Consider the following 56,922-nt stretch of genomic DNA (forward strand, 5'->3'; position numbering starts at 1 on the left):
GCCTCGGAGAGACCGCCCCACGCTCCAGGAATCCGGCTACGGCCGGACTACATCACCGCATCTCCTTGCGGAACGCCTCGGCCGCCCGCAGGAAGAGATCGTTGGCCTCGTTCTCGCCGACCGTGACCCGTACGCCCTCGCCCGCGAACGGCCGTACGACCACGCCGGCCGCCTCACAGGCCGCGGCGAAGTCCATCGTGCGCGCGCCCAGCCGCAGCCATACGAAATTGGCCTGCGTCTCGGGCACGGTCCAGCCCTGCCCGACCAGCCCCCGGTGGACCCGCTCCCGCTCGGCGACCAGCGAGCCGACCCGCCCCAGCAGCTCGTCCTCGGCGCGCAGTGAGGCCACCGCCGCCTCCTGTGCGATCTGGCTCACACCGAACGGGACCGCGGTCTTCCGCAGCGCGGCGGCGACCGGCTCATGGGCGACCGCGAAGCCGACCCGCAGGCCGGCCAGCCCGTACGCCTTGGAGAAGGTACGCAGCACGGCCACATTCGGCCGGTCCCGGTAGATGTCGATCCCGTCCGGAACCCCACCGCCCTCCCCCTCGGCGGCCCGGATGAACTCGCGGTACGCCTCGTCGAGGACCACCAGCACATCACCGGGCACCCGGTCCAGGAACCGTTCCAGCTCGGCCCTGCGCACCACCGTGCCGGTCGGATTGTTCGGGTTGCAGACGAAAATCAGCCGCGTCCTGTCGGTGATCGCCCCGGCCATCGCATCCAGGTCGTGCACCTCGCCCGCGGTCAGCGGCACCTTGACCGAGGTGGCGCCCGAGATCTGCGTGATGATCGGGTACGCCTCGAAGGAGCGCCAGGCGTAGATGACCTCGTCACCGGCGCCCGCGGTGGCCTGAAGCAGCTGCTGGGCGACGCCCACGGAACCGGTGCCGGTGGCCAGATGCGAGACGGGCACCCCGAAACGGTCGGCCAGTTCGTTCATCAGGCCGGTGCACGCCATGTCCGGGTAGCGGTTGAAGACACCCGCGGCCGAGATCGCCTGCTCCATGACCCCGGGCAGCGGCGGATAAGGGTTCTCGTTGGAGGACAGCTTGTACGCGACGGGTCCGCCGGCCGCGGCCGGCTTGCCCGGCTTGTACGTGGGGATGCCGTCCAGCTCGGCACGCAGCTTGGGGCTCGTCTCGCTCACCGCAGGTCCTCCTCGGCCGTCACGGGTCCTTACATCTTCAATACTGCTCACCTTATGAGGATTCGTGGCCCCTGCGAATGGCGGGCACCGTGAAAGCCCGCAGGAGTGGGGCGCACTCGCCTTCCCGCCGCGCGCCGGTGGCCCGCGCCGTGGCGCGCATCCCCCGTAGAGGTGAGTTGAGACCTCTTCGAAACATGGACCCTTCGACAGGTCCATGCCGCTCCCTGCATGGCAGACCAATGCAAAATCCACCAAACCCCTTGGTTTCCAGGCTCGTTGGTTACGATTGATCATGCAGAAACGTGCCTGCTGCCGGGTGCATATGCGACCGGCCCCACCGCCCCTCAGCGCCCTACTATCGGCTCGCCATGACAGCAGCAGGGAAACACCAGGTGAGCCGGACGGACACAACCCGCCGGGGAAGCCGGCAAAGTCGGGCGGGCATCCGGGACGTAGCCGCCGCAGCCGGTGTCTCCATCACGACTGTCTCGGACGCGCTCAACGGCAAGGGACGGTTACCCGACGCCACCCGACGCCATGTCCGAGAAGTCGCAGAGCGCCTCGGCTACCGGCCTTCCGCCGCGGCCCGAACCCTCCGTACCGGCAAGTCAGGACTCATCGGCCTGACCGTGACCACATACGGGGATGAACCTTTCACCTTCACCGAGTTCGCCTACTTCGCCGAGATGGCCAGGGCCGCGACCTCCGCCGCGCTCGCCCGCGGCTACGCCCTCGTCATCCTCCCCGCCACCTCCCGCCATGACGTCTGGTCGAACGTCGCCCTCGACGGCACCGTCGTCATCGACCCCTCCGACCACGATCCGGTCGTCACCGAACTCGTCCGCCAGGGCCTTCCCGTCGTCTCCGACGGCCGGCCCGCGGGCACCCTCCCCGTCACCGCGTGGGTCGACAACGACCACGAGGCGGCCGTCCTCGAACTGCTGGACCATCTCGCGGCGGCCGGGGCACGCAGGATCGGCCTGCTCACCGGCACCACCACGGACACCTACACCCGGCTCTCCACCACCGCGTATCTGCACTGGTGCGAGCGCGTCGGCCAGGACCCGGTCTACGAGTCCTATCCCGCCCACGACCCGTGCGCCGGGGCCGTCGCCGCCGACCGGCTGCTCGCCCGCCCCGACCGCCCCGACGCCGTCTACGGGCTCTTCGACCCCAACGGCACCGACCTGCTCGCCGCCGCCCGGCGGTACGGGCTGCGCGTCCCCGAGGATCTGCTGCTGGTCTGCTGCAGCGAGTCCACGGTGTACGCCGCCACCGAACCGCCCATCACCACGCTCTCCCTCAAACCACGCCGTATCGGCACCGCCGTCATCCAGCTGCTCATCGACGCCATCGAGGGAATCGACACCGGCCGGCCGGTCGAGCAGGTAATACCGACCGAACTGATCATCCGGACCTCCTCCCAACGGCGGCCGCCGCGCACCACGGTGAGCGCGCCCCGGTCGCCCGCGGGCGACTGACCGAAGGCCGAGGCGATGGACGGTACGGTCCCCGGGCCGGTGGAGCGGTCCCGGAGACCAGCCGGGCGGCCCGGCGAGCCGCCGTACGGTCCCGACGACTCGCCGAACGGCCCCGGGAACCCGCCGGACAGCGCCGGAGACTCGCCGCCCAAGAGGCCGGAAGAAGGTTCAGACCTTCTCGCATTTCGGGCGATCGGCGTGAAAACAGCCGTGGAACCCGAGGTCCCGCCGAATTCTCCCCCCTGGTGCGTCACAGAGCGGGAGCGGCGTTCCTATGATGGGCGCACGACACCACGGACCTCGTCCTACCTGCGATGGGCTCACCCCCATCCAGTCCGGCGGGCCCGAGAGGTGTACGGCGGTGCGACGGTGGTGGAGGGGTCGATGACACAGGGGGCCGGCGAGGGACCCGTGGTGCGGACGGCGACGTTGCGCGACTTCCGCGTACCGCCGTACGCGCAGGTTCCCGTGCAGTCCGGAGAGCCCGGACCGTCAGGCCCTCCGGCCGACGGACCGTCAGGGCATCCCGGCAACGCGTTCCCGGCCGACGAACCGCCCGAGGGCTACACCCCCACCGAGCGCGACCTCCCGGTGATCAACCGGGGGGACACCGTCCAGGTTCGGGTCGACCCCGTGGAGGCGTCCGCGCCCGACGGCCGCGGCCCGCTCTACGTCGTCGGCGATGTCCACGGCTATTTCGACGAACTCTTCGCCGCGCTGGCCGCGCAGGACCTCATCGACGCCGACGGCCACTGGGCGGCAGGCAACGCCCGGCTCTGGTTCCTCGGCGACTTCACCGACCGCGGTCCCGACGGCATCGGTGTCATCGATCTCGTCATGCGGCTCTCCGCCGAGGCGGCGGCGGCCGGCGGCTACTGCAAGGCCCTGATGGGCAATCACGAACTGCTGCTCATCGGCGCCAAGCGATTCGGCGACACGCCCGTCAACTCAGGTGCGGGCACCGCCACTTTCCAGGCCGCCTGGCTGCTCAACGGCGGCCAGCGGACCGATATGGAGCGTCTCCAGGACGTCCATCTGCAGTGGATGTCCCGGCTCGACGCGGTCGTCGAGGAGGACGAGCATCTGCTGATGCACTCCGACACGACGGCCTATCTGGACTACGGCTCCACCATCGACGACGTGAACGACGCCGTCCATCAGATCCTCACCCGCAATGACGCCGACGAATGCTGGGATCTGTTCCGCAAACTCACCAAACGCTTCGCGTTCCGTGATGACGGCGGGCCGGAGGCCGTACGCGAACTGCTCTCCCAGTACGGCGGACAGCGTGTCGTCCACGGACACAGCCCCATTCCCTATCTGCTCGGCGAAGTCGGTACAGAAGACGCTTCGGACGACGAAGGCGACAAGGGCCCGGTAGTGGAAGGGCCGCACGTATATGCCGATGGACTTGCCATCGCCATGGACGGCGGCGTCACGATGGCGGGAAAGCTGCTGGTCGTCCAGCTTCCGCTGGATAACTGAATCGATGTGTGACAGGTGATTTCCCGAAACCCCCTGTCACGCCCCGCCACAACAGCTCTACCATCGCCTTATCCGTAGCAGGCTCTCCTCCGTTTCCGCCAACTGCCCGTCCCACACGGGCGAACCGGCCCTACGGAGCATCGGGGGATGCACATGAACAGCGCTCCACATCTGCTGGGCGAGGATCGCGCGGATTTCGAGCGGATCCTCGACGAGGCACTGCGCCAGGCACACGACGACGCGGAACTCTCCGCGGCCGGACAGCGGCTCAACAGCGAGCAGTTGCGCACGATGGCCCTGAGCGCCACGGCGCTGATCACCACGTCCGCCGCCGCCGAATACGAGCGCTTCGCGAAGATCCGCGAGGAATTCCGCTCACCGGCGCCCTCCTCCTCGTCGGTCCATGACACCGCCTCGCCCCCGTCGGGGAGCGAGGCGGCGGACACCGGAGCGGGGCTCGCGGCCGTCATCGCCGTACTGGCCCCTGTCCTCGGCGGCACCGCGGCGGTGATCTTCCTGCTCGTCGGCTATCTCCTCAAAGCGCTCAGCCCGCCGCCCGCCTTCGCCCGCAGCCTGGTCGCGGTCGGCTGGTTCTTCACCGCCGTCACCGTCGTCGGCATCGTGGTCGCCGCGATAGGTCTGCTCGTCACGGCGCTGCGCAACACCGCGACCCAGCTTCCCGCCCGGGAACCGTGGAACGGCGAACTGCCCGACGAGGTGGCCCGCGCACGGGATGCCTGGCGCCAGGCCCTGCTGGAGCGCGGCATCCTGCCCTTCCTGCGGGCCGCACTGGCCGACCCGAGCGCCGGGACCCCGGCCGCCCCGCCCGCACCGCGCCCGGCGCAGCCGGCGACGCACCTGCCCAAGATCGGCTACAGCCGCCCCGACTTCTCCAGCCCGGACGAGGGCTCGACCGCCGGCCAGCGCCCGACGTTCAGCAGCCCGGACTTCTCCAGCCCCGACTTCGGCGGGCCGGAACACCGGCCGGAGTAGCCCCCGGCCGGTGCGCGGTTCCGCGCGGAAGCGCCCCGGCGACGGGCGCCCCGGCGAAAGCCTCCCGCTCAGTCCGCGAACGGCAGATACACGCGATTGCCCGCCGCGGCGAACTCCCTGGACTTCTCCGCCATGCCCGCCTCGATCTCGGCGGACTCCATCCCGGCCGACTCCATCTCGCCGCCGTGCCTGCGCCTGATGTCCTGCGAGATCTTCATCGAGCAGAATTTGGGGCCGCACATCGAGCAGAAATGCGCCGTCTTCGCCGGTTCGGCCGGCAGGGTCTCGTCATGGAACTCCCGGGCCGTGTCCGGGTCGAGGGCCAGATTGAACTGGTCCTCCCACCGGAACTCGAACCGGGCATCGGACAGCGCGTCGTCCCACTCCTGCGCCCCCGGATGCCCCTTGGCGAGATCCGCCGCATGGGCCGCGATCTTGTATGTGATGACACCGGTCTTCACATCATCGCGATCGGGCAGACCGAGGTGCTCCTTGGGCGTGACGTAGCAGAGCATCGCCGTGCCCCACCACGCGATCATCGCCGCGCCGATACCGGAGGTGATGTGGTCGTACGCCGGGGCCACATCGGTCGTGAGCGGGCCGAGCGTGTAGAACGGCGCCTCCTCGCAGATCTCCTGCTGGAGGTCGACGTTCTCCTTGATCTTGTGCATCGGGACATGTCCCGGGCCTTCGATCATCGTCTGTACGCCGAGCCGCTTCGCGGTCGAGTTGAGCTCGCCCAGCGTGCGCAACTCGGCGAACTGCGCCTCGTCGTTGGCGTCCGCGATGGAACCGGGCCGCAGACCGTCGCCCAGGGAGTACGTCACGTCGTAGGCCGCGAGAATCTCGCACAGCTCCTCGAAGTTCTCGTACAGGAACGACTCCTTGTGGTGCGCGAGACACCAGGCGGCCATGATCGAGCCGCCGCGCGAGACGATGCCCGTCTTACGGCGGGCCGTCAGCGGCACATACCGCAGCAGCACTCCGGCGTGCACCGTCATGTAGTCGACGCCCTGCTCGGCCTGCTCGATGACCGTGTCCTTGTAGATGTCCCAGGTCAGCTCCTCGGCCTTGCCGTCCACCTTTTCGAGCGCCTGGTACAGCGGGACGGTGCCGATGGGGACGGGGGAGTTGCGCAGCACCCACTCGCGGGTGGTGTGGATATTGCGGCCCGTGGAGAGGTCCATGACCGTGTCCGCGCCCCAGCGGGTCGCCCAGGTCATCTTCTCCACCTCCTCCTCGATGGAGGAAGTGACGGCGGAATTGCCGATATTGGCGTTGACCTTCACCAGGAACCGCTTGCCGATGATCATCGGCTCGATCTCCGGATGATTGACATTGGCCGGCAGTACGGCCCGCCCGGCGGCGATCTCCTCGCGGACGACCTCCGGGGGCACGTTCTCGCGGATCGCGACGTACTCCATCTCCGGGGTGATGTCACCGCGACGGGCATATGTGAGCTGGGTCACCGGCTGCCCGTTCCGGCTCCGCCGTGGCTGGCGCGGCCGGCCGGGGAAGACCGCGTCGAGTCCCCGCAGATCGGTCGATCCGCCGCGGAGCAGCCCCCCGCGCGGTGAGGTGTGCTTGAGCCCGTCGTCCTCGGGACGGACCGGCCGTCCCGCGTATTCCGCGGTGTCACCGCGACCGATGATCCAGTTCTCGCGCAGCGGTGCGAGACCACGGCGTACGTCGGTTTCGACGCCGGGATCCGTGTACGGGCCCGATGTGTCGTACAGCGTCACGTCCTTGCCGTTGGTGAGATGCACCTGGCGGACCGGCACCCGGAGGTCCGGGCGCGAACCCTGGACATATCCCTTGTGCCAGCCGATGGACGTTCCGGCCTCGCCCGGATTCCCCGAGTCGGAGGCAGACGGATGTGCGTCCTGAACGGTCATGAGACCTACTCCCTACGCCGGCATTACCCGGTAACAGGTTCAGCGGTCGGCGCAGCGAAAGTGTCCGGGGGAATGCCCCCGGGACCACACGGTCAGCGCCCTCTCAGCCCGGTGCTCCGAGCTCCCGCGTGTGCAAAGGTTGCCTCCACGCTAGCGTCATATCCGGCGTGCTGAACAGAGGGCCCCTTCCTTCTTGCGATGATCGGTCGGTGACACCTCCCCAGCAGACTCATGAAGCGCACGGCCACTCGCACAGCCACGGGCCGGCCGCTCCGGTCTCTCAGCACCTCCGCAAGGTCATCGCGGCGGTCCTGATTCCGTTCGCGGCCGCCGTGGCCGTCGGCCTCGCCGTGCTCTGGCCGGGCGGCGCCCCGGCCCACGAGCGCACCGGTGTGGGCTTCGACCGGCAGACGGAACAGGGCCAGGTCGTACGGATCGAGCGGGTCGACTGCAAGGACGTCAACGCTTCCCAGCTCCCGTCGACCGGCGACACCACGCAGCCCCAGGGGCGCGAGGCGCAGCAGGCGGAGACCGGGGAGTGCAAGAAGGCCACGGTCGAGGTCACCACCGGCAAGGAGAAGGGCCGCACCTTCGTCGAGGTCGTCCAGCCGGACGCGCCGCGGCAGTTTCACGTGAAACAGGGTGTCGTGGTGGCATACGCACCCGATGCGCCCCGGGATCTCCAGTACTCCGTGACGGACGTGGACCGTAAGTTGCCGCTGACGCTGCTGGCCGGGATCTTCGCGCTCGTGGTGGTCGTGGTGGGGCGGATGCGCGGTGTCATGGCGCTGGTCGCGCTCATCGCCTCGTTCGCCGTGCTGACGCTCTTCATCCTCCCCGCGATTCTGCAGGGCTCGAACCCGCTGATCGTGGCGGTCGTCGGAGCCAGCGCGATCATGCTGATCGCCCTCTACCTGTGCCACGGTCTGACGGCGCGTACCTCGGTCGCCGTCCTGGGCACGCTGATCTCGCTGCTGCTGATCGGACTGCTGGGGTCGGTCTTCATCGGGTGGGCGAGTCTGAGCGGCAACACCGACGACAACACCGGGCTGATCCACGGTCTGTATCCCGAGATCGATATGAGCGGTCTGCTGCTGGCGGGCGTGATCATCGGTTCACTCGGCGTGCTGGACGATGTGACGGTGACCCAGACCTCGGCGGTCTGGGAGCTGCGTCAGGCGGATCCGACGATGGGGCCTCGTGCCCTCTACCGGGCGGCGATCCGGATCGGCCGGGACCATATCGCCTCGGTGGTCAACACGCTCGTTCTCGCCTACGCGGGCGCCGCGCTGCCGCTTCTGCTGCTCTTCTCGATCGCGCAGTCGAGCATGGGAACGGTCGCGAACAGCGAGCTGGTGGCGGAGGAGATCGTCCGGACCCTGGTGGGCTCGATCGGTCTGGTCGCGTCCGTGCCGGTCACCACGGCGCTGGCGGCGCTGGTGGTCTCCGCCGACCGGCAGGCCCCGGAGACGCCCGCCGCGGCACCGTACCCGGCGCCCACAGGACCGGGCCCCGGCCAGGGTTCGGCGCCTGGACGGGATCCAGTGCCTGGACCGGACTCCGCGCCGGCCCTCTCCGTGCCCGTACAGAACGCGCTGGGCCGCAAGCTCGGCGGCAGGGGACGCCGGCGCAAGAGGTGACCGCGCGGGGCGGGTGGCCGGTCAGCCGGCGTTCTCCTCGGCGAGGATGCGGCCGAGCGCCTCTTCCAGATTGCCCTCGAAGTCACTGAGCGTGCGCTCCTGGCCGAGCGGAACCAACCGGTCCGTACGGTCGAGGAAGGCCACGAGCGGCGCCGCGCTGACCCGGAAGAGCGCGTGGTCGTCACCGACCTGGAGCCGCATATGGACGTCGGAGAGCTCTTCCGGTGTGGTCGGCGCGATATGCACATCGCCGTCCCCGCTGGGCGTGTTGATTCCGTCGAGCAGCAGCTCGCGGCCGAAAGTCCAGGTCACGGGGGCATCGCCGGGCAGATGGAAGGTCATCCGCACGGCATAGGGATCCCTCACCTCGTAGTGGAGTTCCACCGGGATTCGGAACGAGAGCTCCTCGGAGACGAGGAAGCTCATCAGGACCTCGGCCTGGACCGACTCGCGCATCGTGTACTCCGGAGTAGATGAAGCAGTGGCTGGGAATGATCCCGTGGACCCTCTTGACGCAATCGTCCTGTAAGCGCTAGCAGATCACAAGGAGTAATTTTTCAGATACTGATAGAGACGGCGAGAGCGCTCGCCAGCGATTCGATCCCTCTGTGTAATCGTTCGATCGCTGGAAGCAGTCGGTCCTGTTGATGGAGTGGTACGGAAATGGCCACGGCGCCCGCGGTGGTTCCGGCCTCGATCGGTACGGCCGCGCAGACGGTGCCGAGCCGGTATTCCTGTCGCTCCACCACCGGCTCGGCCGGTCCCAGTGAGCCGAGGCGCTCCAGCAGCGTCCGGCGGTCCGGTACGGAGTAGGGCGTGAGCGGGCGGACGGGATAGCGGTCGAGATGATCGTGACGGGATTCCTCGTCGAGCCGGCTGAGCAGACACTGCCCGAGCGCGTGCGCGTGCCCCGTCTCACGGATGTCCGCCCCATGGGCGACCGCCGGGGCCGCGGGGCTGTCCGCCACGGAGACGAGATCGATCTCACCGTCGTCGTAGACCGCGAAGTACACCGGGACGCCGGTCGCGCCGTGCCACCGGCCGAGCGATTCGGTGATCTTGCTGCGACGATTCTGCGAGCCGTTGCCGTGTGCCAGCCGCTGTACGGCGTCGCCGAGTACGAAGACGCCCTTCTCGCGGCGGAGATAGCCCTCGTGCGCCAGCGTGCGCAGCAGATGGTAGGCGGTGGGAAGCGGGAGCCCGGCCTCGCGTGCGAGCTGCTTCGCGGGAGCCCCGTCCGGATGGGAGCCCGCCGACTCCAGCAGTCGCAGCGCTCGCTGTACCGAACCGATCAGGGTTGGGGCCGCGGTACGTGTAGCTGTGGCCAAAGGTCACCCCCAGGCGTGCTGACGGGCCGGAGCCCGCCCGCGGGGGCCGCCCCCGCGCGCCCGCCGCACCCCTGAGGGGAACCGAGGGACCGAAGGAACCTTGAGGCGGACCCGAGGAACCTTGAGGCCCCGCCCGGAAAAGTCGCACAAACCAATGGTCGGAGCGATCTTGGATGGTGATTTCCCAGGGCGCGGCAGTGGTTTGCCACTCTAAGGGCAGCCCGGGGCGAGGGATGGTTTCCCCTTCACCTTTCCCTCGCGCGGGCTAACGGCCGTTCGAGCCGCACCCGCTCGCGGGCCCCCTACCAGTCACCGCGTGACGAGGAGGAAGACATGAACTTCCGTACGACATAAACCAGTCCACCGACCAGAGCCACCAGGATCAGCACCTTGAAGAGCAGGCCGACCACGATCGAGATGACCGTCGTGATCAGTCCGCCGAACACGACGAGCACGATCACGGGAACCGCGATCCACTTCACCCACCAGGGCAGTCCTGTGAGAACGTCCCGAACCGCCATCGTCCTTACCTCGCTTCGCCGAGAGCCCGTGTATCCATCGTGCTCCTTCGATGCTAGATGCGGGAGAACGCTCACGGGGGCCCCACGGCCCCCGATCTCCCCTGATCCGACCCTGAGGCGGACCTGAGGGTCGGGAGGCGGACAGGGGCGGAGGGGCAGAGCCCCGGGGGGCACGGTCAGGGACAGACAGGAACGGACAGGGACGGAGGGGCGGAGGTCAGCCCTCGGGCGGGGAGAACACGACCATCACCCGCAGATCCTCACTGATGTGATGGAACTTGTGCGCGGTTCCGGCCGGTACGTACACCACACTTCCCCGGCTGACCTGCGTGGTCTCCATCCCGACGGTGAGCGAGGCGCGGCCGCTCACGACGAAGTACACCTCGTCCTGCCGGTGCGGCTGCTGCGGGTCGCTCGCTCCGGCGTCCAGCGCGTACAGGCCCACAGACATGTTGCGTTCCCGCACAAACTGCAGATACGCCCCGTCGTTGGCGGCACGTTCCGCCTCCAGCTCATCCAGTCGGAATGCCTTCATGCCACGATCAGACACATGAAGAATTTCCTAGTCAAGACGATCGCCAACGCGGGCGCCCTGGCAGTCGCGATCTGGCTCATCCAGAACATCACCCTGACCGGCGAGAGCACCGGCAAGAAGGTCCTGACGCTGGTGCTCGTCGCACTGCTCTTCGGCCTGGTCAACTTCATAGTCAAGCCGGTGGTGCAGCTGCTGACACTGCCGCTGTTCATCCTGACACTCGGGCTGATCACGCTGGTGATCAACGCCCTGATGCTGCTGCTGACCTCGTGGTTCGCGGACAAGCTCGACCTGAGCTTCCATGTCGAGGGCTTCTGGACGGCCGTGCTCGGCGGGCTGGTCATCTCGATCGTGTCGTGGGCGCTGAACGTCGTGCTCCCCGACGGCAAGGACTGAGCGGCCCCATGACCTCTCCGTATCGCGTCTGCTTCGTCTGCACGGGCAATATCTGCCGCTCGCCCATAGCCGAGTCCGTCTTCCGCGCACGGCTGACGGAAGCCGGTCTCGACACCCTGGTCGAGGTGGACAGCGCGGGCACCGACGGCTGGCACGAAGGCGACGGCGCCGACCCGCGCGCCGTCGCCGTACTCGACGCGCACGGCTACGGCAGCGAGCACACCGCGCGGCGGTTCGACGCCTCGTGGTTCCCGCGGCTCGACCTGGTGATCGCACTGGACGAAGGGCATCTGCGCGAGCTGCGGCACCTCGCTCCGACGCCCGGGGACGCGGCGAAGGTGCACCTGCTGCGCTCCTACGACCTCTCCCGCGGACTCTCCCCCGACGTCGCGGGCGAACCGTCCGGCGGTCTCGGCGTGCCCGATCCGTACTACGGCGGGAGCGCCGCCTTCGAGGAGTGCCTGGAGATGGTGGAGGCGGCGAGCGAAGGTCTGCTCGCCACCGTACGGAACACGATCGAGAAGGCCGCATGAGCGAGCGAGGAGACGGCATGAGCATCGGGGACGGCACCCGAGCGGTACGGGCCGGGCTGCCCGACCCTGTGAAGTACGAACCGACCCTGCCGGGACCGGTCTTCGCCGCCCACTACCACCTGCCGGGCGAGCCGACAGGACCGTACACCTACGGCCGGGACGAGAACCCGACCTGGACCCATCTGGAACGCGCCATCAGCGAGCTGGAGGCACCGGGGGAGCCGGCCGAGACCGTCGTCTTCGCCTCCGGGATGGCCGCGATCTCGGCGGTGGCCTTCTCCCAGCTGCGGGCCGGGGACGCGATGGTCCTGCCGGAGGACGGCTACCAGGCCCTGCCGCTGCTGCGGGAACGCCTGGAGGCGTACGGAGTGACGGTACGGACCGCGCCGACCGCTGCGGATGCCCAGCTGCGCGTCCTGGAGGGGGCGCGGCTGCTCTGGATCGAGACACCGTCCAACCCCGGCCTGGACGTCTGCGACATCCGGCGGCTGGTGACGGAAGCACACGCCGCGGGCGCGCTGGTCGCCGTCGACAACACCCTCGCCACGCCGCTCGGCCAGCGGCCGCTGGAACTGGGCGCGGACTTCTCGGTGGCCAGTGACACCAAGGGCATGACCGGCCACGGCGACATCCTGCTCGGCCATGTCACCAGCGCCAATCCGGAGCTGGCGGCGGGCGTACGGCGCTGGCGCAAGGTCGTCGGGGCGATTCCCGGGCCGATGGAGGCCTGGCTCGCGCACCGCTCACTGGCCACGCTCCAGCTGCGCGTCGACCGGCAGTGCGCCGGCGCGCTGATGCTGGCGCGGGCGCTGGGGACACGCGCCGACATCGGCGGGTTGCGCTACCCGGGCCTGCCCGGCGACCCCTCGTACCGCATCGCCTCCCAGCAGATGCGGCGCTTCGGCTCCGTGGTCTCGTTCGTGCTCCCCGACCGGGAGTGGGCCGAGCGCTTCCTGGACGGACTGCGGCTGGTCGACGACGCGACGAGCTTCGGCGGCGTACGGTCCACGGCGGAACGGCGCGGACGGTGGGGCGGCGACGCCGTACCGGAGGGCTTCATCCGCTTCTCCGTCGGGGCCGAGGATCCCGAAGACCTGGTCGCGGACGTCCTGCGGGCCCTGGACGAGGCGGCTCCCTGAGCGCAGGCACATCACGCCGCTCCGCCATCACTCCGGATCCTCCGGGGCGTCCAGGTCTTCCGGGGCGTCCAGGTCCTCCTGATCCTCCGGGCGGACGGTCCGAGCCTCCCCCCTCATGGCTCGGACCGTCCCAGGTTCCACGCGCGGAGAACCATTTGCCCAAGGCTAGTTGACTCTGCGTCAGTGTCCAATCACAGTAGCGACAGCGACCTATCGACTTATTTATAGTTGACTGTCCGGAGTTGCCGCGGGGGCCGAGGCTCAAGACGGGAGAGCGGGAACATGGACCTGGCCCTGCTGCGCACCTTCGTCACCGTGCACCGAGCAGGCTCCTTCACCCGCGCCGCGGCGCTGCTCGGCCTCTCCCAGCCCGCGGTGACCGGCCAGATCAGAACCCTGGAACGACAGCTCGGCCGGCCGCTCTTCCTGCGCCAGGCCCGCGGCGTGACCCCCACCACCATCGGCGACGAACTCGCCCAGCGGGCCGCACCCCATCTCGACGCGCTCGTCGAGATCGCCGAGACCGGACTCGACGAGGAATCCGGCATCAGGACACTCCACCTGGCCGGACCGCCGGAGTTCACCTCCCTGCGCGCCCTGCCCGCCCTCACCCCCCTCACCACCCAGGGCCTCGCCCTGCGCACCTCCTTCTTCGGCAGCCCCGAGGAGACCCTGGAGGGCCTGGCCGCCGGCCACCACGATCTGGCCATCAGCACAACCCGGCCACGCGGCGGACTGCTCACCTCGACTCCGCTCTGCGACGAGGAACACGTACTGATCGCCGCACCCCGCTGGGCCGCCCGGCTGGGCCATGACGTGCTGCGCGAGGGGCAGGTGGTGCTGGAGCAGCTGCCGGTGGTGGAGGTGCACGAGTCCCTGCCGCTCGTCTCCCGCTACTGGGCGACCGTCTTCGAATCCCGGCCGGCCGCCGCGGGAACCGTCATCGCCCCCGACCTGCGAGCCGTCCTCGAATGCACGGCCGCGGGCGCCGGACTGGCCGTACTACCCCGCTACCTCTGCGAAGGAGCGCTGAAGCGCGGAGAAGTGGTCGCGCTGCTCGACCCGCCCGTACCCCCGCTGCGCACCTACTTCCTGGTCGTACGCACCGGCACGCTCACCCTGCCCCCGGTCGCGCGGGCGCACGAATGGCTGCTGCGCGCCGCGGAGGAGTGGTGAGGGAAGAACCGGCGGGAGTTTCAGAAGGGGAATCCCGGGCGAACCTCTTCCCATGACCGAAAGGCCCGTGGTCAAGCGCACCGCACGCGCCATCCTGCTCGACGGCGACGACCTGATCCTGATCAAACGCACCAAGCCGGGAGTCGATCCCTACTGGCTCACCCCGGGCGGCGGGGTGGAGCCGACGGACACCACCGTCGTCGACGCACTCCACCGCGAAGTCCACGAAGAGCTCGGCGCCAAGATCATGGATGTGGTGCCCTGCTTCGTCGACACCGTGGAACATATCGCCGGCGGCGGCGTGACCGGCGTCAAAGTCCAGCACTTCTTCGTCTGCCGACTGGCGTCGATGGACCCCTCACTGCGACACGGCCCCGAGATCGAGGAGCCCTGCGGGGAGTACGAGATCGTCCGAGTGCCCTTCAGCCGCGTCGGAATCGCCGCCGTCCATCTCGTACCACTGTCACTACGGCACTACCTGGACGGCAATATCGAGGGCGTACGCGCGATGCACGCACCCGACCTGGGCTGAGACCACCGGCCCCACCGCGCCGGTTCCGGGACCCAGGTCCTGTCCGGCCGATCTTCGTGGGCCGGACAGGACCTAGCCGATCGCCCCCACCAGCTCTTCGAGGGAGTCGTGGCGGATCCGCTCCGAAGGGATCCCGGCCCCCATGAGCGCGTCGAGACTGCTGCGGATCATCCCGGGCGGCCCCGACAGAAACGCGTCGTACTCGTGCCAGGGACCGTACTCGCGCACCGCCTCCGGAATCCGCCCCGTAAGCCCCTGGCTGGGCCCCTCGGCGACCACCGGACGCACCGACAGCCACGGATGCGCGCTCTGGAGCCGCAGCATCGTCTCGATGTCGTACAGATCCTCGTCATGGCGCGCGCCGTAGAAGACCTGTACGGGGCGCCGGTGCCCGTGCTCGGCGACATCCTCGACGAGCGCCTTGATCGGCGCTATGCCCGTGCCGCCGCCCAGACAGAGCAGACCGTTGTCCGTGCTGTGGTCGACCGTCATCGAACCGGCGGGCGGGCCGAGACGCAGCACATCGCCGGGACGGGCGTGATGGACCAGCGCGTTGGAGACCCAGCCCGCCGGAACCGCCTTGACATGGAAGGACAGCAGACCGTCGGGACGGGGCGCCGAGGCGAACGAGTAGTGCCGCCAGACCCGCGGCCACCACGGCGTCTCCAGGCTGGTGTACTGCCCCGCCACAAACGGATACGGCTGATCGGGACGGACCGTGACGACGGCGATGTCGGACGTGCGCAGATCGTGCGAGACCACCTCGGCCTGCCACCAGGCCGGAGCGTGCAGCTCGTTCTCCGCCGCCGCGTCGATCATGATCTGCGAGATCGTGGTGTACGTCCTGACCCAGGCGCCCTCGGTCTCGTCGTCCCAACTCGACGAGGCGTAACGGGACAGCGCGCCCAGAAGCGCCTCACCGACGGCGGGGTAGTGCGTGGCCTGCGTGCCGTACTTGCGGTGCCCCCGGCCCAGCTGCCGGAGATAACCCGTCAGGACGGCCGGGGAATCCATGTGCTCGGCGGCGGTCAGCAGCGCCTTGAGGAGCCGGTCACGCTGGGCGTCCATGGCGACGGGAAACAGGCCGCGCAGATCCGGGTGACGGACGAAGAGCAGCGAATAGAAGTACGAGGTGACCTGGTCGGAGACCGGAGCGATCTCGGCCAGCGTACGGCGGACCAGGATCGCGTCCGGCGAAGCGTTCGGATCGTCCGCGAGAGCGGAGAGGCCGGCGGAAGCGGACGGCTCGGCAGGGGCCAGGGCGGACGATTGCGGCGCCGGTGCCTCGGGAGGCAGCGCGGCCGATACCGGTGCCGCCGGCTTCGCCGCTCCTGGCGCCGTTCCGGAGACCGGCTCACCGCCGCTGCCGGCCGGCGCGGCGGGATCCGTAGCGGGGCCTGTGGCGGCTGCGACGGTGGCCGCGGCGGAGTCTGCGGCAGCGTCCGTTGCGGGCCCCTCGTGGACCGGCGGATGAGGGGCAGGGCCGTCTCCGCCGCGCACTCCCTTGCCGCGCGGCCGGAATGCCTCGGGGACGTCATCCACCGGCCCCGGCTGCCGCCGGGCCGCCATATCCGTCCGCGCCTCATGCCCTGCTCCGCCGTCGCGCGAGGGCGGAGCGGAACGGGCCGCCCCGGAGCCCACCGGGCGTATGGAGGCAAGTGAGCGACTCGGGACGGGTATTCGCTCCCCGTCCGCCGCCTCCTCCGCGCCGCCCGCGGTCCCGGAGTCCGGCCGGCCCTCGGCCTTCGGCGCTCTGCGGGGCGCGAACCAACCGCCTCCTCCGCCGTCTCCGGAAGTGCCGTTGTCGGCCGACGTGGTGGTCGGAGCGTCCATGGTGTGCCTCGCCTCGAACATCTTTCGGTCGGTCCGCGCACTTCCGCTGGCCCGGAAATACGCTAGCAATTCCCCGCTCTGACTAGGACTGTTGAGACCTCACGTTAACCCCCTCCGAAGCCCCAATCCGGGCACAAGGTGAAGGAGTGCGACATTGCCCACACTGCCCGTACACGCAGCATGACGGGTCGGCTCACCACAGGGGACAAAGAGCGCGAAGTCCGGGCATCCACACCGGATTTACCGTTAGGCTCCATCGCTCCTGTGCTCATTCGCCGGATTCCGGCCGCGATTCCCGCGGCACCTCCGGGTCAGAGTATTACTGCCGACGCCGTACCGGTTCACTGGAGGCGCACCAGTTCATAGGCCTCACGCAGATCGCCCCCCGCGTACGTGTGGGTAGCAAGCCCCGACAGATGGTGATCCGCATTCACCGCCACCGCCCGGGGCACCGCCGCGAAGATCTCCGCGTCCGACATCGAATCACCGTAGGCAACGCAGTCGTCCAGGCTCACCCCGAACTCTGCACACAGCTGGTTCGCGATCTTCACCTTGGCAGCCGGGTTCAAAATGCCCGCCCGGTCGACCGGCTCGGTGAAAGGCAGCACCGGCCAGCGAGAACCATGAGCGGCATGCGCACCCCACTCCAGCAGCCTTCCGACAAAGAAGTCGGGCGACAAGGAGATAACAGCGCAGTAATCCCCCCGCTTCCGGATATCCGCCCAGACCTCACGGATACCCAGCAGCCAGGGCGCACCCTCGAAAGCCGCCGCCACCTGCACCATGGTGAGTTCGGCCCACAGCTCCCGGGCCCGCACCGCGAACTCGTCCGGCGCCAGCCCGAGAGACAGGAACTCACGCTCCAGCTCCGCGATTTCGGCGCCCAGCCCCAGCTGCCGGGAAATCTCCACAGCCGCCGCCGAACCACGGATCAGCGTTCCATCGAGATCGAAGAGATGAAGTCTGCGCACGCTCGCCATGTACGCCGAGGTTAGTACGCGCGGTTACTCCCACGGGCAGACGCCCCACACCCCGCCGCCAGGCACCGTGTTTCACGTGAAACAACTCAAGCGGCCCGCGCGCCGGACCCTCCTCGTCACCCATGTCGCCACCTCCGTGAGCTGGCTGGGCCTCACCCTCGGGCTCCTCACCCTCGGCGTCACCGCCTTCCTCACCAACGACGCCACCACCACACAGGCCGCCTACCGCGCCATGAAGATCCTCGCCGACTGGCTGATCATCCCCATCGCCCTGCTCGCCCTCATCAGCGGAGTGCTGCTCTCACTCGGAACCCCCTGGGGCCTGGCCCGGCACCGCTGGGTATGGATCAAGTTCTGGCTCACCCTGATCACCCTCGCGGCAACCGTCTTCGCCCTGCGACCGACCATCAACGACGCCGCAGCCACCGGACTCCCCGACAACAGCCTCGTCGCCGCGCCCACCGTCGCAAGCTGCGCTTATCTCTTCATGACAGCGATCTCCGTACTCAAACCCTGGGGACTCACCCGACGCGGCCGGCGCCTGCGGCACACAGCCACATCCCGTCGGAACACTTCTCGTAAAACGGTGGACGAACGATCACCGGCTCCGACAGCCTGACCCTTATGCCGACACCGCTCTCCGCACAGCCGATCCGCCGTCTGACCTTGAGCGACCTCAAGTCCTGCGCAGATCTCGCCGAGGACCGCAGCTGGGCACGCGAGGAGCACAAATGGGGCCTGCTGCTCACGGCGAGCACCGCCTACGGCATCGACGACCCTGTAGACAAAGGGCTGGCCGCCGTATGCGTCGTCACCTCGTGCGGCCCCACGGACCGCCCCGAACTCGCCGCCATCGGCATGCTGCTCGTCGCCGGACGGCACAGCCGCCAGGGGCTCGGGCGACGGCTCATGAACCACGCACTGCACGAGACCGGGAACACCCCTCTCACCCTCTACGCCACGCCGTTCGGACGCCCGCTCTACGAAAAGCTCGGCTTCACCGACATCGGCGAAGCCGAGACGCTCCTCGGACACCTCCGGTCACCGGAACACCCACCGCGGATCACCACCCGGCCCGCGGCCGCCGGCGACCTGCCGGCCCTCGTACGCCTGGACACCGAAGTCCTCGGAGCAGACCGCACCCATCTCATCGCGCGGCTTCCCGCCTTCGCCGACCGGCTCAGAGTCGCGGAGGAAGGCTCCACCCTCATCGGATACGCGGCGGCCTGGCCCACACCGGCCGCCGATGTCATCGGCCCGCTGATCGCCCGGGACACAGAGACAGCGAAAGCGCTGATCTCCGCCCTGGCCACAGGCGCGGACCGCCCCGTACGCACCGTCATCGACCTGCGCCACGAAGAACTGCAGAACTGGCTCAAAGACCACGGCCTGAAATCGGTCACCCTCACCACACTCATGGCATACGGCGACCGGGACCTGCCCGGCGACCGGTCCCGGCGGTTCGCACCACTGAGCATGGCGACCGGCTGAGCCTCCCCGTCCGGCCCCGCTGTCACCCTCCGGCGTACTCTGCGGATCATGAGCGATCTGACCATACGGCCCGCCACGCACGACGACATCCCCGCCATCGTGGCGATGCTCGCGGACGACCCCCTGGGCGCCCAGCGCGAGTCCCCCGACGACCTCACCCCGTACACCGAAGCCTACGAACGACTCGCCCGCGACCCGAACCAGCACGTCGTGGTCGCCGAACGCGACGGCCGGGTCATCGGCACACTCCAGCTCACGATCATCCCCGGACTCTCCCGGCGCGGCGCCACCCGCTCCATCATCGAAGCCGTACGCGTCCACGCCGACGAGCGCGGCAGCGGACTCGGCACCCGCTTCATCGAATGGGCGGTCGACGAATCCCGCCGCCAGGGCTGCCAACTGGTCCAGCTGACCTCCGACGCCAGCCGCACCGACGCCCACCGCTTCTACGAGCGACTCGGCTTCACCGCCTCACATGTCGGTTTCAAGATGAGTATCTGAAAACCGCACCCTTATCCGTTTTGGCTCGTTGCCTCCGGCAAGGGGGCCGGACGTGCGTCCGGATCCCGTCCCCCAACTCGAACTGGCCCCACCCGGCCCGGGAGGCGACGGACCACATGCTCAACGAGATAGCTCTGACCGAGTCCAGAGCACTGCGCGCGAGCGTCGCGGAACGCGACGACGTCCTCGACAAGGTCAAACAACTGGCCCTGTCACCGGACGGCCTCCACGCCACCACAAAGGACGTCGCCGCCTACTTCGAAGTCGGCGAAACCGTCATCTGGGCCGTGATCCACGATCACCGGGCCGAACTCACATCCAACGGATACCGCGTCCTCGAAGGCGAGCAACTGACTTGCTTCAAGCAAGTCTGTGGCATCTCGTCCCGCAGCCGCTCCATCGGAGTCTTCTCCCGGCGGGCCGTTCTGAACACCGCCATGCTGCTCCGCGACAGCATCGTCGCACGTCAGGTGCGCACCTACCTGCTCAACGCCGAAGCGAAGCAGCACGCCGCCCCTGTGGATAACCTTTTCCACAGGGTTGCCGAGTGGGTCGACGAGCGCATCACCGAGGGCGTCGCCCGGCACATGGCCACCCGCACCGACACGGACACGGCACGCGCGGATATGACACGCATCGCCGAAGAAGCGGTCCGTACCGCGATCGACCGGACCATCGTCCCGGTTCTCAATATCGCGGTCCGCAACGACGGCGAGCAGCGCGCCCGCATCGATGCGCTCGATGACGAAGTGACCCGCCTCAAGCGCATCCTGCGTGAACGTGAGGCGGCCGGCTCCATGAACGCGCTCGACGCCATGAACCCGCATCAGTTCGAGCAGCACATCGCGTGGCTCTGCCGACGGGACGGCTGCGACCAGGTCACGGTCACCGGCGGACATGGCGACACCGGCGCGGACATCCTGGCCTACGCCCCTGACGGACGCCGCCTGGTCGTCCAGTGCAAGGCACGCACCCCCGCCGCGACCATCACCAGCGGTGACGTACAGCAGTTCATCGGGATGGCCAAACTCGACTACAAGGCCGACATCGCGCTGCTCGTCGCCACCTGCCCCTTCACCCGCGACGCCCTCCTGCTCGCCGCGCGGCACGATATGACGGCGGTCCACCGCGGCCTGCTGGAGGCGTGGAACAACGGGGCAAAGCTCCGCGTGCTCCAGGGGTAGTCCGCATGCGCGTGCAGGCCCGAAGCCGCAATCCACGCTTGCGGCTTCGGAGCCGCGCACGCGCGCGCACGCGCTACCGCCAGCAGGCCGGTGTGACCGGTTTCACGTGAAACATCACCGTCGCTCTACTCCCTCATTTCCCCGAGGCCGCGCCAGCCCTTCGCGTCCACACCCCCGGGGACCGCGTCATCCGGCCCGTACGGTTCACGCGTAAAGACGAACGATCCGAGGTCGAGATGGCTCACCGAGCCGTCAGGGCGACGCACCACCCGCAGGGTCTCCCCCGCGTAGTAGCCATCGAGCCCTCTCCAGTCGCCACCCGGCTGCACCACGAAGCGGGAACCACGTCCGCCGCCTCGCAGCGGGTTCAGTTCCAGGCCCCGGTCCGAGGACCACTTCAGCCCGCAGGGATGCGTACCCCAGTACCACGGCCCGGTGAGCTCCAGCAGTTCCCGGTCGGCCTCGGGCAGCGGACGCCACGGTTCGGGGATCCGCGGCTCCGCGTCCGCCACAATGCCGATGAGATCAGCGGCGATCGCCCCGACATACGGCCCCGAGGTGGCATTGGCCAGCACCACCGCGGCCACATCGTCCTCCACACTGACCCACAGGCCGGCGACAAAGCCGGGCAGCGAACCCGTATGGCCCACCAGCGTCCGGTCCCCCCGCCGGACAAGCTGCGTCCCGAGCCCGTATCCGCCGTTCCACTCCCCGGCCTCCGGCGGCACGGCCGGCGTCCGCAGCTCCCGCACAGACTCCGCGCTCAAGACCTTCTCGTCCCCCTCCGCGAGGAAGACCGCGAAGCGGCAGAGATCGGCGGCCGTCGACCAGAGCTGTCCGGCGGGGGCCATCAGCCCCAGGTCCTCCGCCGGCTCGGGCAGCATCACATCGGCCCAGGGATGCACAGCCCAGCCGCCCGCGTGCGGAGCCACCGGCCGCGCGGACGTACGGTCCATGGACAACGGCTCAAGAACCTCACGCCGCAGCACCTCCTCCCAGGACGCCCCACGCACCGCCTCCACCAGCGAACCGAGCAGCGTGAACCCCGGATTCGAGTAGTGGTGACGCCGCCCCGCAGGGTGCAGCACGGGCCGCTCACCGAGGACATCCGCGAGCTCCGGTCGCAGCGAACCCGGAGTCCGCTCCCACCAAGGCGCCGGAGTCTCCGCGCTCAAACCCGCGCTATGACCGAGAAGCTGAGCGACCGTGACCTCGCCGACCCCGCTGCCCGGAAGATGCTTTTCCAGCGGGTCATTCAGATCAAGCAGCCCCTCATCACGCAGCCGCAGCACCAGCACGGCGGTGAACGTCTTGGTGATCGACCCGATGCGGTACTGCGTATCCGCGTCCGGAGCATGCCCCTCCACACAACTACGCGCTCCCGCCCACACCATCCGCCCCTCCCGCGCCACGGCGCCGACCAGTGACGGAGCACGTCCCTCGGCCTGAGCTCGGGCAATGCGATGCAACAGGGCGCGCCGCGTACTGGGCAGCAACTCTTCAGGAGATGAGGTCATGCTCCACATCTACCGGCGACAAGCCGCCCGGTCGACTTCATTTCGCACCACAGCGTCACCCTGGACAGAAACGGCCGGAATGATCAGAGTGACCGCATGACATCCCTGGTACGCCACATCACCATCGACTGCGCGGACACCTACGCCCTGGGCAGCTTCTGGGCCAAGGTCCTCGGCGCCTCCCTGGCGGACGACGACAAGCCCGGCGACCCGGAAGCACTGCTCGCGTCGGAGGGCGCCACGCTGCTGTTCATCCAGGTGCCCGAGACCAAGACCACCAAGAACAGAGTCCATCTGGATCTCCAGCCCCAGGAGCGCACCCGCGACGAAGAAGTGGACCGCCTTCTCGCCCTCGGCGCCACCCTCGTGGGCGACCACCGACGCCCCGACGGCGCCGGCTGGGTCACCCTCGCCGACCCGGAAGGCAACGAATTCTGTGTGGAACGCAGCGCCGCCGAACGAACATCCTGAGCCAACCACCCTGACCAACCACGACGTTGAGGAGAACTGTGCGCTACCGCGAGCTGGGACGCAGTGGACTGTCGGTGTCCGAGATCGGCTACGGCGCCTGGGGCATCGGCGAGTCCGGCTGGGTGGGCGCCACGGAGGACGAGTCCCTACGCGCACTGCACCGCGCCATCGACCGGGGCGTGAACTTCATCGACACCGCCCGCGGCTACGGCGAGAGCGAGCGGATCGTCGGCCAGGTGATCCGTGAGCGGGCCGGTGACCAGGTGTACGTGGCGACCAAGGTGCCCCCGAAGAACCGCATCTGGCCCGCCCCCGACGGGCTGGACCCCGCGGAGACCTTTCCCGGCGCGCATATCCGCGACAGCCTGGAGACCAGCCTGCGCGTCAGCGGCCTGGACCACTTCGACGTGCTCCAGTTCCACGTCTGGAGCGACGAATGGGTCGGCCGCGGCGACTGGCTGGAGACCATCGCCGAACTGAAGCAGCAAGGGAAGATCCGCCTCTTCGGCGTATCCATCAACGACCACCAGCCCGACAACGCCCTCGCCCTCGTCCGCAGCGGCGTAGTGGACACCGTGCAGGTCATCTACAACATCTTCGACCAGGCCCCCGCCGACACCCTGCTCCCCGCCTGCCAGGAACACGGAGTCGGTGTGATCGTCCGGGTGGCCCTCGACGAAGGGGGCCTGACGGGGCGCGTCACGGCCGGAACCACCTTCCCCGACGGCGACTTCCGCAGCCGCTACTTCCGCGACGACCGCCCCGCCCAGGTCGAGCAGCACGTCAACGCGATCACCACCGAGCTGGGCATCGCCCCCGACCAGATCGCGGAAACCGCACTGCGGTACGTACTCAGCGCACCCGCCGTCTCCACCGTCATCCCCGGCATGCGCACCGTACGCAACGTGGAGCGCAACACCGCCGTGAGCGACGGACACCTGCTGACCGACGACCGGCTCACCCTGCTCGCCAAGCACCGCTGGCAGCGCAACTTCTACGCCTGACCCGCAACCGATCCGGCCCCGATCGTTCGATCGGGGCCGGCCCAGCAGCGCCGACGGCCGCGCTGCGGGTCAGGTCTGGGCCATGTCCACGAAGCGTGAGTAGTGGCCCTGGAACGCCACCGTGATCGTCGCCGTCGGACCATTACGGTGCTTGGCCACGATGAGGTCGGCCTCACCCGCGCGCGGCGACTCCTTCTCGTACGCGTCCTCGCGGTGCAGCAGGATCACCATGTCCGCGTCCTGCTCGATCGAACCCGACTCACGCAGGTCGGAGACCATCGGCTTCTTGTCCGTACGCTGCTCCGGACCACGGTTCAGCTGCGACAGCGCGATAACCGGCAGCTCCAGCTCCTTGGCCAGCAGCTTCAGGTTTCGCGACATGTCCGAGACCTCCTGCTGACGGCTCTCGGCGCGCTTCGAACCCCCCGACTGCATCAGCTGCAGATAGTCGATGATCACCAGCTTCAGCTCATTGCGCTGCTTCAGCCGCCGGCACTTCGCCCGGATCTCCATCATCGAGAGATTCGGCGAGTCATCGATATAGAGCGGAGCCTGCGAGACATCCGGCATACGACGGGCCAGCCGGGTCCAGTCCTCGTCCGTCATCGTGCCCGATCGCATATGGTGCAGCGCCACCCGCGCCTCCGCCGACAGCAGACGCATCGCGATCTCATTGCGCCCCATTTCGAGCGAGAAGATCACACTCGGCAGATTGTTCTTGATCGACGCGGCCCGCGCGAAGTCCAGAGCGAGCGTCGACTTACCCATGGCGGGACGAGCCGCGATGACGATCATCTGGCCCGGGTGCAACCCGTTCGTGAGAGAGTCGAAATCCGTGAAGCCCGTCGGCACACCGGTCATCTCACCGCTGCGCGAACCGATCGCCTCGATCTCGTCGAGCGCGCCCTCCATGATGTCCCCGAGCGGCAGATAGTCCTCACTGGTCCGCTGCTCGGTGACGGCGTAGATCTCGGCCTGGGCGGAGTTGACGATCTCGTCCACATCGCCGTCGGCCGCGTATCCCATCTGCGTGATCTTCGTGCCGGCCTCGACAAGCCGCCGCAGCACCGCCCGCTCATGGACGATCTCCGCGTAGTACGAGGCATTGGCCGCCGTGGGCACCGACTGGACCAGCGTGTGCAGATACGACGGCCCGCCGACACGGGTGATCTCACCCCGCTTGGTCAGCTCGGCCGCGACCGTGATCGGGTCGGCCGGCTCCCCCTTCGCATAGAGGTCGAGGATCGCCTGGAAGACCGTCTCATGCGCGGGGCGGTAGAAATCGTGCCCCTTGATGATCTCCACCACGTCGGCGATGGCGTCCTTCGACAGCAACATGCCGCCGAGAACCGACTGCTCGGCATCGAGATCCTGCGGCGGCACCCGCTCGAACCCGGGAGACCCTCCGTCCCAGGCGCCGCTGTCCTGGCCGCGCTCATGCTGCTCCTCGCGGCCCCGGCCCTCGCCACGGCGCTGCCGGGAGACAGGCAGACGGTCACTGGGACCGGCGTCGGTCCAAGGGTCGTCCAATGGCTCGGGAATGCTCACCGGCCACCTCCTCACGTCCGCTCAGCGGACCTCGCCGTGCCACTCTTTCTACGGCACGACACTGACAAAACGAGAGGCCTGTCTCCGGTTCCGGCGCGTCGGACGCCGGTCCACGGTAGGCCCGCGGGCACCGTCAGCCAATCTGGTTATCCACAGGCCATGTGGACGACCGATCAGATGCTGTGGAGAACCTTGGCGAACCTGTGCACGGACCGGGGGACAGCACTGTGGACAAACTCATAACACCCCCGCCACACCCTTCCTGAGCTGGGCTTTTTCCGTCCACTGGCTGTGGGGGAGAAAAACTTTCCCGACTGGACCAAGATCACAACAAACGGCACACAGCCGATCCCTCACCGAGCGGATCAGTAAGGACTACATGCGCATTGCGTCACTTACCTGTGGAAGATTAGATTGAGCGCATGACAAAGGCTCCCGCGATATCCAGGACCGGTGCCCGACGGCACGATCGCGAGATCATCGCCCTCGCCGTTCCCGCCTTCGGCGCCCTCGTCGCCGAGCCGCTCTTCGTGATGGTGGACAGCGCGATCGTCGGCCATCTCGGCACCCCGCAACTCGCCGGTCTGGCGATCGCGGCGGCCCTGCTGACGACCGCGGTGAGCATCTTCGTCTTTCTCGCCTACGCCACCACGGCGGCCGTGGCCCGGCGCGTGGGCGCGGGCGATCTCCAGGCCGCCATCCGTCAGGGCATGGACGGCATCTGGCTCGCGCTTCTGCTCGGCGCGGTGGTGATCGCCGTCACGCTGCCCGCCGCGCCGTGGCTTGTCGGTCTGTTCGGGGCTTCGGACACCGCCGCCCCGTACGCGGTCACCTATCTGCGGATCTCCAGCTTCGGTATCCCCGCCATGCTGGTGGTGCTGGCCGCCACGGGTGTGCTGCGCGGGCTCCAGGACACCCGGACGCCGCTGTATGTCGCCATCGGCGGGTTCGGTGCCAACGCGGTGCTCAATGTCGTGCTCGTCTACGGGGCCGGTCTGGGGATCGCCGGCTCCGCCTGGGGGACGGTGCTGGCTCAGTGCGCCATGGCGGCCGTCTATCTGGTGGTGGTGGTCCGGGGGGCGCGTCGGCATGGTGCGTCGCTGCGTCCCGACGCGGCGGGGATACGGGCGAGTGCCCAGGCCGGGGTGCCGTTGTTGGTTCGTACGCTGTCGCTGCGCGCGGTTCTGTTGATCGCGACGGCGGTCGCCGCCCGCCTGGGAGACGCGGATGTCGCGGCCCATCAGATCATTCTGTCGTTGTGGAGTCTGATGGCTTTCGCGCTCGATGCGATCGCCATCGCGGGGCAGGCGATCATCGGCCGCTATCTGGGGGCGGGTGACACTCGGGGCGCCCGGGAGGCCTGTCGGCGCATGGTGCAGTGGGGGGTCGCGGTGGGTGTGGTGCTCGGCGTTCTGATCGTGGCGGCGCGTCCGCTGTTCATTCCGCTGTTCACCGGTGATCAGGTGGTGCGGGACACGCTGCTGCCGGCTCTGTTGGTGGTGGCCGTTACGCAGCCGATCTCGGGGATCGTCTTCGTGCTGGACGGTGTGCTGATGGGTGCCGGGGACGGCCCGTATCTGGCGGGAGCGATGCTGGTGACGCTGGCGGTCTTTGCCCCGGTCGCTCTGCTGGTGCCTGCCTGGGGCGGTGGTCTGACGGCTCTGTGGTGGACGATGGGGCTGATGATGGGCGTCCGTTTGCTGACGCTCTGGTTGCGTACCCGGTCGGGTCGCTGGCTGGTCACGGGCGCCACCCGCTGATGGAAGAGCACATGCCATGTTTCACGTGAAACGGGAAACATGGCACTGTTCCAGGCGTTCTCAGGAACGGCGAGAGGGCCGCATCCCTTCGGGGGTGCGGCCCTCTCCCTGTACTGCTGAGCGCTGTTGCTCAGGCGGCGATGACCTCGACGCCGAGCTTCGCGGCGACCTCGGGGTGCAGCCGGACGGACACCTGGTGCGAGCCCAGGGTCTTGATCGGCGAACCGAGCTCGATGCGGCGCTTGTCGACCTCCGGGCCACCGGCGGACTTGATCGCCGAGGCGAGGTCGGCCGGGGTGACGGAGCCGAAGAGGCGGCCGGCGTCGCCGGAGCGAACAGCCAGACGCACCTTCACGCCTTCGAGGCGGGCCTTGATCTCGTTGGCCTGCTCGATGGTGGCGATCTCGTGGATCTTGCGGGCCCGGCGGATCTGCGCCACGTCCTTCTCGCCGCCCTTGGTCCAGCGGATCGCGAAACCGCGCGGGACCAGGTAGTTGCGAGCGTAGCCGTCCTTGACGTCGACGACGTCGCCGGCGGCACCGAGGCCTGAGACCTCGTGGGTGAGGATGATCTTCATGATTCGGTCACCCTTCCCTTATCGCGCGGTGGACGTGTAGGGCAGCAGCGCCATCTCACGGCTGTTCTTGACGGCCGTGGCGACGTCACGCTGGTGCTGCGTGCAGTTGCCGGTGACGCGGCGGGCACGGATCTTGCCACGGTCGGAAATGAACTTCCGCAGCATGTTCGTGTCCTTGTAGTCCACGTACTGGGTCTTGTCCTTGCAGAATGCGCAGACCTTCTTCTTAGGCTTGCGCACAGGCGGCTTCGCCATGGTGTTTCTCCTGTGTGATCAAGAAGTGGGGTACGAGCCCGCCCTAGAAGGGCGGCTCGTCCGAGTAGCCGCCGCCGGAGCTTCCGCCCCAGCCGCCTCCATTGCCCCCGCCGCTCTGCGGCTGCTGCTGGCCGCCGCCGGCCGGCGCGCTGGTGGCCCACGGGTCGTCGGCGGGTGCTCCGCCGCCGCCCTGCTGGCCACCACCACCGGGGCCGCCGCCCCAGTTTCCGCCGCCCTGCTGGCCGCCGCCGTAGCCGCCCTGGCCACCGCGGCCGGTGGTCTTGGTGACCTTGGCCGTGGCGTTCTTGAGGCTGGGGCCGACTTCCTCGACGTCCAGCTCGTAGACCGTGCGCTTGACGCCCTCGCGGTCCTCGTAGGACCGCTGCTTCAGCCGGCCCTGCACGACGACGCGCATGCCGCGCTGGAGCGACTCGGCGACGTTCTCCGCCGCCTGACGCCAGACCGAGCAGGTCAGGAAGAGGCTTTCGCCGTCCTTCCACTCATTGGTCTGGCGGTCGAAGGTGCGGGGAGTGGACGCGACGCGGAACTTCGCGACCGCCGCACCGGACGGGGTGAAGCGCAGCTCGGGGTCGTCGACGAGATTGCCGACGACCGTGATGACGGTCTCGCCTGCCATGGGTGAACCTCTCGGCGGGGATTGCTTCTGGCTGCTTGCTGCTGCTCGGACCCGATGACCTCTGAGCTAGGAGCTCAGTGGGTCTCGGGACGGAGGACCTTGGTCCGGAGGACCGACTCGTTCAGGTTCATCTGTCGGTCGAGCTCCTTGACGACCGCGGGCTCGGCCTGCAGGTCGATGACCGAGTAGATGCCCTCGGGCTTCTTCTTGATCTCGTAAGAGAGACGACGACGGCCCCAGGTGTCGACCTTCTCGACCTTTCCGTTGCCCTCGCGGACGACGGAGAGGAAGTTCTCGATCAGCGGGGAGACAGCGCGCTCCTCGAGATCGGGGTCGAGGATGACCATCACCTCGTAGTGACGCATGTGGAACCCACCTCCTTTGGACTCAGCGGCCACGGTCGTTCCGTGGCAGGAGGGTCGTGATGCGTGAGCAACGGTATCGGCCGCCACTGACAATGCGGCTCGCCGGGCGAGCGGATCGTTCTGGCGTGGGCAGACACCGGTGCAGACCGTACAGACTACTCACAGACCGGCTTCCGGTTGAAATCCGGCCGCCTGCGGACGCAATCTGTACACATCGGGTGTGCGCGGCGCTACGATGCGCCGCCTTCCGGCAAGGCCAGGAGGTGCCAGATGGCACAGGCAATGCGACCGAACTCCGCCACTTCTCTGTTCTCCACGGACGGCAAGCGTCATCCGCTCCAGGACACCCTGGTTGTGGTGACGCTGACGCTGGGCGTTCTCGCCTTCGTCTCGGCTTTCTTCCACAATCTGCATCTGCTCAGTTCGTGGGCGGGGCTGGTGGGGGTCCTGACGGGTGCGTACGGGCAGTTCATCTCCGTGACGACGCGTGAACGGTTCCTGATCATCATCGGGCTCGGTGCCTCGGCGGTCGGGTTCTTCCTCGGAATGGCGCATGGCGGACTGTTCGGTGGGGTCCTCGGATAGCCGGACGCTCCGCCCACAGCCAGACGGGGCGCTCCATCGGCGCAGTAGGCTTCGGCGCGAGAGCCGGAGCCCCTGTATCGATGGGGACACACCTGCCGAGGAGCGCCCCGCATGAGCCTGACCCTGAGGACCATCAGTCGAGAGCAGCATCTGGCGTATATCCAGAGTCTGCCGGCGGCGAGTCATTGCCAGGTCCCGGCGTGGGCTGACGTCAAGACGGAGTGGCGCTCGGAGAATCTGGGCTGGTTCGACAAGAACGGCCAGCTGGTCGGTGCGGGGCTGGTGCTCTACCGTCAGTTGCCGAAGATCAAGCGGTATCTGGCGTATCTGCCCGAGGGGCCGGTGCTGAACTGGTACGCCCCGAATCTGGACGAGTGGCTGCAGCCGATGCTGGCGCATCTGAAGCATCAGGGTGCCTTCTCGGTGAAGATGGGTCCGCCGGTGGTGATCCGCCGGTGGAACGCGGGTGCGATCAAGTCGGGTATCCAGGATCCGGATGTGAAGCGGCTGCGTGATGTCGAGGCGACGCATATTGAGCCGCGTGCGTTCGAGGTGTCCGACCGGCTGCGGAAGATGGGCTGGCAGCAGGGGGAGGACGGCGGCGCGGGCTTCGGTGATGTGCAGCCGCGGTATGTCTTCCAGGTGCCGCTGGCGAACCGGTCGTTGGACGATGTCCTCAAGGGCTTCAACCAGTTGTGGCGGCGCAATATCAAGAAGGCCGAGAAGGCCGGCGTCGATGTGGTGCAGGGCAGCTATGAGGATCTCGGTGAGTGGCAGCGGCTGTACGAGATCACGGCTGAGCGGGATCATTTCCGGCCGCGCCCGTTGTCGTACTTCCAGCGCATGTGGACGGTGCTGAACAACGAGGACCCGAACCGTATGCGGCTGTATTTCGCCCGTCACGAGGGTGAGAATGTCGCGGCGGCGACGATGCTGATCGTCGGTGGTCATGTCTGGTACTCGTACGGTGCGTCGGCCAATCACAAGCGTGAGGTCCGGCCGTCGAACGCGATGCAGTGGCGGATGCTGCGTGACGCGTACGCGATGGGTGCGACGGTCTATGACCTGCGCGGGATCTCGGACTCGCTCGATGAGACCGATCATCTCTTCGGTCTGATCCAGTTCAAGGTGGGTACCGGCGGCGAGGCCGTCGAGTACATCGGTGAGTGGGACTTCCCGCTCAACAAGCTGCTGCACAAGGCGCTTGACATCTATATGTCGCGCCGCTGACCGCGGCTGTTCGTTTCCTCCCCCCTCGTTCATTCATCTCTTCGATCCACGGCAGCCGAGAGAAAGGTTCCGGACCGGCATGGCGCTCTCCCTCTACGTCGACACCGCGCGCTGGCGGGCGCACCAGAAGTCGGTCATCGAGCAGTTTCCCGGGGTGGTCCCGGTCTGCAAGGGCAATGGCTATGGCTTCGGTCATGAGCGTCTCGCTGATGAGACCACGCGTTTCGGTTCCGACATGCTGGCTGTGGGGACCATCTACGAGGCGGCGAGGATCAAGGACTGGTTCAGTGGTGACCTGCTGGTGCTGACGCCGTTCCGGCGGGGTGAGGAGCCGGTGCCGCTGCCCGATCGGGTGGTGCGTTCCGTCTCGTCCGTTGATGGTGTGTTCGCGCTGGTGGGCGCTCGTGTGGTCATCGAGTGCATGAGTTCGATGAAGCGCCATGGCGTGAAGGAGGAGGAGCTCGGCCAGTTGCACGCGGCCATTGAGGATGTGCGGCTGGAGGGTTTCGCCCTGCATCTTCCGCTGGACCGTGCGGACGGTTCCGACGCGGTGGAGGAGGTCATCGCGTGGATGGACCGGCTGCGTGCGGCGCGGCTTCCGTTGCACACGATGTTCGTGAGTCATTTGCGCTCCACGGAGCTGGCCAGGTTGCAGCAGCAGTTCCCGCAGACCCGTTTCCGGGCCCGTATCGGTACGCGGCTGTGGCTGGGTGATCATGAAGCGACCGAGTACCGGGGCTCTGTTCTGGATGTGACCCGTGTCTCCAAGGGGGACCGGTTCGGCTATCGCCAGCAGAAGGTCGCTTCCGATGGCTGGCTGGTGGTGGTCGCCGGGGGGACGTCCCATGGGGTGGGTCTGGAGGCTCCGAAGGCGCTGCACGGGGTGATGCCGCGGGCGAAGGGTGTGGCGCGGGCGGGTCTGGCCACGGTGAACCGCAATCTGTCGCCGTTCGTCTGGGACGGTAAGCAGCGCTGGTTCGCGGAGCCGCCGCATATGCAGGTGTCGATCCTGTTCGTGCCGTCGGACGCGCGGGAGCCGAAGGTCGGGGATGAGCTGGTGGCGCATCTGCGGCATACGACGACGCAGTTCGACCGTCTCGTCGACCGCTGAGCGGGACCTCACACGGGGCGTCGCACGGGCGTCGCACGGAACGCACATCGGAAAGGCCGCAGATCGCTTCAGGGGCGCTCTGCGGCCTTTCGGATGTGTGAGGGGCCCCCTGGAATGGTGCGGGGGCCCGGGGGCCGCTCAGGCGGCTCCTGGCGGCCGTACTCCCCATTCGACCCGGGGCGCCTCCACCGTCTGGGTGAGGTGCTGTGTGGGCCGGGCCGCGCCGCCGAGTACGAATCTGTCCTCCGCGCGGTCCAGTACGCCGCCCGACGGGTCGTCTGAGCCGTCGGTGCGTACGCCGTCCTTCTCGGGCATCAGGATGTCCCGTACGACCAGCGCGCACAGGTAGAGCGTGCCCAGCAGGTGCAGGGCGATGGCGAGCTGGTAGCCCTCGGTGGGCAGTCCTTTGTGGGCGTCGCCGCTTGTCGTGTAGGCGAGGTACATCCAGATGCCGAGGAAGTACATGACCTCGCAGGCCTGCCAGATCAGGAAGTCGCGCCAGCGCGGGCGGGCGAGGGCCGCCAGCGGGACGAGCCACAGGACGTACTGCGGTGAGTAGACCTTGTTGGTGAGGATGAAGGCGGCGACGACGAGGAAGGCGAGCTGGGCGAAGCGCGGCCGGCGCGGGGCTGTCAGGGCGAGCGTCGCGATGCCCGCGCACGCCAGGAGCATCAGCAGCATCGCCCAGTTGTTGACGGTGCCGACGTCCAGGGACTGGCCCGTGCGCTGGGTGATGATCAGCCAGAAGGAGCCGAAGTCGACCTGGCGCTCCTGGCTGAAGGTGTAGAACTTCTTCCATCCTTCGGGTGCGAGCACCATGACCGGCAGGTTCACCGCCAGCCATGCGGCGGCCGTGCCCAGGACCGCCGTTCCGTACTCGCGGAATTTCCCGGCGCGCCAGCACAGCAGGAGCAGGGGTCCCAGGAGCAGTACGGGGTAGAGCTTGGCGGCGGTGGCGAGGCCGATGAGGATGCCGAAGGCCAGGGCGCGGCCGCGTGACCACATCAGCATCGCGGCGGCGGTGAGCGCTACGGCCAGCAGGTCCCAGTTGATGGTGGCGGTGAGTGCGAAGGCGGGCGCGAGGGCGACGAGCAGGGCGTCCCAGGGGCGGCGGCGGTGGGTGCGGGCGACGCAGACCGCGATGACCGCGGCGCAGATCATCAGCATTCCCGCGTTGACCATCCAGTACATCTGCTCGCGGTACTGCAGGGAGCCGCCCGGTGTGAGCCAGGAGGCGACTTCCATGAAGAGGCCGGTCAGTACGGGGTACTCCAGGTACTCCATGTCGCCGTTGAGGCGGTCGAAGTACGGCACGAGGTTGTCGGCGAAGCCGCGCCCCAGGAAGAGGTGCGGGATGTCCGAGTAGCAGGCGTGGGTGTACTGGGAGCTGGCGCCGCGGAACCAGGCCCAGTTGTAGCAGGGCATCTTCTGCGCCATGCCCAGCGCAAACATGCCGATCGCCACGAGTGCGACGACGCGTACGAGGGTGAACCTGCTGCTGCCGAGCCAGGCCCAGCGTCCGACGGGGCCGCCGATCAGCTCGCTGCCGGCCGCGGCGATCTCGTCGCGCCGCGTGGGCGGCACGTCCGGCCGGTCCTGGTCCACGGATGTCTCTTCTGCGCTGGGCATGGCGCCCATCCTGCCGTACGTCGCCCGGAACGCGGCGAGGGCCGCCGCGCCGTGCGCGTACCCGAGTGGGTACGTGCCGGTGCGGCGGCCCTCGTGGCGGGCGCCGTGGGGGCGGTCAGCTCCCGGGCCGGCGGCGGTCAGCCTCCGGGACCTCCGAAGATGCCGCCGTTGTCGGCGCTCTCGCTCGAGGAGGGGGGCGGGTCGCCGCTTTCTCCGCCGGGCCCGCCGTTGCCTCCGTTCCCTCCGTTGCCCCCATTGCCTCCGTTGCCGCCGCCGTTACCGCAGCCGAAGGGCCGGTTGCAGGACTCCGAGGAGGACGGGGACTCGGACGGCGACTCGGACGGCGACTCGCTCGGCGACTCGGACGGCGACTCGCTCGGCGACTCGGACGGCGACTCGCTCGGCGTCGGGGACGGGGACGTGCCGCCGCCGTACCAGGCCGATCCGATGGGCTCGGGCTCGGGGAACTTCACGGCCTCCTGCCCCTTGAGCGCCTCCGCCATGTAGTCGTGCCAGATCTCCGAGGGGAACGAGGCACCGTGGATCTTGTCCTGGCCACCCGTGCCGAACATCTTCAGGAACTCGCGGTTCTTGTTCGTCGCGTCGTCGTCCATCCGGTACATGTCGATGGCGGTGGACAGCTGCGGGGTGTAGCCCACGAACCAGGCCGACTTGTTGCCGTCGGTGGTACCGGTCTTGCCGGCCACCTCGCGCCCCGGGAGCCGGGCGTTCTTACCGGTGCCCTTCTCCACGACGGTCTTCAGTACGTCCGTGACGTTGTCCGCGACGGCCGAGTCGAACGCGTTCTTCACCTTGGTCTCGTGCTCGTAGACGGACTTGCCGCTCTGGAGCACCTTGGTGACGGAGTAGGGGTCGCGCTGCTTGCCGCTGGAGGCGAACGTCCCGTAGGCGCCGGCCATCCGGATGGCACTGGGGTCGGAGATACCGATCGAGAAGGACGGCACGTTCGACTGGGCGAGGGAGTTGTTGAGCAGCCCGGCGCTGATGGCGGCGTCGCGCACCTGGGGAATGCCGACGTCCATGCCCAGCTGGACGAACGGGGAGTTGGCGGATTCCTGCATGGCGTAGCGCAGATCGATGGGCCCGTACGACTTGTCGCCGTCGTTGACCTGCAGCCACTCCTTGTCTTCCTCGTTGGTCCAGATCGAACCGTCGTAGTTCTTGATCTTCAGCTTGTTGTCGCCGTTGTAGATGGTCTTGTCGGGCGAGACGGGTGTGCGGGTGCCGTCGGCCGGGTCGCGTACGCCGTCCTGCATCGCCGCGGCCAGGACGAACGGCTTGAAGGTCGATCCGACCTGCGCGCCGGTCTGGTCGGCGTTGTTGGTGAAGTGCTTCGTGGCGTCCTCGCCACCGTAGATGGCGATGATCTTGCCGGTGCTGGGCTCGACGGAGGCGCCGCCGAACTGGACGTGGGTGTCCGTCTTCGGGCGCTCCTTGGGGTCGATGTTGGCGTCGTAGACCTTCTCGACGGCCGTCTTCAGCTGTTCGACCTTCTTCTTGTTGAAGGTCGTGTGGATCTCGAAGCCGCCCCTGGAGAGATCGTCCGCCGTGATGCCCCTGGTGTTGTTGTTGACGAAGTACGCCTTGGCGAGGTCGACCAGGTAGCCGATCTGTCCGCTCTGCTCGGTGTTCTTCTTGAATCCGTCCGGCATCGGGAACTTGGTGTACTTGGCCCGCTCGGCCGCGTCGAGGTGGCCGTCCTTCACCATCTCGTCGAGGATCCAGCTCCAGCGCTTGGTGGCTCTCTCCGTGTTCGCCGCCGCGGTGGCGTTCGGGTCGATGGAGGTCTGGCCGGCCGGGTCGTAGTACGTCGCGCCCTTGAGGAGCGTGGCCAGGAGCGCGCACTCGCTGGCGTTCAGCTCGGACGCGTCCTTGCCGTAGTAGGTACGGGCGGCGGCCTGGATACCGAAGGCGCCTCGCCCGTAGTAGGAGGTGTTGAGATAGCCCGCCATGATCTCGGGCTTCTCCATTTCGGTGCCGACCTTCATGGAGATGAAGAGTTCTTTGAACTTGCGGCTCAGGGTCTGGCTCTGGTCGCCCAGCCGGGCGTTCTTGACGTACTGCTGGGTGATGGTGGAACCACCCTGGGTGTTGCCGCCCTTGGCCATGTTGACCAGCGCGCGGCCGATACCCATCGGGTCGACGCCCGAGTCGTCCCTGAAGGTCTTGTTCTCGGCGGAGATCACCGCGTTCTGCATCTCATCGGGGATCTTCTCGATCGGGATGATCTGCCGGTTGACCTCGCCGCCGGTGGCGACCATCTGGGTGCCGTCGTCCCAGTAGTAGACGTTGTTCTCGGCCTTCGAGGCGAGATTGGGGTCCGGCACCTGCACCAGGGCGTAGGCGATGGTCCCGGCGACCATGACGGAGCCGACGACGGCGATACCGAGTCCGGTGGTCTGCTTCCAGGACGGCACCCAGCGCCGCCAGCCGTACTTGCCCTGGCGGGGGTAGTCGATCAGCCGCTTCTTGTACGGCTCACCGCGGCCGGATCCGCCACGTCCGGCGGCGGCCGCGGCGTCCGCGCCGCGCCGGCGGCCACCGCGCTGGGCGGCTCGTCTGGCCGCGGCACGGCCACCGTAGGGCGGCTCCTCTCCGTACGAGCCGGAGGGTGAGGCCGAAACGGCTTCTCGGGACGGGGCCGCGCGGCGGCCGGATGGCTGCTGGGCGGCTCGCCTGGCCGCGGCACGACCGCCACCCTGCGGCTGCGGCGGTTTGCGACGGTGCTCGCTCATCGAACGACTACTCCTCGGGCAGGCGCGGACGCCTGGAAGCGGCAGTTGAGTTCCGGTCCCCCCGAAATGAATACGGACCGGTCCGGCATCGGGCTCATCCGGTATGCATCCGGTGAGCCGACAGTCTTGACGCTTACCGGCGTCAGGCGGTTCCCGGTGGTCTGCATGCCGCACAGACTACGCACGGTCAAAACCCCCCGAGAGCTGAAGTTCACCCTAAATCAGGCAAGTTGCTTCCTGAGAATTGGTGATGTGACGCCGTTCACCATGACCCCTCTTGTCGCATCCTCCACTCCGTTCTATCGTCGGGATGTATCGAGTCGATACATCAGTACGGCATAAGAGTCCGGACAGCGAAGGAGGCGACGGGTGAGCAGACGCTCGGGCATCCTTGAGTTCGCTGTCCTCGGTCTGCTCCGCGAGTCCCCCATGCACGGCTACGAGCTGCGAAAACGGCTCAACACCTCGCTGGGGATCTTCCGCGCCTTCAGTTACGGGACGCTCTATCCCTGCCTCAAGACGCTGGTCGCCAACGGCTGGTTGATCGAGGAGCCGGGGAGCGCTCCGGAGGACGCGCTCGCCGCTTCGCTGGCGGGGCGCCGCGCCAAGATCGTCTACCGGCTGACGGCGGCAGGTAAGGAGCACTTCGAGGAGCTGCTGTCCCACACCGGTCCCGACGCCTGGGAGGACGAGCATTTCGCGGCTCGGTTCGCCTTCTTCGGCCAGACGGAGCGGGAGGTGCGGATGCGGGTGCTGGAGGGCCGCCGCAGCAGGCTGGAGGAGCGTCTGGAGAAGATGCGCGCCTCCCTGGCCCGTACCCGCGAGCGCCTCGACGACTACACGCTGGAGCTTCAGCGGCACGGCATGGAGTCCGTGGAGCGCGAGGTGCGCTGGCTGAACGAGCTCATCGAAAGCGAGCGGGCGGGACGGGATCAGAGACGGTCCGGCCCCGGGAGTCCCGCTGAGCAGGAAGACACATCAGGAGAAGCGGACGGCCTGCCCCGGCACAGGGATGCCGCGTCTTCCGGGGGTACGCCCCCGGGACATCCCGGCCCGCCGGATCCGTCCGCGGACACCGCCAAGTGAGGTCCTGCATCTCCGCAGGGTTTCATCACGAACACTGACATCACACAGGGAGCAACCGGAATGGGTTCGGTACGCGTAGCCATCGTCGGCGTGGGCAACTGCGCCGCCTCACTGGTGCAGGGCGTCGAGTACTACAAGGACGCCGACCCGGCGGGCAAGGTACCGGGGCTGATGCATGTCCAGTTCGGCGAGTACCACGTGCGGGACATCGAGTTCGTGGCGGCCTTCGACGTGGACGCGAAGAAGGTCGGCCTCGACCTCGCGGACGCCATCGGCGCCAGCGAGAACAACACCATCAAGATCTGTGACGTGCCGTCCTCGGGCGTCACCGTCCAGCGCGGCCACACCCTCGACGGTCTGGGCAAGTACTACCGCCAGACCATCGAGGAGTCCCCCGAGGCGCCGGCGGACATCGTCCAGACCCTCAAGGACAAGCAGGTCGATGTCCTGGTCTGCTACCTGCCCGTGGGTTCCGACGACGCCGCGAAGTACTACGCGCAGTGCGCCATCGACGCCAAGGTCGCCTTCGTCAACGCCCTCCCGGTCTTCATCGCCGGCACGAAGGAGTGGGCGGACAAGTTCACCGAGGCCGGTGTCCCGATCGTCGGTGACGACATCAAGTCGCAGGTCGGCGCCACGATCACGCACCGCGTCATGGCGAAGCTCTTCGAGGACCGGGGCGTTGTCCTGGACCGCACGATGCAGCTGAACGTCGGCGGCAACATGGACTTCAAGAACATGCTGGAGCGTGAGCGGCTGGAGTCCAAGAAGATCTCGAAGACGCAGGCCGTCACCTCGCAGATCCCCGACCGCGACCTGGGCGCCGACAACGTCCACATCGGCCCGTCGGACTATGTCGCCTGGCTCGACGACCGCAAGTGGGCGTACGTCCGCCTTGAGGGCCGCGCCTTCGGTGACGTCCCGCTGAACCTGGAGTACAAGCTGGAGGTCTGGGACTCCCCGAACTCCGCGGGTGTCATCATCGACGCCGTGCGCGCCGCGAAGATCGCCAAGGACCGCGGTATCGGCGGCCCGATCCTCTCCGCGTCCTCGTACTTCATGAAGTCGCCGCCGGTCCAGTACTTCGACGACCAGGCCCGCGAGAACGTCGAGAAGTTCATCGCCGGCGAGGTCGAGCGCTAGAGCGCGGCCTCCCCGTCATGACGAGAAGGGTCTCCGGGCTGCTGGTTCGGTGACCCTTCTCGTATTGGCGGAGCCGCGTGTGTGACGCTGGCTCACATGCCTGTCGTGCGTGATCTTCGTGTGCTCCTGCGCCTTGGAAACTTCCGCCGACTGCTGGCGGTCCGGCTGCTCTCCCAGGGGGCCGACGGTGTATTCCAGGTGGCGCTCGCCACGTATGTCGTCTTCTCGCCGGAGAAACAAACCTCTCCCGGCGCGATCGCCTCCGCGATGGCCGTGCTCCTGCTGCCGTATTCACTGATCGGCCCGTTCGCCGGGGTGCTGCTGGACCGCTGGCAGCGCCGTCAGGTCTTTCTGTACGGGAATCTGCTGCGGGCCTTTCTCGCGGGCTGTACGGCGGTGCTGATCGTGGCCTCCGTGCCCGACTGGCTCTTCTACGTCGCGGCGCTGTCCGTGACCGCCGTCAACCGGTTCGTTCTCGCCGGACTCTCGGCCGCCCTGCCGCATGTGGTCGACGACGAGCGGCTCGTCCTCGCGAACTCGCTCTCCCCGACCGCCGGAACGCTTGCCGCGACCGCTGGCGGCGGGCTCGCCTTCGTCGTACGGCTGACGATCGCGGACTCCGACGCCGCCGTGGTGCTGCTGAGCGCCGTCCTCTACTTCTGCGGGGCGCTCACCTCGCTCCTGCTGGCCCGCGAACTGCTGGGCCCCGGAAAGCCGTCGCGCGGACGGCCACGGCTGAGGACCGCCCTGCTCTCCGCGGCTCGCGGGCTCACGGACGGGGTGCGGCATCTCGCGGAGCGGCGGACGGCGGCCGGTGCGCTGGCCGCCATGACGGTGATGCGCTTCTGCTACGGGGCGCTGACGGTGATGGTGCTGATGCTCTGCAGATACGCCTGGACGGCGCGGGAGACCGAGGGGCTGGCGCTGCTCGGGCTGGCCGTCGCCATCTCCGGCGCGGGCTTCTTCGCCGCCGCGGTTCTCACACCGTGGTCGGTGGGACGGCTCGGGCCGTACGGGTGGATGGCGCTGTGTGCGGGAGCGGCGGCCGTCCTGGAGCCTGCCTTGGGGCTGACTTTCGCACCCACGCCCATCCTGGCCGCCGCCTTCGTGCTCGGTCTGATCACCCAGGGGGCGAAGATCGCCACGGACACGGTGGTGCAGACAGCGGTGGACGACGACTTCCGCGGCCGGGTCTTCTCCCTCTACGACGTCCTCTTCAATGTCGCCTTCGTCGGCGCGGCGGGGGTGGCGGCGGTGATGCTGCCGCCGGACGGCCGCTCCGTGCCGCTCGTGGCGACGGTGGCGGTTCTCTACGCGGGCGTGGCGGCGGCCCTGACCTACAAGAGGCGAGGGCGATGTTTCACGTGAAACATCGCCCCCGGAGCGCGCGGCGCGGGTCATGTTTCACGTGAAACATGACCCGCGCGGGTTCAGCTCTGCGCGGCCCACCATTCCTTGAGGGCGGCGACGGCCGCGTCCTGCTCCATCGGGCCGTTCTCCAGCCGCAGCTCCAGCAGGAACGTGTACGCGGCGCCGATCACCGGTCCGGGGCCGACGCCCAGGATCTCCATGATCTGGTTGCCGTCCAGGTCGGGCCTGATGGCGTCCAGCTCCTCCTGCTCCTGGAGCTGGACGATGCGCTCCTCCAGGCCGTCATAGGCGCGGGAGAGAGCGCTCGCCTTGCGTTTGTTGCGCGTGGTGCAGTCCGAGCGGGTCAGCTTGTGGAGCCTGTCGAGCAGGGGTCCGGCGTCACGTACGTAGCGCCGCACCGCCGAGTCGGTCCACTCACCCGTTCCGTAGCCGTGGAAGCGCAGGTGCAACTCCACCAGCCGGGAGACATCCCTCACCATCTCGTTGGAGTACTTGAGCGCGGTCATCCGCTTCTTGGTCAGCTTCGCGCCCACCACCTCATGGTGGTGGAAGGAGACCCCGCCGTCCTTCTCGAAGCGGCGTGTCCGGGGTTTGCCGATGTCGTGCAGCAGCGCGGCCAGCCGCAGCACCAGGTCCGGCCCGTTCTCCTCCAGGTCGATGGCCTGCTCAAGGACGGTCAGCGAGTGCTCGTAGACGTCCTTGTGGCGGTGGTGTTCATCGCTCTCCAGCCGCAGCGCCGGCAGCTCGGGCAGCACCCGGTCCGCGAGCCCGGTGTCGACGAGCAGCGCCAGACCTTTGCGCGGGTGGGCGGAGAGGATCAGCTTGTTCAGCTCGTCCCGTACACGTTCCGCCGAGACGATCTCGATACGGCCGGACATGTCCCTCATGGCCTCGACCACAGCGGGAGCCACCTCGAAGTCCAGCTGCGCGGCGAACCGCGCGGCCCGCAGCATCCGCAGGGGATCGTCGGAGAAGGACTCCTGAGGGGTGCCGGGGGTCCGCAGCACCTGGGCGGAGAGGTCTTCCAGCCCGCCGTGGGGATCGATGAACTCCTTCTGCGGCAGCGCGACGGCCATCGCGTTCACCGTGAAGTCCCGGCGCACGAGGTCTTCCTCGATGGAGTCGCCATAGGACACCTCGGGTTTGCGTGATGTCCGGTCGTAGGCCTCCGAGCGGTACGTCGTCACCTCGATCTGGAAGCGCTGATCGGCGTCTCCGACCCGGGCGTCCTTCTGGACACCGACCGTGCCGAAGGCGATCCCCACTTCCCACACCGAATCCGCCCAAGGCCTGACGATCTTCAGAACATCCTCGGGCCGGGCATCGGTCGTGAAGTCCAGGTCATTGCCGAGCCGGCCGAGAAGGGCGTCCCTGACCGAGCCGCCGACCAGGGCGAGTGTGAATCCGGCCTCCTGGAACCGGCGCGCGAGATCGTCAGCGACGGGGGATACCCGCAGCAGTTCGCTGACCGCGCGGCGCTGCACCTGACTGAGGGCACGGGAATTGTCTTCATTGGCGTTCGGCACAACAGAAAAGGGTACGTGCCGCGGCCCCCGCGGGCGCCCCCGTTTCGGGCCGCCCCGCCTCGATGCGGAGGTTTCCGGTGGCTCATGAGATTCTTCCGATCATGTGGAGCAGTCCCCAGCACTTCGCCACAGCGCACATCGTTACCATGCGTGGACGCGGCAATTGACAACCACCAACGGCAACCGACGATGACAAGGGACGGGCGAGCGCGTGGCGGAGGCGGCAGACTTCCAGGGGATGGGTCATTCTCCTGCCCGCCGGTGGCTGCGGCGCACAGCCTCCGTACTCGCCGGAGCGCCGCTCCTGGCGGGTCTGCTGGCCGGGACGGCGGCGCCCGCGGCCCAGGCGGCGCCGACGGCCACCGGCTCCCGTACGGTCCATGTGTCGCTCGACACACTGGCCCCCAGTGCGCCGGTGAAGGGCGACACACTCACCGTCTCGGGGACGGTGACCAACACGGGCAAGAACACCATCACCGACGCCCAGGTCGATCTGCGGGTCGGTCCGCGCATGTACGGCAGGACGGCCATCGACGACGCCGCCGAGCGCACCAGCACCTCGGGTGATGTGGCTCCGATCGGCGGCAAGTACAAGGTCAAGATCCCGAAGCTCGCCGTCGGCATCCCCCAGGACTTCGCCCTCTCGGTACCGGTCAGCAAGCTCGGCCTCGGCCAGGACGGCGTCTACCAGCTTGGTGTCTCACTGACAGGACAGACCTCGTCCGCGCCGTACGCCCAGGTGCTGGGCATCCAGCGCACCTTCCTGCCCTGGCAGCCGGACGCGACGGAGGAGAAGACACAGCTCACCGTCCTCTGGCCGCTGATCTCGTCGACGCGCCTGTCGGCGGAGACCGGCTCGGACGATCAGCAGACACCGGTCTTCGAGAACGACGACCTGGCCGAGGAGCTGGCCCCGGGCGGGCGGCTGGAGCAGCTGGTCTCACTCGGCAGCCAGCTTCCCGTCACCTGGGTGATCGACCCCGATCTCCTTGCCACCGCTGACGCCATGACCAAGAACTACCAGGTCAGGAGTGGGGACACGACCGTCCCCGGCAAGAACCAGGCGGTGGCGACCAAATGGCTCGACACCCTGGAGAAGGCGGTGCAGGGCGGCAAGGTCGTCGCGCTGCCGTTCGCCGATCCCGATCTGGCGTCGCTGGCCCACCAGGGCAAGGACGTCTCCGGTGCGCTCAGTCATCTGCAGCCCGCCACCGACGTGGCCGGGAAGACCGTGGAGACCATCCTTCATGTGAAGCCGTCCGTCGACTTCGCCTGGCCCGTGGACGGTGCGATCGACCCCTCGATCGTCGATGTCGCGACCTCGGCGGGTGCCCACAAGGTCATCACCCGCAGCGACAGCCTCCAGGACAATCTCCCGTACACCCCCGCCGCGGCACGGCCTATCGGCGGCGGGACGACGGCCGTCGTCGCCGACACCCGGCTCTCCACCGCCTTCCAGGGGGACATGTCGGCGGCGGGCGCGTCCACCCTCGCGGTCCAGAAGTTCCTCGCCCAGTCGCTGGCCGTGACGCTTCAGGACCCGGAGAATCAGCGCAGTGTCGTCGTCGCTCCCCAGCGGATGCCGAGCGCCGCCCAGGCACAGTCGATGGCGCGCGCGCTGCGGGGGCTGGACTCCGAGCGCTGGACGGAACCGTCCGATCTGCTCGCGGCGGCCGCGGCGACACCCGACTCGGACGCCACCACCAAGGTGCCCGCGTCTTCGCGCTACCCGAAGAAGCTGCGGGACCAGGAGCTGCCGACCGATGTCTTCCTGGACATCAAGAAGACGCAGGAGCGGCTCGACAACTTCAAGGCCATCCTCAGCGCTCCGGACCGGGTGGCCGCGCCCTTCGGCAACGCGATCGGCCGGGCGATGTCGACCTCGTGGCGCGGGGAGCCCGAGAAGGCCCGGCAGTACCGCGGCACGGTGGAGAACTATCTGGTGGGCCTCGCCACCGAGGTGAAGCTCATCCCGAAGTCCGTGCTGACGCTGTCGGGGCGCAGCGCGACGATCCCGGTGACCGTCCAGAACCAGCTGTTGCAGGGCGTCCAGAATCTGGTGCTGCGCCTGAAGTCCGACAACCCGACACGTCTCAAGCTGGACGGCGACCGGGCGGTGGCGGAGCGGCCGATCAAGATCGACGGCGGGCACAGCCAGTCGGTGAAGTTCACCGGGGCGGGCAACGCCAACGGTCCGGTGCAGGTGACCGCCCAGCTGTACACGGTGGACGGCACGCCGTACGGCAGTCCGATGACGTTCCAGGTCAAGGTTTCCGAGATCACCCCCACCGTGATGCTCGTCATCGCCGGCGGAGTGCTGCTTCTTGTCCTCGCGGGGGTCAAGATGTACAGCCAGCGCAAGCGGGCGGTGGCCCGTAAGGCAGCCGCGGAGGACGCGGAGGACACGGAGGACACGGACGGCGGAGACGACACCGAAGACGGCACCGGCGCGGACGGGACGGCGCGGGACACGCAGCGCACGGACCGTGCGCGGGCCGCTGAGGACACAGATCCCGGGCAGGCGAGTGACCCGACACCAAACACCGGTCCGGAAAGCGCGGACGCGTCGGGCGCGGGTGAGAAAGTGGACCGTTGAGCGATGTCGTGGCCGGTCGGCCGGGGACGATGAGGTGGGGTAACCATGAACGCGCCGTACGACGGTGACCGCGGGCAGGGCGCGGGTGGCGACCCGGCGGGCCGGATTCCGCCCACTGCGCCGTCTGCCCAGGATCCCTATGTCCAGGATGCCTACGACCGGGACCCCTACTGGTCACAGGACCTCTCCACGCAGGATCCGGTGACGGAGGCGCTGTACGACCGCGCCTCGCACCCGCCGCCGCCTCCCGGCACCTATCCGGAGTCCCACCAGCTCTACCAGCAGCCGCCCACCCCGCAGAACGCGCCCGATCCCCGGGTCTGGGCCCAGACCCCGCCGCCCGAGCCCTCCGGGCCGACACGCCACCTCCCGTACGGGGACGACCCGAGGACCACCCAGTTCACCGGCATCGACGACCTGGTCTCCCGAGCCGGCGACGAGAGCCGGCCGGCGGACGCGTTCGCTCACCTCTACCGCGACCAGCAGGGCTCGAACCAGGTGCTGACCGCGCCGGAGCCGGAAGCCGCACCCGCGCCGGCGCCCCCCAAGAAGTCGGGGGGCAAGGCCGCCGGGCTGCTCAAGTCCAGTGCCCTGATGGCCGCGGGCACACTGGTCTCCCGGCTCACCGGCTTCGTTCGGAGCCTGGTGATCACCGCCGCGCTGGGCGCGGCCCTCCTCGGTGACTCCTTCACCGTGGCGTACACGCTGCCGACGATGATCTACATCCTCACCGTCGGGGGCGGTCTCAACTCCGTCTTCGTCCCGCAGCTCGTGCGGGCGATGAAGAACGACGACGACGGTGGCGTGGCCTATGCCAACCGGCTGCTGACCCTCGTCATGGTGGCGCTCGGCGCGATCGTGGCCCTCGCCGTGTTCGGGGCACCGTGGCTGGTGCGTCTGATGTCCGACCCGATCGCCAGCGACCCGGCCGCCAACAACGTCGCCATCACCTTCGCCCGCTACTGCCTGCCCACGATCTTCTTCATGGGTGTGCATGTGGTGATGGGCCAGATCCTGAACGCGCGCGGGAAGTTCGGCGCGATGATGTGGACTCCGGTCCTCAACAACATCGTCATGATCACCACGTTCGGTCTGTTCATCTGGGTGTACGGCACCGCCGCGGACTCGGACATGACGGTGCAGACGATCCCGCCGGACGGCGTGCGGCTGCTGGGCATCGGTACGCTGCTCGGCCTGGTCGTCCAGGCGCTCGCGATGATCCCCTACCTCCGTGAGACCGGCTTCCGGTTCCGCCCGCGCTTCGACTGGAAGGGCCACGGCCTCGGCAAGACGGTCAAGCTGGCCAAGTGGACGGTTCTGTTCGTCCTCGCCAACCAGGCCGGAGTCCTGGTCGTCACCCAGCTCGCCACCGCCGCCGGCGTCGCCTCCGGCAAGGACGGCACCGGCATCCTCGCCTACAGCAATGCCCAGCTGATCTGGGGAATGCCGCAGGCCATCATCACCGTCTCCGTCATGGCCGCCCTCCTGCCCAGGATCTCGCGCGCCGCCCACGACGGCGACCCGGGAGCGGTACGCGACGACATCTCCCAGGGTCTGCGCAATTCGGCGGTCGCTATCGTGCCGATCGCCTTCGGGTTCCTCGCGCTGGGTGTCCCGCTGTCGATCCTGATGTTCTCGTCCAGCGGCCTGGAATCGGCACGCTCCATGGGCTTCATCCTGATGGCGTTCGCCCTCGGACTCATCCCGTACTCCGTGCAGTACGTCGTCCTGCGCGGCTTCTACGCCTACGAGGACACCAGGACGCCCTTCTACAACACGGTCATCGTCGCCGCGGTCAACGCCGCCGCCTCCGCCGTCTCGTATGTGGTCCTGCCCTCCCGCTGGGCCGTGGTCGGCATGGCCGCCTCCTACGGCCTCGCCTACGCCGTCGGTGTCGGTGTCGCCTGGCGCAGGCTGCGGAACCGACTGGGCGGCGATCTGGACGGCGGGCGCGTCCTGCGTACGTACGCCCGGCTCTGCCTGGCGGCCGTCCCCGGTGCCCTGGCGGCCGGCGCGGTCGCCTACGCCGTCCTGAACGCTCTGGGCAGCAGTGCTCTCAGCTCGCTGGTGGCTCTGATCGGCGGCGGTATCGCCCTGCTGGCGGTCTTCTTCGTCGCGGCGAAGAAGATGCGGATCGAAGAGATGAACGCCATGGTCGGCATGGTGCGCGGACGCCTCGGACGGTAAACGCGGCGCGGTCCAGCACAACCATCATCGGCTGCCGCGTGTCGTGCATAGCGTCCAACTGTGGGCACAATTGGCTTGGCTGTTGGATAGTGCGCAACGGATGGGGAGGCAGGAGCGACGGTGGCGGAACGTAGCACGGCTGCCGTCGACGTGGCCGACAACAGCGGTGACAAGCCGCTGACCGCCAAGGCGGGCAAGGCCACGACCGACGGGTTGGCGGAAGCCCAGAACGAGGCGGAGAAGTCCGCTTCGGACACGGGCAGCGAACGGCAGAACACCGAGCCGGGCATCTCGGCGCCCGAGCTGCACAGCGGCCACAAACTCGCCAGACGCTACCGCCTGGAGGAGTGTGTCACCCGTCTGGACGGTTTCAGCAGCTGGCGGGCGGTCGACGAGAAGCTGCGCCGCGCTGTCGGCGTGCATCTCCTGCCGGCCGACCATCCGCGGGCCCGTTCCGTACTGGCGGCGGCCCGGTCCTCCGCTCTGCTCGGAGACCCCCGCTTTGTGCAGGTCCTGGACGCCGTCGAGGAGAACGACCTCGTCTATGTCGTTCACGAGTGGCTGCCCGACGCGGTCGAGCTGACCGCGCTCCTCGCCTCGGGGCCGCTGGAGGCCCATGAGGCGTACCAGCTCGTCAGCCAGGTCTCCCAGGCCATGGCGGCGGCCCACCGTGAGGGCCTCGCGCATCTGCGGCTGACGCCCGGAGCGGTGCTGCGGACGTCCACCGGTCAGTACCGCATCCGCGGCCTCGCCGTGAACGCCGCTCTGCGCGGGATCAGCGCGGACCGGCCGCAGCGCACCGACACCGAGGCGATCGGCGCGCTCCTCTACGCGGCACTGACCCAGCGCTGGCCCTACGAAGCCGACGCGTACGGGCTCTCCGGCCTTCCCAAGGGCGTCGGGCTGATCGCCCCCGACCAGGTCCGTGCCGGGATCCACCGCGGTCTCTCCGAGCTCGCCATGCGCGCCCTGATCAATGACGGCGCGACCGCCTCCCGCCAGGAACCGCCGTGCACGACCCCCGACGAGCTGGCCGCGGCCGTCGCGGAGATGCCGCGCATCAGGCCGCCGGAGCCCACGTTCACCGCCCCGCCGGAGTATCAGCGCACCACCTACCAGCAGGGCACCTACGGACGCTCGCAGCCCGGCCTCGGAACGGTTCCCCTCCCGCCGGTGGCGCCCCCGCCGCCCCCGCTCCAGAGCCGTACCGGCAAGGCCCTGAAGTGGACCGTCGCCGCGCTCCTCATCGCCGCGCTGGGGCTCGGCAGCTGGCAGGTCGCCGACCGCCTCCTCGACCAGAGCAATGAGAGCGACAGCACGCCCACCCAGCCGGCCACCGACGACGACAAGACGGCCAAGCCCCCCAAGCCTCTGCGGATCGCCGACGCGACCGAGTTCATGCCCAGCGGATCCGGGATAAAGCCGGCCCTCGTCCCGAACGCCATCGACGGCAAGCCCGGCACGGCGTGGATCACGCTCCAGTACCAGAACTACCCGAACTTCGGGAATCTGCCGGACCGCAAGCAGGGCAGCGGGATCATCGTCGACCTGGGCAGCGTGCAGGAGGTGTCCGGCATGGACATCGGCATGTACCGCGGCGGCCAGAAGGCCGAGGTACTCGCGGCCGGTGCGGACGCGTCGTCCCCGTCGGCGCTCGCGGACTTCTCTCAGCGCCTCACCAAGCTGGAGACGGTGGGCAAGACTCTGAAGACCACTCTCGACAAGCCCGTGCGAACCCGGTACGTATTGATCCACATCACCGAACTGCCGACGGACGGGTCCGCCGACCGCTTCCGCGGGGGAATCTCCGAGATCACGTTCACCGGCTGAGGCATCAGGGGAGGGGGGCTCACTGTTGGACGATGCCGCACTCGGCGACTCAAGCGACCAGGACCTTCTGAGCGCTCATGTCGCAGGCCACCCTCACGCCTTCGGCGAGTTGGTACGGCGCCACCGGGACCGGCTCTGGGCGGTGGCCCTTCGGACGCTGGGGGACCGGGAGGAAGCCGCCGACGCGGTCCAGGACGCGCTGGTGTCCGCCTTCCGGGCGGCCCACACCTTCCGCGGGCAGTCCGCCGTGACCACCTGGCTGCACCGCATCACCGTCAATGCCTGCCTCGACCGGGCCCGTAAAGCGGCCTCACGCAGGACGTCGCCCGTGGACGACACCGAGCGCTTGGAGCAGCTCCTAGAGCCCCACGAGTCCGCCGAGGCCCCCGCGGAGCGCCAGGATCTCCACCGTGAGCTGCTGGCGGCGCTGGCCAAGCTCCCCGTCGAGCAACGGGCTGCCCTGGTGCTCGTCGATATGCAGGGCTACCCCGTGGCAGAAGCCGCCGCGGTCCTGGGCGTACCCACCGGAACGGTGAAGAGCCGCTGCGCACGCGGCCGGGCCAGACTGCTGCCCATGCTCGCGCATCTACGCGGGGCCACCAGGGATAACAGCGGTCTCGGCAGGGGAAGGAACCGGACGCCGGGGGCATCCGTCCCACCGGCAGCGGAACCAAGAGACCCAGGACCAAGTGATCCAGCTGGAGTGAAGGGCGGAGGTGGGCGCGCGTGACATCAACGACCGACATGGCTCAGCACCCGGATGTCTCGGAGATCTCCGATCTCGCGGAGGGGCTGCTCTCGCCGTCCCGCACCGCTGATGTACGGCGCCACCTCGACGGCTGCGCTCTGTGCGCAGACGTCCATGACTCACTTGAGGAGATCAGGGGACTGCTGGGTACCCTGCCCGGACCACCGCGGATGCCGGCCGATGTCGCCGGTCGTATCGATGCCGCGCTGGCGGCGGAGGCACTTCTGAACGCCACCGCCCCGGAGGAGGCTGCGGATGTTTCACGTGAAACATCGCCCTCGTCGCGGGCGTCCTTGCCCCAGAAATCCTCGGCACCGGCCGTCGCCGCACCGACCGGCCCGCCGTCACCGGCGGAGTCCGCCTCGGAGACGCTACGAACGGACCGGCCCGCCGGCCGTCCGAGGGCGGCCACCGGCCCCGGTCGCAGCGGACACACCCGCCGGCGCCGCCGTAACGCTGTCCTGGGCGCTGTTTTCGGAACAGCGGCCGTAGGTGTCAGCGTTCTCCTGCTCCAGTCGCTCGGGATTTCGGACGACAACAGCGCCTCCACCAAGCAGGGCGACGCCGCGGTCAGCTCCTCGGGCAGCGACGAGGAGTTCTCGGAAGCCGGTCTGCAGCACCGTGTGGACACGCTGCTGGCCTCCGGCGGGACGGTCAAGGAGTCCAAGGGGTCACCAGCCGAGGAGCCTCGCGATGCCGGCGAGGACCGGAGCACAGCGAATTCGCCGCTGCTCCAGCCCGAGCCCGAGGTCCCGCCGTGCGTTCGGCAGGGCACGGGCAGCACCACGCCCGCCCTCGCCGCCGAGCCGGGGACGTACAAGGGCACCAGCGCCTACCTCGTCGTTCTGCCGCACGCCACCGACAGCACGCGGGTCCAGGCCTATGTGATCGATGCGGCCTGTGTCGACAGCGATCCTTCGGGCCAGGGGAAGGTCCTCCTGAAGCACGCCTATCCTCGCCGCTGACGACCGTCTTCGTGCAGCCCTTCGTGGAGCCGGGACGCCTCGGGAATGCGGGACCCGTAGGATCCGTTGGATGGGGTGAAAGTCGTTGATCCGGCCCCAGTAGGCAGTCTGCAGAGACGAGGAAGAAACCCGTGAGCGACGTCCGTAACGTGATCATCATCGGCTCCGGGCCCGCCGGCTATACGGCCGCGCTGTACACCGCGCGCGCATCGCTGAAGCCGCTGGTCTTCGAGGGCGCCGTCACCGCCGGTGGTGCGCTGATGAACACCACCGATGTGGAGAACTTCCCGGGGTTCCGCGACGGCATCATGGGCCCGGACCTGATGGACAACATGCGGGCGCAGGCGGAGCGCTTCGGCGCCGAGCTCGTCCCCGACGATGTCATCGCCGTCGACCTCAGCGGTGACATCAAGACGGTCACGGACACGGCCGGCACCGTGCACCGGGCCAAGGCCGTGATCGTCACGACCGGCTCCCAGCACCGCAAGCTCGGCCTGGCCAACGAGGACGCTCTCTCGGGGCGCGGAGTCTCCTGGTGCGCCACCTGCGACGGGTTCTTCTTCAAGGACCAGGACATCGCGGTGGTGGGTGGCGGCGACACCGCGATGGAGGAAGCCACCTTCCTGTCGCGCTTCGCCAAGTCCGTCACGATCGTCCACCGCCGGAACACGCTGCGTGCCTCCAAGGCCATGCAGGACCGCGCCTTCGCCGACCCCAAGATCAAGTTCGCCTGGGACAGCGAGGTCGCCGAGATCCACGGCGAGCAGAAGCTCTCCGGTCTGACCCTGCGCAACACCAAGACCGGTGAGACCTCCGCGCTCCCCGTGACCGGTCTGTTCATCGCGGTGGGCCACGACCCGCGGACCGAGCTGTTCAAGGGCCAGCTCGATCTGGACGCAGAGGGCTACCTCACCGTCGACGCCCCGTCGACGCGGACGAACCTGTCCGGTGTCTTCGGCGCCGGTGATGTCGTCGACCACACCTACCGCCAGGCGATCACCGCTGCGGGCACCGGTTGCTCCGCCGCTCTCGACGCCGAGCGATTCCTCGCCGCGCTCAGTGACGGCGAGAACGCCGAGCCGGAGAAGACCGCCACCGTCTGACCAGCTGTACCGACCCACACCCCGCGAATTTAAGGAGGCCGCCGTGGCCGGCGACCTGAAGCATGTAACCGACGCCTCGTTCGACGAGGACGTACTCAAGAGCGACAAGCCCGTACTGGTGGACTTCTGGGCCGCCTGGTGCGGACCGTGCCGCCAGATCGCCCCGTCTCTTGAGGCGATCGCCGCCGAGCACGGCGACAAGATCGAGGTCGTCAAGCTCAACATCGACGAGAACCCGGCCACGGCAGCCAAGTACGGCGTCATGTCCATCCCGACGCTGAACGTGTACAAGGACGGCGAGGTCGCCAAGACCATCGTCGGTGCCAAGCCCAAGGCCGCGCTCGAACGCGACCTTGAGGACTTCATCGGTGCGTAAGTCGACGCCCGACGGCCCTCGATGTTTCACGTGAAACGGGCCGGCTCCCCCATCGGGGAGTCGGCCCGTTTCTCTTGCCCCATACGCTGCCCGGCTCAGAGCGGCCGTAGCGCGGGTTCCTTCTTGACGGCCCCCAGCAGCCGGTCCAGAGCGAGCTCCACGTCTTCCTTCCAGGAGAGCGTGGTCCGCAGCTCCAGCCTCAGCCGCGGATACGTCGGATGCGGACGTACGGTCTTGAAGCCCACCGCCAGCAGATGATCCGCGGGGAGCACACAGGCCGGCTCTTTCCAGCGGGCGTTGCCGAAGGCCTCGATCGCCTTGAACTCCCGCCGCAGCAGATCCTTCACCACGGTCTGCACCATCACCCGGCCGAGCCCCTGCCCCTGATACCCGGGCTTGATCCACGCGGTCATCAGCTGCACGGCGTCCGGGGAGACCGGGCTTGTCGGGAAGGCCATGGAGCGCGGCACATACGCCGGAGGCGCGTACAGAACGAAGCCGACCGGCACATCGTCGACGTAGACAACGCGGCCGCAGGATCCCCACTCCAGCAGGACGGCCGAGATCCAGGCTTCCTTCTCCTCCTCGGCCCTGCCCGCCCTTACCGCTGCTTCCCCGCTGACCGGGTCGAGCTCCCAGAAGACACACGCTCGGCAGCGCCTGGGGAGGTCGGGAAGGTTGTCCAGCGTGAGCGGTACGAGCCGACGCCCCATGGAGGCTGTTCCTCATTTCCTTCGCCTGCCGCGCCACGGGCGGCTGTCAGCGCGCTCCGCTCCCGAAGCAGGCTGCCGACGAAGCCGCCGAGCACTCCAAGACCCAGTCCAGCCGATACCAGCCGACTGCGGCTCACCGATCGCATGGCCCCCGCTCTCCTTCCGGGTTGGATCAAGTGGATGCGCCATACCAGAACGCATCGTATCCACCCGAAGATGTCCGGCACACCGCGAGACAGCAAAGGGCGGGCCGTGTTCCAGTAAGCATGGAACACGGCCCGCCCCGGGGGCTGTTCGAGAGCCTCAGCTCTCGTCGTCCTCCCTGGCTTCCTCGTCGAGATCCTTGTCCAGGACGCGTCCCTCGCCGGGGGCGAGAGTGCCGAGAATCCGGTCCAGATCGTCTATTGAGGCGAACTCGACGACGATCTTTCCCTTCTTCTGGCCCAGGTCGACCTTCACCCGGGTCTCGAAGCGATCCGAAAGGCGCGAGGCCAGATCGGTGAGCGCCGGCGACAGGCGGGCGCCGGCCCGCGGCCCCTTCGACTTGGGCGAGCTCTGCGGGCGCGAACCCATCAGGGTCACGATCTCCTCGACCGCGCGCACCGAGAGCCCCTCGGCAACGATGCGGTGCGCCAGCCGGTCCTGCTCCTCGGAGTCGTCCAGCGCCAGCAGCGCCCTCGCGTGACCGGCCGAGAGCACACCCGCGGCGACCCTGCGCTGCACCGGGGGAGAGAGGCGCAGCAACCGGAGCGTGTTGGAGACCTGCGGACGTGAGCGGCCGATCCGATCGGCCAGCTGATCATGGGTGCAGTTGAAGTCCTTGAGCAACTGGTCGTAGGCCGCGGCCTCTTCCAGCGGATTCAGCTGGGCACGGTGCAGGTTCTCCAGCAGCGCGTCGAGCAGCAGCTTCTCGTCATCGGTCGCGCGGACGATCGCCGGAATGCGTTCCAGACCGGCTTCCCGGCAAGCCCGCCAGCGCCGCTCGCCCATGATGAGCTCGTAGCGCTCGGACCCCACCTGCCGTACGACGACGGGCTGGAGGAGGCCGACTTCCTTGATGGAAGTGATCAGTTCGGCGAGGGCGTCCTCATCGAACACCTCGCGTGGCTGGCGCGGGTTCGGTGTGATGGAGTCGATCGGTACTTCGGCGAAGTGCGCCCCTGCCGTCGTCGGCTCGGGCGCCGCTTCGAACTCCGGGGCGACCGTCTCCACTTCCGGCACCATGGCGGCCTGCGGCAGCGAAGTCACCTTCGCAGCGGCCACACCCCGCTCCGCGGTCAGTACGGGAGCCGCTCCCGGAGTGGCGGCGGCCGCTCCTGGAGAGGGCGCCTGCTTCTCCTGTGGAGCGGCAGGGATCAGCGCACCGAGCCCACGTCCCAATCCCCTGCGTCGGTCGCTCACTGGATCCCCTCCGGCATATTCTGCTGACTGTTCTGAGTGCCCACATGGGCCTGCTGGGCGTCGTAGTGCACTCCGACCCCCCGTAGAGCGATCTCACGGGCGGCTTCGAGATACGACAGGGATCCACTGGACCCCGGATCGTAGGTCAGCACCGTCTGCCCATAGCTCGGTGCCTCGGAGATACGTACGGACCGAGGGATGCTCGTCCGCAGCACCTCCTTGCCGAAGTGGCTCCGTACCTCGTCCGCCACCTGCGAGGCGAGCCGTGTCCTGCCGTCGTACATGGTGAGCAGGATCGTCGAGACATGGAGCGTGGGGTTGAGATGCCCTCGCACCAGGTCGACGTTCCGCAGCAGCTGACCCAGCCCCTCCAGTGCGTAGTACTCGCACTGGATGGGGATCAGCACCTCCGCGCCGGCGACCATCGCATTGACGGTCAGCAGGCCGAGCGAGGGCGGGCAGTCGATGAGGATGTAGTCCAACGGCTGCTCGTACGCTTCGATCGCCCGCTGCAGTCGGCTCTCCCGTGCCACCAGCGAGACCAATTCGATCTCCGCACCGGCGAGATCGATGGTGGCCGGGGCACAGAAGAGACCTTCGACGTCCGGGACGGGCTGGACCACTTCCGAGAGTGGCTTGCTCTCCACCAGGACGTCATAAATCGAGGGAACTTCGGCGTGATGGTCGATCCCGAGCGCCGTGGAGGCATTGCCCTGGGGATCGAGGTCGACCACCAGCACGCGCGCGCCATGGAGCGCGAGCGAGGCGGCGAGATTGACCGTGGTGGTGGTCTTCCCTACGCCGCCCTTCTGGTTGGCAACGACCATGACACGCGTCTGCTCCGGGCGCGGCAGACCCTCGCCGGCGCGGCCCAGTGCCTCCACCGCCAGCTGGGCTGCACGGCCAATGGGGGTGTCGTCCATCGGGGGCGGTGTTTCACGTGAAACATCCTCCCCCGCCGACTCGGTACGGGGACCGGGGACCGGATCGGTCATCGGTCCCGCGATGTTGGCGTCGGACCGCAAGGATTCACTCTCCTCGACTTCAGACTCGCAATGGACAGAGCCTGCCATGCTTTCGGGGTCGTGAACCAGCGAGGCCCCTGGTTCTGTGGAGGAATCCTCCTCTGTGGACAACCCCGTCCCCCTTACGAGGGGCTTTCGGCCGCGCGGTGTAGCAGCAGCGCGGCCACGGCCGATGATTCCCTGCAGCAGTGAGCGACGTTTCACGTGAAACACGATGCACGGGCCGCAGAGCTACACCGTCACGACACTCCGCAGCGCATAGGTATGGCAGCTTGTATGGAGCATCACTGATAGGCAGTACGGACTGTACGGCTCAACGGCGCCGCCGCGCACGGCCGGCCCGTGCTGCCTTGGCCCGTTTCGTGGCGAACCGCACACCGCCTGGACTCTCCCCGGCCTCCACCCGCACCACGGTGGCCAGCGGATCGACGATGCCCTCACCGACATGCAGGACCGAGGTCTCCACCACGCCGAGCCTGCTCAGTGCGGCGCGGGCGCCGTTGATCTCCTCCTCGGCGGTGTCGCCCTTGAGCGCCAGCATCTCGCCGTACGGCCGCAGCAGGGGTACTCCCCAGCCCGCCAGCCGGTCGAGTGGAGCCACCGCGCGCGCCGTCACCACGTGGACGGGCTGGAGGGTGCCGAGGACCTCCTCGGCACGGCCGCGCACCACCGTCACATGGTCCAGGCCGAGCAGCTCGACGACTTCCTGGAGAAAGTTCGTCCGCCGCAGCAGAGGCTCCAGGAGCGTGATCTTCAGATCGGGCCGTACCAGCGCCAGCGGGATCCCGGGAAGCCCCGCGCCCGAACCCACATCGCAGACGGTCACGCCCTCGGACACGACCTCGGAGAGCACCGCGCAGTTCAGCAGGTGCCGCTCCCAGAGCCGTGGGACCTCGCGCGGGCCGATCAGGCCACGCTTGACCCCCGCGTCCGCCAGCAGTTCCGCGTAGCGGACGGCCTCCGGAAAGTACTCACCGAAAACAGTGCGCGCCTCGTCCGGTGCGGGGGGAAGCTCTGCTGCCTCCGTCACGGGAACCGTCCTTCCATACCGAACCACCGACCGGTGGCTGACTATCAGGCTGACAAAGTTCGGCCCCGTCTGCGCAACAGACGGGGCCGAAAAGAATGGACCACTCAGGCAGGGAGCACCACGACGAAGCGCTGCGGCTCCTCGCCCTCGGACTCACTGCGCAGACCCGCGGCGGCGACCGCGTCATGCACGACCTTCCGCTCGAAGGGTGTCATGGGGTTCAGCTTCACCGGCTCACCGGTGCTCTTCACCTCTTCCGCGGCCTTGGCGCCCAGCTCGGCCAGCTCGGTGCGCTTCTTGGCCCGGAAGCCGGCGATGTCCAGCATCAGCCGGCTGCGGTCGCCGGTCTCCCGGTGCACGGCGAGCCGCGTCAGCTCCTGAAGCGCCTCCAGCACCTCGCCGTCGCGTCCGACAAGCTTCTGCAGATCCCGCGCCGAGTCACTGATGATCGAGACCGCGGCCCGGTCGGCCTCGACGTCCATGTCGATGTCGCCGTCGAGATCAGCGATATCGAGCAGCCCTTCGAGGTAGTCGGCCGCGATCTCCCCTTCCTGCTCCAGGCGGGTCAGGGTGTCGCCCCCCTCGTCGGCGGACTCGGCGGCGGAGATGGTGCCTTCCGTCACGGATGGACTCCTTCTTACTTCTTGGACGGGTGCTTGGGCCGCTGCTGGCCCTTACGCTGCCCCGACTTGGCTTGGCGTGCGGAACCGGCGGCGGGGGTGCCCGACGCCTTGGACCTGGTGTCCTGCGGCTCGCCCTTCTCCAACGAAGTCTTCGCCGACTTGTCGGCGGCCTCGGAGTCCTTGGGCTGTTCCTGCTTGTCCGTACCCGACTGGGCGGCGGCCTGCCGCTTCGCCTTGGTCTGGCGCTTGGGCTGGTGCCGCCTCGCCGCACCGCCGGACTCGGCCTCGGCAGCGGCGGTGTCGCTCTTGATCACCGTTCCGTCGGGCTGCGCGGCCAGCCCGGCCTTGGCCAGGCTCGTGACGAACTTGCGCTCGTTGTCATTGCGGTCCGGGCCCTTGGCCACGATCGCCTGGACGATGGTGCGCTTACGGCGGGACCGCACCTCGCTGTGCGCGGTGATGTTCTTCAGCAGACGCTGCAGGTACTGGTCCTGCGCCTTGCTGCCCGGGGTCGGGTTCTGGTTGATCACATACATCTGCTGGCCCATGGTCCACACGTTGGTGGTCAGCCAGTAGACCAGGACACCGACGGGGAAGTTGACACCCGTGACGGCGAAGATCAGCGGGAAGATGTACATCAGCATCTTCTGCTGCTGCATGTACGGCGTCTTGACCGTCAGGTCGACGTTCTTCGTCATCAGCTGGCGCTGCGTGTAGAACTGCGACGCCGACATCAGCACGATCATGATCGCGGTGACGACCCGCACATCGGTCAGCGAGGCGTTCAGGGAGGCGACCTTCTCGGTGCTGTCCATGAACTTGGCGGCCAGCGGGGCACCGAAGATATGCGCCTGACGCGCGCTGTCCAGCAGCCTCTGGTCATCGATGACGCCAACGGTCTTGCCGCTCGCGATGCTGGAGAGCACGTGGTACAGGGCAAAGAAGAACGGCGACTGCGCCA

General features: G+C 68.3%; 51 protein-coding genes and 1 pseudogene (1 of these 52 running past the window's edge). 29 read left to right on the forward strand and 23 right to left on the reverse strand.

What is annotated here, in order from left to right; all coding sequences use genetic code 11:
- Positions 1-52 precede the first annotated feature (52 nt).
- Positions 53-1,150, reverse strand: a complete 1,098-nt coding sequence (gene hisC, locus ACFRKB_RS17020; RefSeq protein WP_383106614.1) for a histidinol-phosphate transaminase — start codon at positions 1,148-1,150, stop codon at positions 53-55.
- A 368-nt stretch (positions 1,151-1,518) separates the two neighbouring features.
- Between hisC and ACFRKB_RS17025 the strand changes: the two genes are divergently transcribed.
- The 3 genes from ACFRKB_RS17025 (at position 1,519) to ACFRKB_RS17035 (ending at position 5,109) form a co-directional block, all read left to right on the forward strand.
- Positions 1,519-2,631 carry a LacI family DNA-binding transcriptional regulator gene (locus ACFRKB_RS17025; RefSeq protein WP_030349867.1) on the forward strand — a complete coding sequence of 371 codons (1,113 nt, stop codon included), beginning with the start codon at positions 1,519-1,521 and terminating at the stop codon, positions 2,629-2,631.
- Positions 2,632-3,000: 369 nt separating this feature from the next.
- Positions 3,001-4,116: a metallophosphoesterase gene (locus ACFRKB_RS17030; RefSeq protein ID WP_383106615.1), complete on the forward strand. Its 1,116-nt coding sequence runs from the start codon at positions 3,001-3,003 to the stop codon at positions 4,114-4,116.
- Positions 4,117-4,263: 147 nt separating this feature from the next.
- A complete protein-coding gene (locus ACFRKB_RS17035) occupies positions 4,264-5,109 on the forward strand; it encodes a hypothetical protein (protein ID WP_383106616.1) in 846 nt (281 codons plus the stop codon).
- 68 nt (positions 5,110-5,177) lie between these two features.
- Here the strand turns inward: ACFRKB_RS17035 and thiC are convergent, their stop codons facing one another.
- The gene (thiC, locus tag ACFRKB_RS17040; RefSeq protein ID WP_383106618.1) at positions 5,178-7,004 is read right to left on the reverse strand and encodes a phosphomethylpyrimidine synthase ThiC; all 1,827 of its coding nucleotides are present in this window, start codon (positions 7,002-7,004) and stop codon (positions 5,178-5,180) included.
- Positions 7,005-7,213: 209 nt separating this feature from the next.
- On the opposite strand from thiC, the gene ACFRKB_RS17045 reads away from it, so the two are divergent.
- Complete coding sequence (locus ACFRKB_RS17045) at positions 7,214-8,644, forward strand: YibE/F family protein (protein ID WP_383106619.1); 1,431 nt, start codon at positions 7,214-7,216, stop codon at positions 8,642-8,644.
- A 21-nt stretch (positions 8,645-8,665) separates the two neighbouring features.
- Here the strand turns inward: ACFRKB_RS17045 and ACFRKB_RS17050 are convergent, their stop codons facing one another.
- The 4 genes from ACFRKB_RS17050 to ACFRKB_RS17065 all read right to left on the reverse strand — a co-directional run bounded on the left by ACFRKB_RS17050 (position 8,666) and on the right by ACFRKB_RS17065 (position 11,028).
- The gene (locus ACFRKB_RS17050; protein WP_351392793.1) at positions 8,666-9,100 is read right to left on the reverse strand and encodes an SsgA family sporulation/cell division regulator; all 435 of its coding nucleotides are present in this window, start codon (positions 9,098-9,100) and stop codon (positions 8,666-8,668) included.
- A gap of 101 nt (positions 9,101-9,201) precedes the next feature.
- A complete protein-coding gene (locus ACFRKB_RS17055; RefSeq protein WP_383106620.1) occupies positions 9,202-9,972 on the reverse strand; it encodes an IclR family transcriptional regulator in 771 nt (256 codons plus the stop codon).
- Positions 9,973-10,274: 302 nt separating this feature from the next.
- Complete coding sequence (locus ACFRKB_RS17060; RefSeq protein WP_383106622.1) at positions 10,275-10,493, reverse strand: DUF5326 family protein; 219 nt, start codon at positions 10,491-10,493, stop codon at positions 10,275-10,277.
- A 217-nt stretch (positions 10,494-10,710) separates the two neighbouring features.
- A complete protein-coding gene (locus ACFRKB_RS17065) occupies positions 10,711-11,028 on the reverse strand; it encodes a cupin domain-containing protein (RefSeq protein WP_129767324.1) in 318 nt (105 codons plus the stop codon).
- A 15-nt stretch (positions 11,029-11,043) separates the two neighbouring features.
- Between ACFRKB_RS17065 and ACFRKB_RS17070 the strand changes: the two genes are divergently transcribed.
- The 5 genes from ACFRKB_RS17070 (at position 11,044) to ACFRKB_RS17090 (ending at position 14,804) form a co-directional block, all read left to right on the forward strand.
- Positions 11,044-11,424 carry a phage holin family protein gene (locus tag ACFRKB_RS17070; RefSeq protein WP_383106624.1) on the forward strand — a complete coding sequence of 127 codons (381 nt, stop codon included), beginning with the start codon at positions 11,044-11,046 and terminating at the stop codon, positions 11,422-11,424.
- An 8-nt stretch (positions 11,425-11,432) separates the two neighbouring features.
- Positions 11,433-11,957 carry a low molecular weight protein-tyrosine-phosphatase gene (locus ACFRKB_RS17075; protein ID WP_383106625.1) on the forward strand — a complete coding sequence of 175 codons (525 nt, stop codon included), beginning with the start codon at positions 11,433-11,435 and terminating at the stop codon, positions 11,955-11,957.
- The gene (locus ACFRKB_RS17080; protein ID WP_383106627.1) at positions 11,954-13,096 is read left to right on the forward strand and encodes a cystathionine gamma-lyase; all 1,143 of its coding nucleotides are present in this window, start codon (positions 11,954-11,956) and stop codon (positions 13,094-13,096) included. Before ACFRKB_RS17075 ends, ACFRKB_RS17080 begins: the two co-directional genes overlap by 4 nt.
- Before the next feature lie 282 nt (positions 13,097-13,378).
- Positions 13,379-14,272: a LysR family transcriptional regulator gene (locus ACFRKB_RS17085; RefSeq protein WP_383106629.1), complete on the forward strand. Its 894-nt coding sequence runs from the start codon at positions 13,379-13,381 to the stop codon at positions 14,270-14,272.
- 52 nt (positions 14,273-14,324) lie between these two features.
- Entirely contained in the window at positions 14,325-14,804 is a 480-nt protein-coding gene (locus ACFRKB_RS17090) for an NUDIX hydrolase (protein WP_365976790.1), read from the forward strand.
- Between the two features lie 72 nt (positions 14,805-14,876).
- Here the strand turns inward: ACFRKB_RS17090 and ACFRKB_RS17095 are convergent, their stop codons facing one another.
- Together ACFRKB_RS17095 and ACFRKB_RS17100 are read right to left on the reverse strand one after the other, a co-directional pair.
- Positions 14,877-16,637, reverse strand: a complete 1,761-nt coding sequence (locus tag ACFRKB_RS17095) for a globin domain-containing protein (RefSeq protein ID WP_383106631.1) — start codon at positions 16,635-16,637, stop codon at positions 14,877-14,879.
- A gap of 341 nt (positions 16,638-16,978) precedes the next feature.
- A complete protein-coding gene (locus tag ACFRKB_RS17100; protein WP_383106633.1) occupies positions 16,979-17,617 on the reverse strand; it encodes an HAD family hydrolase in 639 nt (212 codons plus the stop codon).
- A gap of 76 nt (positions 17,618-17,693) precedes the next feature.
- Here ACFRKB_RS17100 and ACFRKB_RS17105 point away from each other — a divergent pair, with 76 nt between their 5' ends.
- The 4 genes from ACFRKB_RS17105 to ACFRKB_RS17120 all read left to right on the forward strand — a co-directional run bounded on the left by ACFRKB_RS17105 (position 17,694) and on the right by ACFRKB_RS17120 (position 20,793).
- Entirely contained in the window at positions 17,694-18,236 is a 543-nt protein-coding gene (locus ACFRKB_RS17105; RefSeq protein WP_383106634.1) for a DUF2269 domain-containing protein, read from the forward strand.
- A 5-nt stretch (positions 18,237-18,241) separates the two neighbouring features.
- Positions 18,242-19,108: a GNAT family N-acetyltransferase gene (locus tag ACFRKB_RS17110; protein ID WP_383106636.1), complete on the forward strand. Its 867-nt coding sequence runs from the start codon at positions 18,242-18,244 to the stop codon at positions 19,106-19,108.
- A 48-nt stretch (positions 19,109-19,156) separates the two neighbouring features.
- Positions 19,157-19,609 carry a GNAT family N-acetyltransferase gene (locus tag ACFRKB_RS17115; RefSeq protein WP_383106637.1) on the forward strand — a complete coding sequence of 151 codons (453 nt, stop codon included), beginning with the start codon at positions 19,157-19,159 and terminating at the stop codon, positions 19,607-19,609.
- A gap of 116 nt (positions 19,610-19,725) precedes the next feature.
- On the forward strand, positions 19,726-20,793 hold the full coding sequence (locus ACFRKB_RS17120; protein WP_383106638.1) for a restriction endonuclease: 1,068 nt from the start codon (positions 19,726-19,728) through the stop codon (positions 20,791-20,793).
- Between the two features lie 125 nt (positions 20,794-20,918).
- Here ACFRKB_RS17120 and ACFRKB_RS17125 read toward each other — a convergent pair whose 3' ends face one another.
- On the reverse strand, positions 20,919-22,310 hold the full coding sequence (locus tag ACFRKB_RS17125; RefSeq protein WP_383106640.1) for a serine hydrolase domain-containing protein: 1,392 nt from the start codon (positions 22,308-22,310) through the stop codon (positions 20,919-20,921).
- Positions 22,311-22,406: 96 nt separating this feature from the next.
- Here ACFRKB_RS17125 and ACFRKB_RS17130 point away from each other — a divergent pair.
- A pseudogene (locus tag ACFRKB_RS17130) lies at positions 22,407-22,778 on the forward strand (VOC family protein); the annotation flags it as partial.
- 41 nt (positions 22,779-22,819) lie between these two features.
- Entirely contained in the window at positions 22,820-23,785 is a 966-nt protein-coding gene (locus ACFRKB_RS17135) for an aldo/keto reductase (RefSeq protein ID WP_383106641.1), read from the forward strand.
- Positions 23,786-23,854: 69 nt separating this feature from the next.
- Here the strand turns inward: ACFRKB_RS17135 and dnaB are convergent, their stop codons facing one another.
- Complete coding sequence (dnaB, locus tag ACFRKB_RS17140; RefSeq protein WP_365976782.1) at positions 23,855-25,333, reverse strand: replicative DNA helicase; 1,479 nt, start codon at positions 25,331-25,333, stop codon at positions 23,855-23,857.
- Between the two features lie 422 nt (positions 25,334-25,755).
- Here dnaB and ACFRKB_RS17145 point away from each other — a divergent pair, with 422 nt between their 5' ends.
- Positions 25,756-27,093 (forward strand): MATE family efflux transporter, encoded by a 1,338-nt coding sequence (locus ACFRKB_RS17145; protein ID WP_383106642.1) that lies wholly within the window; start codon positions 25,756-25,758, stop codon positions 27,091-27,093.
- Between the two features lie 130 nt (positions 27,094-27,223).
- On the opposite strand, the gene rplI is transcribed toward ACFRKB_RS17145, so the two are convergent.
- The 4 genes from rplI to rpsF form a co-directional block, all read right to left on the reverse strand.
- A complete protein-coding gene (gene rplI / locus ACFRKB_RS17150) occupies positions 27,224-27,670 on the reverse strand; it encodes a 50S ribosomal protein L9 (RefSeq protein ID WP_030354350.1) in 447 nt (148 codons plus the stop codon).
- 18 nt (positions 27,671-27,688) lie between these two features.
- Positions 27,689-27,925 (reverse strand): 30S ribosomal protein S18, encoded by a 237-nt coding sequence (gene rpsR, locus ACFRKB_RS17155; RefSeq protein ID WP_003967857.1) that lies wholly within the window; start codon positions 27,923-27,925, stop codon positions 27,689-27,691.
- Between the two features lie 43 nt (positions 27,926-27,968).
- The gene (locus ACFRKB_RS17160) at positions 27,969-28,562 is read right to left on the reverse strand and encodes a single-stranded DNA-binding protein (protein ID WP_249951482.1); all 594 of its coding nucleotides are present in this window, start codon (positions 28,560-28,562) and stop codon (positions 27,969-27,971) included.
- 74 nt (positions 28,563-28,636) lie between these two features.
- On the reverse strand, positions 28,637-28,927 hold the full coding sequence (rpsF, locus tag ACFRKB_RS17165) for a 30S ribosomal protein S6 (protein ID WP_006604399.1): 291 nt from the start codon (positions 28,925-28,927) through the stop codon (positions 28,637-28,639).
- Between the two features lie 270 nt (positions 28,928-29,197).
- Between rpsF and ACFRKB_RS17170 the strand changes: the two genes are divergently transcribed.
- The 3 genes from ACFRKB_RS17170 (at position 29,198) to ACFRKB_RS17180 (ending at position 31,853) form a co-directional block, all read left to right on the forward strand.
- The gene (locus ACFRKB_RS17170; protein WP_383106644.1) at positions 29,198-29,512 is read left to right on the forward strand and encodes a hypothetical protein; all 315 of its coding nucleotides are present in this window, start codon (positions 29,198-29,200) and stop codon (positions 29,510-29,512) included.
- A gap of 111 nt (positions 29,513-29,623) precedes the next feature.
- Entirely contained in the window at positions 29,624-30,742 is a 1,119-nt protein-coding gene (locus ACFRKB_RS17175; protein ID WP_365976780.1) for a lipid II:glycine glycyltransferase FemX, read from the forward strand.
- Between the two features lie 79 nt (positions 30,743-30,821).
- A complete protein-coding gene (locus ACFRKB_RS17180; RefSeq protein ID WP_383106646.1) occupies positions 30,822-31,853 on the forward strand; it encodes an alanine racemase in 1,032 nt (343 codons plus the stop codon).
- A 138-nt stretch (positions 31,854-31,991) separates the two neighbouring features.
- Here ACFRKB_RS17180 and ACFRKB_RS17185 read toward each other — a convergent pair whose 3' ends face one another.
- Both ACFRKB_RS17185 and ACFRKB_RS17190 read right to left on the reverse strand, forming a co-directional pair.
- On the reverse strand, positions 31,992-33,482 hold the full coding sequence (locus tag ACFRKB_RS17185) for a glycosyltransferase family 87 protein (RefSeq protein WP_383106647.1): 1,491 nt from the start codon (positions 33,480-33,482) through the stop codon (positions 31,992-31,994).
- Between the two features lie 137 nt (positions 33,483-33,619).
- Entirely contained in the window at positions 33,620-36,238 is a 2,619-nt protein-coding gene (locus ACFRKB_RS17190; protein ID WP_383106648.1) for a transglycosylase domain-containing protein, read from the reverse strand.
- 369 nt (positions 36,239-36,607) lie between these two features.
- Here ACFRKB_RS17190 and ACFRKB_RS17195 point away from each other — a divergent pair, with 369 nt between their 5' ends.
- From ACFRKB_RS17195 to ACFRKB_RS17205, 3 genes are all read left to right on the forward strand, one after another.
- On the forward strand, positions 36,608-37,324 hold the full coding sequence (locus ACFRKB_RS17195) for a PadR family transcriptional regulator (protein ID WP_383106650.1): 717 nt from the start codon (positions 36,608-36,610) through the stop codon (positions 37,322-37,324).
- 60 nt (positions 37,325-37,384) lie between these two features.
- The gene (locus tag ACFRKB_RS17200; protein ID WP_030354358.1) at positions 37,385-38,467 is read left to right on the forward strand and encodes an inositol-3-phosphate synthase; all 1,083 of its coding nucleotides are present in this window, start codon (positions 37,385-37,387) and stop codon (positions 38,465-38,467) included.
- Between the two features lie 96 nt (positions 38,468-38,563).
- Positions 38,564-39,835, forward strand: coding sequence for an MFS transporter (locus ACFRKB_RS17205; RefSeq protein WP_383106651.1), 1,272 nt, complete (start codon positions 38,564-38,566; stop codon positions 39,833-39,835).
- 62 nt (positions 39,836-39,897) lie between these two features.
- Here ACFRKB_RS17205 and ACFRKB_RS17210 read toward each other — a convergent pair whose 3' ends face one another.
- A complete protein-coding gene (locus ACFRKB_RS17210; RefSeq protein WP_383106653.1) occupies positions 39,898-41,364 on the reverse strand; it encodes a CCA tRNA nucleotidyltransferase in 1,467 nt (488 codons plus the stop codon).
- Between the two features lie 211 nt (positions 41,365-41,575).
- Between ACFRKB_RS17210 and ACFRKB_RS17215 the strand changes: the two genes are divergently transcribed.
- The 7 genes from ACFRKB_RS17215 to trxA all read left to right on the forward strand — a co-directional run bounded on the left by ACFRKB_RS17215 (position 41,576) and on the right by trxA (position 51,169).
- Positions 41,576-43,960, forward strand: a complete 2,385-nt coding sequence (locus ACFRKB_RS17215; protein ID WP_383106654.1) for a DUF6049 family protein — start codon at positions 41,576-41,578, stop codon at positions 43,958-43,960.
- Positions 43,961-44,005: 45 nt separating this feature from the next.
- Positions 44,006-46,147 (forward strand): murein biosynthesis integral membrane protein MurJ, encoded by a 2,142-nt coding sequence (gene murJ, locus ACFRKB_RS17220; RefSeq protein ID WP_383106655.1) that lies wholly within the window; start codon positions 44,006-44,008, stop codon positions 46,145-46,147.
- A gap of 120 nt (positions 46,148-46,267) precedes the next feature.
- Entirely contained in the window at positions 46,268-47,977 is a 1,710-nt protein-coding gene (locus ACFRKB_RS17225) for a protein kinase family protein (protein WP_383106657.1), read from the forward strand.
- A 25-nt stretch (positions 47,978-48,002) separates the two neighbouring features.
- Positions 48,003-48,707: an RNA polymerase sigma factor SigM gene (gene sigM, locus ACFRKB_RS17230; protein WP_383106658.1), complete on the forward strand. Its 705-nt coding sequence runs from the start codon at positions 48,003-48,005 to the stop codon at positions 48,705-48,707.
- A complete protein-coding gene (locus ACFRKB_RS17235; protein WP_383106659.1) occupies positions 48,704-49,690 on the forward strand; it encodes an anti-sigma factor family protein in 987 nt (328 codons plus the stop codon). Before sigM ends, ACFRKB_RS17235 begins: the two co-directional genes overlap by 4 nt.
- 131 nt (positions 49,691-49,821) lie before the next feature.
- Positions 49,822-50,793, forward strand: coding sequence for a thioredoxin-disulfide reductase (gene trxB / locus ACFRKB_RS17240; RefSeq protein WP_383106661.1), 972 nt, complete (start codon positions 49,822-49,824; stop codon positions 50,791-50,793).
- Between the two features lie 43 nt (positions 50,794-50,836).
- Positions 50,837-51,169 carry a thioredoxin gene (trxA, locus tag ACFRKB_RS17245; RefSeq protein ID WP_383106662.1) on the forward strand — a complete coding sequence of 111 codons (333 nt, stop codon included), beginning with the start codon at positions 50,837-50,839 and terminating at the stop codon, positions 51,167-51,169.
- Positions 51,170-51,264: 95 nt separating this feature from the next.
- On the opposite strand, the gene ACFRKB_RS17250 is transcribed toward trxA, so the two are convergent.
- From ACFRKB_RS17250 to yidC, 6 genes are all read right to left on the reverse strand, one after another.
- On the reverse strand, positions 51,265-51,882 hold the full coding sequence (locus tag ACFRKB_RS17250) for a GNAT family N-acetyltransferase (protein ID WP_365976326.1): 618 nt from the start codon (positions 51,880-51,882) through the stop codon (positions 51,265-51,267).
- A gap of 303 nt (positions 51,883-52,185) precedes the next feature.
- Entirely contained in the window at positions 52,186-53,283 is a 1,098-nt protein-coding gene (locus tag ACFRKB_RS17255; protein WP_383106663.1) for a ParB/RepB/Spo0J family partition protein, read from the reverse strand.
- Positions 53,280-54,356 carry a ParA family protein gene (locus ACFRKB_RS17260; protein ID WP_383106664.1) on the reverse strand — a complete coding sequence of 359 codons (1,077 nt, stop codon included), beginning with the start codon at positions 54,354-54,356 and terminating at the stop codon, positions 53,280-53,282. The genes ACFRKB_RS17255 and ACFRKB_RS17260 overlap by 4 nt, the downstream gene beginning before the upstream one ends.
- A 265-nt stretch (positions 54,357-54,621) precedes the next feature.
- The gene (gene rsmG / locus ACFRKB_RS17265; protein WP_365976329.1) at positions 54,622-55,338 is read right to left on the reverse strand and encodes a 16S rRNA (guanine(527)-N(7))-methyltransferase RsmG; all 717 of its coding nucleotides are present in this window, start codon (positions 55,336-55,338) and stop codon (positions 54,622-54,624) included.
- 104 nt (positions 55,339-55,442) lie between these two features.
- Positions 55,443-55,961, reverse strand: coding sequence for a Jag family protein (locus ACFRKB_RS17270; protein WP_365976330.1), 519 nt, complete (start codon positions 55,959-55,961; stop codon positions 55,443-55,445).
- A gap of 14 nt (positions 55,962-55,975) precedes the next feature.
- Positions 55,976-56,922: the 3' portion of a membrane protein insertase YidC gene (gene yidC / locus ACFRKB_RS17275; protein WP_383106665.1), read on the reverse strand. Its footprint extends 331 nt past the window's final position; only the last 947 of its 1,278 coding nucleotides appear in the window; its start codon lies off the right edge, out of view; it ends in the stop codon at positions 55,976-55,978.

Source organism: Streptomyces scopuliridis, from assembly GCF_042790125.1.
Lineage (GTDB): Bacteria > Actinomycetota > Actinomycetes > Streptomycetales > Streptomycetaceae > Streptomyces > Streptomyces scopuliridis_A.

What these genes read in the sequence shown, in the direction of transcription:
- ACFRKB_RS17025 (WP_030349867.1), top strand. Translation starts at nt 1,519, where the DNA reads ATGACAGCAGCAGGGAAACACCAGGTGAGCCGGACGGACACAACCCGC.
- ACFRKB_RS17035 (WP_383106616.1), top strand. Translation starts at nt 4,264, where the DNA reads ATGCACATGAACAGCGCTCCACATCTGCTGGGCGAGGATCGCGCGGAT.
- thiC (WP_383106618.1), bottom strand. Translation starts at nt 7,004, where the DNA reads ATGACCGTTCAGGACGCACATCCGTCTGCCTCCGACTCGGGGAATCCG.
- ACFRKB_RS17050 (WP_351392793.1), bottom strand. Translation starts at nt 9,100, where the DNA reads ATGCGCGAGTCGGTCCAGGCCGAGGTCCTGATGAGCTTCCTCGTCTCC.
- ACFRKB_RS17060 (WP_383106622.1), bottom strand. Translation starts at nt 10,493, where the DNA reads ATGGCGGTTCGGGACGTTCTCACAGGACTGCCCTGGTGGGTGAAGTGG.
- ACFRKB_RS17065 (WP_129767324.1), bottom strand. Translation starts at nt 11,028, where the DNA reads ATGAAGGCATTCCGACTGGATGAGCTGGAGGCGGAACGTGCCGCCAAC.
- ACFRKB_RS17070 (WP_383106624.1), top strand. Translation starts at nt 11,044, where the DNA reads ATGAAGAATTTCCTAGTCAAGACGATCGCCAACGCGGGCGCCCTGGCA.
- ACFRKB_RS17075 (WP_383106625.1), top strand. Translation starts at nt 11,433, where the DNA reads ATGACCTCTCCGTATCGCGTCTGCTTCGTCTGCACGGGCAATATCTGC.
- ACFRKB_RS17080 (WP_383106627.1), top strand. Translation starts at nt 11,954, where the DNA reads ATGAGCGAGCGAGGAGACGGCATGAGCATCGGGGACGGCACCCGAGCG.
- ACFRKB_RS17085 (WP_383106629.1), top strand. Translation starts at nt 13,379, where the DNA reads ATGGACCTGGCCCTGCTGCGCACCTTCGTCACCGTGCACCGAGCAGGC.
- ACFRKB_RS17090 (WP_365976790.1), top strand. Translation starts at nt 14,325, where the DNA reads ATGACCGAAAGGCCCGTGGTCAAGCGCACCGCACGCGCCATCCTGCTC.
- ACFRKB_RS17095 (WP_383106631.1), bottom strand. Translation starts at nt 16,637, where the DNA reads ATGGACGCTCCGACCACCACGTCGGCCGACAACGGCACTTCCGGAGAC.
- ACFRKB_RS17100 (WP_383106633.1), bottom strand. Translation starts at nt 17,617, where the DNA reads ATGGCGAGCGTGCGCAGACTTCATCTCTTCGATCTCGATGGAACGCTG.
- ACFRKB_RS17110 (WP_383106636.1), top strand. Translation starts at nt 18,242, where the DNA reads ATGCCGACACCGCTCTCCGCACAGCCGATCCGCCGTCTGACCTTGAGC.
- ACFRKB_RS17115 (WP_383106637.1), top strand. Translation starts at nt 19,157, where the DNA reads ATGAGCGATCTGACCATACGGCCCGCCACGCACGACGACATCCCCGCC.
- ACFRKB_RS17120 (WP_383106638.1), top strand. Translation starts at nt 19,726, where the DNA reads ATGCTCAACGAGATAGCTCTGACCGAGTCCAGAGCACTGCGCGCGAGC.
- ACFRKB_RS17125 (WP_383106640.1), bottom strand. Translation starts at nt 22,310, where the DNA reads ATGACCTCATCTCCTGAAGAGTTGCTGCCCAGTACGCGGCGCGCCCTG.
- ACFRKB_RS17145 (WP_383106642.1), top strand. Translation starts at nt 25,756, where the DNA reads ATGACAAAGGCTCCCGCGATATCCAGGACCGGTGCCCGACGGCACGAT.
- rplI (WP_030354350.1), bottom strand. Translation starts at nt 27,670, where the DNA reads ATGAAGATCATCCTCACCCACGAGGTCTCAGGCCTCGGTGCCGCCGGC.
- rpsR (WP_003967857.1), bottom strand. Translation starts at nt 27,925, where the DNA reads ATGGCGAAGCCGCCTGTGCGCAAGCCTAAGAAGAAGGTCTGCGCATTC.
- ACFRKB_RS17160 (WP_249951482.1), bottom strand. Translation starts at nt 28,562, where the DNA reads ATGGCAGGCGAGACCGTCATCACGGTCGTCGGCAATCTCGTCGACGAC.
- rpsF (WP_006604399.1), bottom strand. Translation starts at nt 28,927, where the DNA reads ATGCGTCACTACGAGGTGATGGTCATCCTCGACCCCGATCTCGAGGAG.
- ACFRKB_RS17170 (WP_383106644.1), top strand. Translation starts at nt 29,198, where the DNA reads ATGGCACAGGCAATGCGACCGAACTCCGCCACTTCTCTGTTCTCCACG.
- ACFRKB_RS17175 (WP_365976780.1), top strand. Translation starts at nt 29,624, where the DNA reads ATGAGCCTGACCCTGAGGACCATCAGTCGAGAGCAGCATCTGGCGTAT.
- ACFRKB_RS17180 (WP_383106646.1), top strand. Translation starts at nt 30,822, where the DNA reads ATGGCGCTCTCCCTCTACGTCGACACCGCGCGCTGGCGGGCGCACCAG.
- ACFRKB_RS17185 (WP_383106647.1), bottom strand. Translation starts at nt 33,482, where the DNA reads ATGCCCAGCGCAGAAGAGACATCCGTGGACCAGGACCGGCCGGACGTG.
- ACFRKB_RS17190 (WP_383106648.1), bottom strand. Translation starts at nt 36,238, where the DNA reads ATGAGCGAGCACCGTCGCAAACCGCCGCAGCCGCAGGGTGGCGGTCGT.
- ACFRKB_RS17200 (WP_030354358.1), top strand. Translation starts at nt 37,385, where the DNA reads ATGGGTTCGGTACGCGTAGCCATCGTCGGCGTGGGCAACTGCGCCGCC.
- ACFRKB_RS17205 (WP_383106651.1), top strand. Translation starts at nt 38,564, where the DNA reads ATGCCTGTCGTGCGTGATCTTCGTGTGCTCCTGCGCCTTGGAAACTTC.
- murJ (WP_383106655.1), top strand. Translation starts at nt 44,006, where the DNA reads ATGAACGCGCCGTACGACGGTGACCGCGGGCAGGGCGCGGGTGGCGAC.
- ACFRKB_RS17250 (WP_365976326.1), bottom strand. Translation starts at nt 51,882, where the DNA reads ATGGGGCGTCGGCTCGTACCGCTCACGCTGGACAACCTTCCCGACCTC.
- ACFRKB_RS17260 (WP_383106664.1), bottom strand. Translation starts at nt 54,356, where the DNA reads ATGGCAGGCTCTGTCCATTGCGAGTCTGAAGTCGAGGAGAGTGAATCC.